Below are 57671 nucleotides of genomic sequence, written 5' to 3'. Positions count from 1 at the left end.
GAGCGGTTTTGTCAGAGGCAACGCTGTCGTTCCTGGGACTCGGGATCCCGCCGCCTGCGCCGAGTTGGGGAACGATGATCGACGAGGCCCGTCAAATATTCACTATCGCACCTCACGTTCTGTTCTTTCCGGGGGTCGCGATAGCCCTTACCGTGCTTGCGTTCAATTTCATCGGCGACGGGCTGCGCGAATACCTTGATCCTAAACAACGATCGCGATGAATATGCTCGATCCTGTTCCGAAGATATACGACCTTGGCGATTCCGCCATGACGATTGAATTTGGCGACAGTATCGATAGCGACGTGAATAAGACCGCAGTTGCTGTATCTCGCTATCTGGCGGATAACCCTTTTCCCGGTTTTATCGAATCATCGCCTGCCTATGCCTCCGCAACCGTATTTTACGATCCATGTGCGGTCCACGCGGCGGTCGGGAAAGATGCAGACATTCGTGAATTTGTTCAGGAAAGGCTTCTTTCCGCGTCGTCTCAGGCATTCGGCAGTCTTTCAGATCGCAATGCCCTGATCGAAGTTCCGGCGCTATTTGGCGGCGAATCAGGTCCTGATCTGCAAACATTGTCTGCCCGATTCGGAGTAAGCGAGGAGGAATTCATAGGCATCTTCACCGGGCGTGAATATCGTGTTTTCATGCTTGGGTTTCTTCCCGGATTCGCTTACATGGGAAAGGTCGATGAACGAATTGCGGTACCGCGACGCGACACTCCGCGAAAGCGTGTGCCTGCCGGAAGCATCGGGATCGCCGACGAACAGACTGGGATCTATCCGTTGGATTCTCCAGGCGGATGGCAGATAATCGGGCGTACGAAACTTCAGCTTTTCGATCCTCAGGCGGCCGCTCCATTCCTTTTCTCGCCGGGCGACCGCGTAAAGTTTGTGCCGGTCTTATGAACTTCAAATGGCGATAGAGATCGTAAAGCCCGGAATATTGACGATGGTTCGCGACCTGGGCCGCTTCAGGTTCCGCCGATTCGGCGTCAATCCAACGGGGGCTATGGACCCGCTTGCTGCAAGGATCGGCAACATCCTTGTCGGCAATTACGAAGATTCGGCGGTCATTGAGGCTCACTTCCCTACTCCAGAGATACGCTTCACAACTGACACTGTCTTCGCCGTAACTGGAGCCGATTTCAGTGCCGACCTCGACGGCGTTGGATTACAGAACTGGCGAACATATCGTGCAGATGAAGGCAGCACACTGTCTTTCAGATCACGTATCAAAGGAAACCGCTGCTATTTGGCGGTTGCTGGCGGTCTTAACGTTCCGAGATGGCTTGGGAGTTCGACGACGAACATTGCCGCCGCTGTCGGCGGATTCAAAGGACGAAAACTGTCGGCGGGCGACAGGCTGGATGTGAGTGACGGTCTGCACGCTCCTCCACTTGTAGGCACTGCGGCCGGTCCGTCCATCATTCCCCAATACCACCACTTCCCTACCGTGAGGATCGTTGCGGGTGCTGAATTTGACGGTCTGATAAACGAAAGCCGCCGGGCGTTTCTCAGTGGAACATATGAGATCGGGGAAAGGTCGGACCTAATGGGATTCAGCCTGATAGGACCCAAACTCGAAACTGTGGGAAACGCAGCATTCCTGTCCTCCGCGGTCAGCTTCGGTACCATTCAGTTGCCTCCTCTGGGTGATCCGATCTTGTTGATGGCGGATCATCAGACCTCCGGCGGATATCCGCGTATTGGACACATCATCTCGTGTGATCTGCCGCTTGCGGCACAACTCGGATGCCGTGACCGTATTGCCTTTCACTTGGTCGATATTGCCGAAGCCCATTCTACTTTGCTTCAAACTGAGAACGACCTTAAGATACTGCGTGCTGCTTGTAGAATACGTTCAGTGTGAAAGCCATGTGTGCTATCGACCTAAATTGCGACCTCGGCGAAGGCTATCCGGACGACGCCGAGTTAATGAGCATAGTTACGTCGGCCAATATTGCCTGCGGAGGCCACGCAGGTGACGAATCAACAATGGCAGCCACCGTTCGGCTAGCTATTGAAAATAGGGTCGCGATCGGAGCTCATCCCGGTTTTCGCGATAAGGCGAACTTCGGACGCACCTATCAGACACTCTCACAATATGAGATAACGGACCTGGTCGCAGAGCAATTAACGCTGCTAAGAGATATTGCCGAGAAACAAGAAGGGTGTGTTAGCCATGTGAAACCGCACGGAGCACTCTACAATCGGGCCGCGGACGACGCGGGGGCCGCGGCCGCGATCGTAAAGGCGGTAAATGCGGTCGACCCTTCTTTGATCCTGTTCGGGCTCGCGGGAAGCATGCTGGTGACAGAAGGAAAAAACGCAGGCCTCCGTATCGTCAGCGAAGCATTTGCCGACCGCCGCTACAGCGCGGCGGGCAGGCTCGCTTCACGTTCAATTGAAGGTGCTGTAATAGACGACGCTGCTGTCGCCGCTGAGCAAGCTCTAAAGATCGCAAAGCGTGAACCTATCAAGACAATTGATGGCGAAGAGATAGTCATCGACGCTGAGACTATTTGTCTGCACGGCGACGGCATTACTGCGGTTTCAACTGCTCGGCTCATTCGCACATTTCTTGAAGACAATGGCATCGAGGTCAGATCATATATCCTCTGAAAAGCCGCCACAAAAGGGCCTGATCTCGGCACTTGCCGGCGCAGCGTTCCTGATGGCGACATCTGCCGTCGGCCCCGGATTTCTCACACAAACTACCGTTTTCACCGGCCGGCTTCTCGCAAGTTTCGGCTTTGCGATCCTGGTCTCGATCATCATTGACATCTTTGCACAGCTCAATATCTGGCGGATCATCACCATCGCAGGAAAGCCGGGACAGGACGTCGCGAATGACACAATTCCCGGCAGCGGTTACCTGCTCGCAGTGCTGGTCGCTTTCGGCGGCCTTGTTTTCAATATCGGCAACATAGCCGGCACGGGACTTGGCTTTAACGCAGCGACCGGCCTGCCGGTCGAACTCGGTGCGGTGATAAGCGTCGCGATAGCCGCTTTTTTGTTTCTTGTTAAGGACGCCGGCCGTGCGATGGATCTCTTTGTAAAAGCCCTCGGCCTGCTGTTGATCGCGATGGTAACGTATGTCGTTTTCGTCTCGAGGCCACCGATCGGTGAGGCGATACGAGGCACATTTTGGCCTGATGTCGTAGACGCGAAGGCGATCGTAACTCTGGTCGGCGGAACAGTCGGCGGCTATATCACCTTCGCGGGTGCTCATCGCCTCATCGACGCGGGCATCACAGGTCCAGAAAATCTCCGGACCGTGAATCGCGGCGCTGTCAGCGGTATTTTGCTGGCAGGCGTCATACGAATCATGTTATTCCTTGCCGCTTTTGGAGCGGTTTCAATGGGGTTGCAGATCGGCGGTACAAATCCCGCGGCTTCCGTTTTTGAGTTCTCTGCAGGCGAGTTTGGACTGCGTATTTTTGGCGTAGTAATGTGGGCCGCCGCTATCACTTCGGTCGTCGGTGCAGCTTTCACATCCGTGTCTTTTCTGAAAACTCTCTACGCCAAGGGTATAGACCATCAGAAATTTCTCGTTCTCGGTTTTCTCGCCGTTTCAGCCACCGTGTTTTTTACTGTTGGTCAACCGGTCAAGCTGTTGATCTGGGCCGGCACGATCAATGGCTTCATTCTCCCGATCGGGCTCACACTGATGCTGCTTGCATCGCGCAAAATGGCGACAGGTGGCGAGCTCCATCCACTTTGGCTGACCGTTTCCGGTTGGTTCACCGTGTTGGTTATGCTCGGATTTAGCGTCACTGCGATAGTGAACTCGTTGTGGGCAAATTAGGGGCAGCATATATTTCAAACCTTTTCAAAGGTTATCCGCATCAAATACAATCGTAGTTAAATGCAGAAACTCTTCTTAAGCGTGTTTGCGATCTTGGTGTTGTCCACGGCCCTGTTTGCTCAATCCGGCAGACGCTCCGACCCCAGACAATCGCCCTCGCCTGTTGCCTCGCCGACACCGGATTCGGCTCGCTATTCCGAATCGGTGCAGCTGCCCCGCCGAGTTCGCAGAACTCCAGCTGCCCCCGCGAATGTCCCGGAAAAGCGATCGCAGACGGTCGGAGACGATGAAGTAGTACGCGTCGAAACCAATCTCGTCACCATCCCGGTTTCCGTTTACGACCGAAACGGCCTTTATATTCCCGGCCTTGGCAAAGAAAATTTTGCGATATTTGAGGACGGGGTCGAGCAGGAGATCGCGTATTTCGGTGTTTCCGACAAACCGATCACGGTCGTTCTCGTCATTGATGTCAGCCCGTCAACCGAATACCGGATCGAAGATATCATTCGAGCGGCAAAGTCGTTCGTTTCGCTTCTGGAACTACACGACAGCGTAGCAGTGGTCGAATTTGATCAAAACATCCGCGTGCGTACAAAGGCGACGACGGACCGAGCAAAGATCTTCGACGCGATTGACAAGGCGCGTTTCGGCAACGGCACGTCACTTTATAACGCCGTCGATGAGGCTCTGCGGAAACAACTCGGAAAGGTCGAAGGCAGAAAAGCCGTGATCCTTTTTACGGACGGTGTCGACACGACGTCCCGCAAGAACAGCTACGACAGTACCCTCGATTATGCCGAAGAGAGCGATTCCCTCGTATTTCCGATCTACTACAACACCTACATGGATAATCGTCGGCGGATCGGATCACCGTTTCCGGGGGTCCTGGGCGACATCATGACACCCCGCGGGACGACCGCACAGGAGTATGCACTCGGGCGGCGATACCTGGATGAGATAGCTGCGGCGACCGGAGGACGCGTTTTTCGGCCCGAGTCTACGCCGGGCGGCCTGATGCGGGCATTTGAAGGTATAGCGGAAGAACTCCGGCGGCAATATAATATTGGCTACATTCCTAAAACCGAAGGCTCGCCCGGCCAACGCAAACAGATCAAAGTAAGGGTCAACCGGCCCAACTTGGTAATTCGTGCCAGGGACAGTTATATTGTCGGATCACAGATCGGAAATTAGAAAAGGCGGCACGCGGCCCGCCTTTTCTCTTAAAGAATGGTGATCCGACCAGGACTCGAACCTGGGACCCAATGGTTAAAAGCCACTTATTGACCAAAACTGTTTCGGGCTAGAATCACCATCTAAGTCTATAATTCCTTTGTTTTCAAGCTATTCTCGGTTTATACTATCTTTCTAAACTAACTCGAAATAGTTAGAAAATAGTTAGAAATAGTTAGAAAATAGTTAGATGGGACGGAGAAAAGCTGGATACGTTTGGACTGACAAGAAGACCGGGCATCTTTATGCCCGAGTACAACTTCGCGACTCAAACGGAAAAGTAAAACAGATCTATAAAAGAGCTCTCAATCCGACCCATGCCGAACAACTGGCAAGTGAAATCTTAGAAGAAAGCGATGCTCGCGGTCAAGGTTACATCGAAGGCCGTAGTATGACTTTCCGTAAACTCGCTGACTGGTATAAGAAAGAATACGTTATCCCTCCTGTTTACTCTGACGGTAAGAAAGTCGAAGGCATGAGGACATGGGAATCTGAACGCCTAAAGATCGATCGTATCGCTGCAGAACTTGGCCGAGAATTGATCAACGAAATGGATGAGACCATCTTCAGGAAATACAAACTGAAGCGGCTCAAGTCTGTCTCGATCACAACAGTCAATCGGGATTTCGAGTCGGTTCGCGCGATGTTCCGAAAGGCCAAGAAAAAGAGGTGGATCAAAGAAGTGCCTGACTTCGACGGGTTTATCGACAAATCCTTAGAGAATCGTCGGACAGTCACAGTCACTAATATTGAAGAAAAGAAAATCCTCAAGGAGGCTAGAAAGCTGATCACCACCTCTGCTCCTCGTCTTTACGCTCTTATTATTGCACTACGAGACTCCGGAGCCAGACCTAACGAGCTTTATCCGGTGAATGATTACAGCGAAGACAAGTCTAAGTACGAACCAATTCGATGGCGTGACTTGTTTGACGAGAGAGGACAATTTCGCAATATCACAAGGTTGGTTTCTTACAAGGGCAAACTACGCGAAGAGCGTTTGGCTGTAATTACCGAGCGTATGAAGAAGGCTTTTCTCGAACTTTGGCGATTCCTAGAGCATTCAAAGAATGTAACGCCGGCGAATGCCGCACGTCTCGACAATATGGTGTTCCCCCACACAACTTATAAGAAATCATGGGATATTGTGCGAACGGCCGCTGGCTACCCCGATCTTCGTCTACGCGACCTCCGCCGTGATTGGGTAACTCGCCTTGGACGCTTGGGCTACTCTGATAAGTTAGCTCAACGCGGTGCCGGCCACAAGAAAATGCAGACCAGTTTCGAATACACCGAATTTGACGAGGCCGCTGCCATGCAAGCCAAACTCCTCCTCGATAAGGACAACCGGTAAGATAACGGGCGCATTAAAGGTTGTGCGTGAATTCCTACATATAATATTTGTACTTAGGTTCGGCATCGTTTCCATCTTTCACCTCTCTCAAGATGTCTCCGACTAAACGCGAGAAGCGAAGTGTAATAGGCATGAGTCCATTAAAATCTGCTGAGTTCCAATTCATTTTGGTGAGAACCATGCTTTCATGAAGAAGTTGCTTCAATGAAGAATCTCCTATATGGTCCGTAATTTGTAAGGGCGACGGAACATGTCCATGCGGATAAGAAGCTAACTCAGAAATGTAACCGTTTGTATAAAGGTAGGAGTCTTTACCGATGGTAATAGCGGTTCCTCGCAGGGGCGGGTATTTCCCGACCCTTAATAATCGAACGTCACTTGCCGGTGAAAGTGCAAGCAGATCATATTGATCTACCTTTGTTAGTGCAGATTCGAACCCTGTTCGCTCCGCCTCTTCAAAACGTGAACTCTTGTGAAGTACAACCCTTCTGGGAGCCGAACCTCGTTCTTGCTGGTAACGACCCAGCACCATTTCAATGAGCCTGATGGCAAGTTCCTCGGACAGATGAGGCGATCGACCTTCCTCTTCGTTCCAGTGAAAATCGTGTCCACGAAGTATTAGCCCTTCCCCATTTTCATCAAATGCTTGAACTACACTTGTCCGCAAGGTTGATTTCTTACCGAGAGGTCTAAAAAAGCTGACACCGATAAAACAACTATCTGGTGCGAGTCCAGTCGGCCCCCAAGGGAGCCCGTCAACCTTGAAATAGAGGCCAGTTAGGAGATTCCAAGCGATCTTGGCCTTGTGGTCTAATTGTTTATCTCGATTAGATATACCAAGTATGGTGCTCTCCTGAAGGATCTGTGTCGGTTTAAGAAACCCCATCGCAATGGCTTTGAAAGCCCGGCGAAAATCCCGATGCACTTCGCCAACACCTTTCTCGAAATAATCTGCAACTCTACACGCTTTATAGAGTTCCTTGGTGAGCACAATAAAAATAAAGTCTAGCGGGTGATCTTTCTGGGTCAATATCGTCAATTTAGATTCCACTAGCTCGAGAAAGTTTTCAAATCGAGCTTTCTCGTCCTTTATAGCCAGTATTTCGCGACTTTCGTTTCTTGTGATCGGTTCACAGATCTTGTCGTCAAAAAGCAGTTCCGAATAAAATCCACGATCAGCCATAAAGCCCGGGAATGGGGCAACCGATTCGTCTCCGTCGATGCCTTCAGAGCATTCAAACAGGAATTCTTTCGCTTTCTCAATTAATTCGCCAGTTCCGATAAATCCGACATGAATTTCACGTTTATGCCTAGTCGTTCGCAAAGAGCGAGGGCCATAAAGAGGTATGCCAACTTTTGGATCAGTGTTTGTCAGGCCGTCAGCAAAAAGTAATTCTGGTTCCTCCAGCCATACAACTGAGGTTTTCGGGGATTGCAATTGAATAGGAGCTATTTTTGATGGTGAATTATGAGTCTTGTATCGCTTCATCTTCCCATTCCTCCCATTCAAGTTCTTCACCACTTATGGAGTCGTTCCATTCTCCCAAAGTGAACAAATCCTCCTCGTATAGCTCATTTTTGAACGGTTTATCATCACCAGCAAGACCGATCCATTCAACATCAAAAGGAATTAGTTCCACTCCAATTACGGCCTGCTGGCTGCCGAAATTCAATACAAATCTAGGTTCTCCCTGCGAGAGAAAATCTCTCCAAAAGACAATTTCGCCCATGTATTTATCGTTATACATTTTGGCTTTGAGTTTCGTCACTTTTCGTCCTATTTTGTCAGGCGCCAGGAGTAGGCTTCCATCTTTTGTTAAGTGACGCTCAGGTCTGATTGATAAACACCATTGACGATCATCGGTATGATGAAAGCGTAGGCCGGCAGCCAAATGGTACCAAAACCCCTTACCGGTTCCGTCGTGTCGAAACTTCGGCTCCCAGGCAACTTTTCGCGGCTGTTCTTTCTTATTTAACGGACGGTATGTAACACTCCGTTCCTTACCTTCTTCAAGAACTGGAAAGTAAAATCGCTTGTGCTCAGGGTCATACCTTATCTTAAGGGTGCCGGCGTACTTATACAGGGATCGATTCAAAAGGCTTACATAAACCCGCTTCCAATCAGGGTCATCCCACATTTCCCACGATTTATGCGAAGTGACCTTAGTGGAATCGATAACATCAGAAAAGGGATTTGATTTTGATAATGCTTGAAACGCATAGAGCCTTCCATCTCGGAGGGCAAAGGGCGCGAGAACATAAGGGTCGGTTTCCTTCTCCCGCGCCGGAACATGTACTCTGCGTTTCACTTCGTCGTATTCGTTTTGCCCAAAACTACACGGTGCCGAAAACACTGCTTGGGGTAGAGCCAGAACCGGCAGGATAGTGCTTTGAATTCGCTCTGAAACCAAAGGGCGGTTCCTAACTGTAGGTGCACTCGTCAGAGACTTCGCTACCCATAGCTCGTGATCCTTCTTCATTTGTCGGAGTACGGCAACACTATATGTGCGTATCTGAGAGTCAATGATCTTATGGTGATCCCGACATAGTAAAATAAGATTTGGAGATTTCGCCCTGTCTATTTCACTCAGATCTTCAGCGCCTCTAGGTCCTTGGCGACTATCGGCAACGATGTGCGCAATTTCGCCAACAACAGTCGGATCATCTTCGGCTGTTGCCTCTTCGACAAGCTTCTTTCGACAATCTCTGAACGCACAGCAACCGCCAGACTTCAGAAAGACTATGTGCTTATCCTTGTCCGAGACGTCCTTTCGTTTCATGGTTAGCCTACGACTCGTATTAGGCCCTCCCATGACATATTTGAATTAAGTAAAGTATGCGGAATCACATGGTAGGACCATTTTTTCCCGCCGACGGCGGCCTCATGAAGTGAAGCGTGTTCACACCATTGGCGAGCAGCTTTGGCTTTGTCCTGGACGGATGAATCCTCGATATCATCTTCTCGCTTCACTTCGCAGACAAACTTGCCATTGGTGGTTTCGACAATAAAGTCAGGCTCGTATTGGTGATCTTGATGGTAGAAGATCTGCAAGGTGTTTCTTGACGGCTTGAACCATTTGATTACTTCGGGATCGTCTTCGAGAATCACCGCTAGACGACGTTCCGAATCCGAATCGAATTTCTGCATTGGATAAAGACATTTCTGGAAGCCGCCGAAATGCATCGACCGAATCTGCTGCGGATTATCGACCGGAGCTCGGAAATTGCGTGCTAACTCCGACGCATCTATCGAATATGCAGCAGTCCGCAGAGTAACGAACCCTTTTGTCGTCCTTACCTCGTATTCTGTCTTATTCTGCTTTTGATGTGCGGCCATTTGAGCATGTATCAGCTCGGCGATCCGCTTCGAATGATATTGCAACACATTCGACACATCTCTTTCGTCAGTAAGATAAGATCGAAGATGTTTGATAACATTACCGCTTAGTTCGTAAAGCAATTCCGAGTGGTCATCGTACGAGATATCGTCGTAATCGATCAGCGATCTAACGATGTAGTTCTCCAAAACTATCTCGGTCTGCATTCCGTCCAGATCCGATAATCTTTCACGGCGATAATTCTGAAGACTTTGGAGCAGAATATCCTGCGAGACGGGCTGTAGATTTAGATTTGCCGTATCAAGTTCAAAATCCTCGTAGGACCATTCAGCATTACCCTTTGGAAGAACAATGATTCGGGGAATGTCGATCGTCATCTCGACAAATTTCTCAGTTACCTTCTCGACAATCCGTTCAAAATCAGGTTCCTGATTCATTTCAGCAAAGGACGCCTGGGCCGGAAGCGGAAGGGCCTCTTTTACTTCACGAATTATCTCCGCTTGTATTTCGGGTGCTTTTAGCTCAGCCGAACTTCCTAATCGCTCGAACTTCTTGATCACCTCGTATGTCGTTCGTGCAACTTCACGATCCAATGGGTTTTCAAAAACAAATGTGGGCTGCTGAACCGCTGGCGTCATCGCAGCCGGTTCAACCATAGAAGTCGTATCCGATCCAAACAGAGCAGATTCAATCGCAGGGGCGACAGTAACCGACTTTCTTTCTTCTGTGGCAATATCTTTGCCGATATAAACCGGCACGATCTTCAAAGCCGAATCTGGGCGATTTGCCTCGTCAACGATCTCTTGGAATTTGTCATGAGCAACTATCGTCAGCCTATCGACCGCGTTAACTCCAACGCGCTTGCCGTACGGAAGCCGCAAGCCACGACCGATGGACTGCTCGACCAGAGTTTTCGAATTGGCCGCACGCAAAGGCACGATCGTATAGAGGTTGGTCACATCCCAACCTTCTTTGAGCATATTGACGTGAATTACGATCTCGGTGGGCTCAGCGGGATCTTCTACCGCAAGTAAACTCCTAACCGTTTCCTCAGCCTCTTCGCCACGTTGATTGGAATGAACCGTGATAACCTTGTCACGATATCTGCCCTCGAAGAAATCATCTGATTTTATTTTTGTGATCAATTCGCCGGCGTGGTCTGTATCACGAGCAACGACCAGCATAAAAGGTTTTACTACTTTCTGATCATTCTGCTTGGCAAAGGTTTCCAGATCAACCTTCGTGCTCTCATGGATGCGAACCCCATCTTCCAGCTTGATGGTTTCGAGTTGCTCGGCGGTGTAATTTGCCGGAGTGAAATTCTCGCGGGTCGCAACGGTTGGTTCCTTAACAAAGCCGTCATCGAGAGCCTTCGACAGCGGGTAGCTGAATATGACGTTCTTGAACGGAACCGATCGCGTTCCAGACTCCACCTGCGGGGTCGCGGTCAATTCAAGCCCGAGGATCGGTTTCAGTTCGTTAATGGCATTGATACCTGCTGAGCCGCGATAGCGGTGCGATTCGTCCATCAACAGAACAAGGTCGTTGAGTCCCGCCAGGTAGTTGAAGTAACTTTCGCCAATATATTCGGAGAGTCTTTTGATACGCGGTGCTTTTCCACCGCGAACTTCCGAATTGATCTTCGAAATATTGAAGATGTTAATATGAACGGCAGTTTCGCCAAAGAGGTCAGCGGCCCTTACGCCGCGGCCCGATTCGTAGTTGTCGCCGGTGATTATTTCGGGGGGCTCTATCGCGAAGGCTTCGAGTCCAGTGAAGACATATTTCGGAGTGTTCGGGGTAAAGTCAGCTATGAGCTTGTTATAGATCGTCAGGTTCGGGGCCAACACGAAAAAATGTCTTATCGACTTCGCTTGATTAAGATAAGCGATGAACGCCCCCATCAGCCTTGTTTTACCGACACCGGTTGCAAGAGCAAAACATAGTGACGGAAAATCGCGCTCAAAATCATCTACGTTCGGATATTCCGACTTAATAACTTCCAATGCTGCTGCCGCATCAGTCTCTTTTGAAAACTCGACGATCTCATTTAGACGCGAAAGTATTTGCAGCGATTCGCGCTGAGGAGGGCGTAACGAAAGCCGGGCAGAAATTGTATTGACTATACGATCTGTCATTCAAAGTTTCTCGCCGCTCGGGCCGTGGCAAATTCTATTACTCCTCATCAAAAACCAAGCCTTGTTGCGTTCCCGGTTCTGGTTCTTTGACGGTCAGGCTTTCGACTTGCAATGAATAATCACCCTTATCCCATTCGCAGCGTTTCAGTATTGCGTTCGGTATCTTTTCAAGCGTCAGGTTCGCGAACTCGTTCTTTCCGGCGCGGAAAGCCTTGCAGCAGATCAGCAGTGTGCGTTCGTCGCCGACCTCGTCGGATATTGCTTGCAGCATTTCACGAGTCAGATTCTGTGTGGTCACATAGATAAAATCCGCTTCGGTCGAATATCCGTGCACCCAATAGATCGAATCCGAAGGCTCGTACTTAAAGCCAAGATGTTTGCACATCGCCTCGGCCAGCATTTCGGCGTTGTATTCGGGATTGATAATGTAATTGTCCCACTTGTCCTTTTTCAAAAGGCTCGGGGCAAGCTCGTAAAAGCGAAAACCGCCGCCGCCTTTCCAATTGACCGCTTTTGTAATACCGCCCTGATCTTCTCCGTCGATTACCTTTTTCAAACGCGGAATGATATGCGTATAGCAATGATCGCCCAACTCGACCATTATCCAACGCCGCTTCATTTTATGAGCAACCGCCGCAGTTGTTCCGGATCCGCCGAAAGAGTCCAACACAACGTCGCCTTCATTAGTTCCTAAGTGAAGGATGCGTTGCATCAGGCGTTCCGGCTTTGGCGTAGCAAAAATATCAGTCGGATTGAATTGTTGAACCTCCCGTTTCGATTCTTGGTTATCGCCAACTTCCGTTCTCGGCCAAATTGTCATGGCGACCATGCCTTCTTGGACCTCAGCTAAAAAACGTTTGAGTCTTGGAACGTTATTTCCATCCTGCCCGAACCAGACCCGATTATCCTCGGCCAGTTCCAAATACTTATCTTTCGAATAAGTCCAACAACGCCCTGATGGAGGAGTCACAATCCTGCCGGAAGGTGTGACGATTTCGTAAATATTTGCGCTGATTCCTGTTCGCGCAAACTGCGCTCCCCTTTGACCACCGGTCAAACTTAGCGTGAAGTCGCCTGAACTCCAAGGACCTCTCCGATCATTATCGGGATTGCTATAACGAGAATCAGCTGATTCGCTTCTTTCAAGGAGATTAGGGCGCCAAATCTCCTTATTCTTGGCATAAACCAATATATGATCGTGAGAATCGGAGAGCCAAACGGCGTTCGCTTGTGGAGATGCTTTCTTCTGCCAAATCACATTCGAGACAAAGTTCGACCTTCCAAAAACCTCATCAATTGCAACTTTTAAATAATGTGATTCGTCGTCGTCAATGGAAATCCACAGGCTTCCATCTTCGCAAAGAAGTTTTCTCAGGATTTCGATCCGATCCCTCATCAAAGAAAGCCAAAGTGAATGCTCAATTCCATCTTCATAGTGAGAAAATGCAGAGCCCGTGTTATACGGTGGATCGATATAGATGCATTTAACTTTGCCGGTAAACTCCTGTTCGAGGGCTTTGAGGGCGAGCAGATTGTCGCCCTTGATCAGAATATTGTCGAAAATATCATCATCTGAAACACGATGCTCCGCATGATAAGACCTTTCCTTATCCTCCAAAAGAATGCGCGGCTCCAACCTCGGCCGCTCATCCTTCCCGATCCAGGTCAACTCCAATTTTGTCTTTTTAGAAGCCATCCGTTAAATTTCGTAGGGCAACATTTTCGTTGTTCCGCAATCGCATTGCCATACACCGTCATTTTTGTTCTTCCTATTAGCAAACCCTTTGCATGACGGGCATAACAATTTCTCGACAAAGCCGATCGCAAGCTCCGCAAAATCCTTTATGTCGGGGTCAGTAAATTCTTCTGCGGTCGGATTAAAATGCGCACCGACCTGATTACGCGTTCCGATAAAGGGCTGAAGTTTCTGATGAATTTCTTCAAACAGTATTTCTTCCTGTTTTCCGTCGCTATCAGGTCTTGATACTTTTAGTTTCTTTGAAAGTTTGGTGGTCCCGTCCCAGTAGTTTGCCAGCGTATATTCACTGCGATGCACACGAGGCATCTTGGATCTGTACTGCTTGGTCAGTTCGTCAAACGCCTGTTCCAGCAGGACTCCCGCTTTTGAACTGATCGCTTGCCGATCAAACGGCCCAATAGTTATCAACGACTTGAGCTTGTCGATTTCCATCTGGCTTGGATAAACAACAATTCCCTTGGAATGGTCCCATGTGTCGAGTTCGAGAACCGTTGCCTTTTGTTGCGATTTCACGCCAAACCTAAACAGGTCGTGCCACCGCCGCTGATGGGTTGCGACTATGATCTGGTTGAAACTATCGGCCTCTTTTAGGAGCAAATCGACGATTCTGGAAGCGTGCTGATTATCTACCGAGGTAAAGACGTCATCTAAAACCAAGGTCATATCTCCACCGGATGAATATTTAGCGATCGCCATCCAGTAACAAAATCCCAATGTATCAAGGTGAGATTCGCTGAAGTAAGCTTGGGGAGTTATGTCCTCATGGTCACCAAATGAACCAAATTGATTTAGAGATCCCTTGGTCGTCTCGCTTAAGGCAAGCTTTGTGAGTTTGGCTGTTTCATCAGGATGGATAGCATCCCAATAACACTTAAGTTGATCAGAAACTGAATCGAGTATCGCACCGGTGAACTCAAGACGCGCTCTGAGGACAATGTCCAGGGCAGCATCCAGTCCCTTGCACATTAGGTCTTCGGATTCTAGATCATCCTTAGTTCGTTCGATTTGTTCGACGGCCGGCTTTAAGGAATCGAAAAGAGTCAACTCGCGATTTAGCTCATTTAATTTCTCTTGAAGCGGTGCTTTTAGCGTTGCTAGACCTTCCGAGAGCGAATGCACTTGTTGCTCCGTGATCACTTCAACCGATTCGAAGGCAAGGGCAATTTCCTCCGAAAGTTCTCCATGGTCGATTGACTCTTTGACTGGAATTGTAAGAGCAGCTTCAACAGATCGAATTGCCTGTTGCATTTGCCGCTTCGACTCATCAAACAATGCCTGTTTGTTTCGTAGGACTTCCTGTGCGGTCGTCAGAGACCTATTGAGCTCGTCCGCAGTCTTTAGATTTTGAATGCGCTCATTGACTTCACCTCGGAGAGAAACTAGATCGTATGGTGACTTACACGCCGGACACTCATTATCGTTGTAAGGTTCGGCGATCACAGCTTTGACACGATTAAGCATTTCAACCAAAGCAAGCCCTGAGGCTCCGCCGACTTCAAACGCTGTAATCTGGTTGGTGACCTCATCTAAACTCGACTGTGCTGTTTTGACGTTCTCCTTGGCGGTTACGGCCGTGTTTCTACAGGACTCGAACGCGTCGATTGATTTGATTGCCCCGCTCAATAAAGAAACTAACGTTCGGACATTAGCTAAATCTTTAGAAAGGATGTCTGCGGCCCATGAACTAGCGGTTTCGCCAGGACCTTCATGCTCTCGCCATATTGCACCCAAAAGATTAACTGCCTGTGTGTGGAGTTCGGCGTTCCGTTCGACCGACTGTCTTGATGTCTTTAATGCTTTTCTGAGGTTTTGCTCGCTAACCTCGTACTTTTGAAAATCGATAAAAGATCGGATTGATTCGAACCGCTCTGATGGAGCTGCTTCAACTAGTTTGAGTAATTCGGATCTTCTAAGAACTTTAACTGAAGGATAACCTTCAATCGGATTGACATTAACCCGCCTTCCCTTTTGACTTGCCTCCCAACTCGTTTCATCTCGAAAGAGCCGAACCTTGAGATCCGAAGGATCAGAACCTATAGACACAACGTGAGTGTGGTCGGTTGAACTGATCGACTCAAGCGATCCAAGTGATTGATTACAAACAAAATCCAGGGCATTGCAAATAGTTGATTTACCACATCCATTTTCACCAAACATCAGGACGAGCGGCTTTGACACGTCAAAGTCAATCGACGTTGTCGTTGTTGCCCCTCGAAACTTTTCGAGTTCAATTCGCCTGACCCTTTTTTGGTACATTCAGTCTTCGTTTTGGTCTTCGGTTTCCGCTCGGGAGCCAAGGATCCAAATCCGCCAATCTTGTTCTCTCGCATCCCCAGAAAGCAGCTTGGACTTGATGGAGTCCAAACGACGATCAGCAACCAGACCAGCTTCAACTAATCGTTTAAGCGTGATGCCTGCCAGTTGCTCTGCAGGCGATTTGGCTTCTTCGCACATCTGAAATCTCCTTAGCCTCTATACGACGCTCCATCGGATACAAAAGAGTTGCTCGTGCGTTATCTTCTGCTCAAGTCTCGCCTCGACAGTAGAGATCAAGGCATCTTTTTGTTCGTCAATGTCATCCTGTGCCTCGTAAAGCTCACGACGTTTTTTTGACCGTTCAGATTCCGCTTCCTTTAACTGTTTGTGAAGCTCAAGTTTGCTCTGTAAATCAGGTTCGACTTTTGCATCTCGTTTCAATTGTTTGATCCGGGCATCAAGATCTTTAAGCTCCATTTCAAGTGCGTATTTCCTGTCATCGGCCCAACGGTCGATCTTCTCCATCTCGTCGTCAAAGTATTTTGCGTTTCTCTGCGCAATTTCTTGTGCGGAAACGTTCTTGGCACGTTCCATCACGTTCGACAGTCTTTTTGAAATTTCTTCGTCGACGGCCCTCTCAGATCTAACTTCACCTGCAACCAGAAATAGCTTCGAGGCAAAATCTGGAAGGAGTTCGTTCCCCGAGTCATCAAGGATTGCAAATAGTATATGGTCTTCTTCTTCGAGAGCTTCTACCTTAAGACGTTCGGCGCAAAGCCACCCCGAATTTCCAACCTGTTCGTCCACGAGGCCAAGTTTTTCACCCAACCCGGAGTAATCAAAAACGATCTCGGCGGGTTTCAATTCACGGTTCTTTGCAAGCTGTACTAACTTTTCAGCTAGTTTATTATTGAGACTATATCCATGAACATGCTCGGCCCCTTCGAGATATTTCAGAAACCGATATTTGCCGCCGGGAATGTGCTCGTCATCGATTTGACAGTCCGGAATCGTGAATTCGTAGTTGTGGTCATCAAAATGGGTTCCGTTATTGAGCAAATTATTTAGCTCAATACGGGTCAGGTTCCAGAACATTTTTTCAAGCCGGTTTAGAACTTTCTCTCCCTCTTCGCGGCTCATCCGTAACCTTTCGTGCACCTCGGGATCAAAATTCTCAAGGAGATCGCGCCGCGTGTCCGACATTCTTGAAACGATCTGCTCTTCCAGCTCGGTCTGAAGACGATTGAATCCTTCCTCGATCTCTTCAGTCGTCCGACAATTCTGATATATCTCGGCTATGCGCTTTTCAAAATCAACGCCGGATTCCAATGCTCCAAGAATCTCGTCTGACGATCCAAAAACGCCGTCAAACAACTGGAACTTCTCAGACAACAGGTCGAATACTCGTTCATCCGCCGCATTACCACGATTGAGGAAGTTGATAACAACGACATCGTGTTTTTGTCCGTATCGATGACAGCGGCCTATTCGCTGTTCAATTCGCTGTGGGTTCCACGGTAAATCGTAATTCACGACCAGCGAGCAAAACTGTAGGTTTACGCCTTCGGCCGCAGCTTCAGTAGCGACAAGTATTTCCGCTTCTTCCCGAAAGTTTTCGACAATGGCCGCTCGGATGTCGATTGGCTTGCTTCCGGATACGATAGGTTCGCCCTTGTGCAGTTCAACCCACGCTTTATAAATTTCCGCAGATCCTTTATCAGCGTTGCTCCCGTTCATCAAAGCGACTTTTCCGGCATAACCGCTTTCATTAAGTAATCGGACGAGGTACTCCTGAGTTCGTCGAGATTCGGTGAAGATCACTGCTTTTCGGTTTGCACCGAGTTCATCAAGTTTTTCAAACCCCTTGTGAAGCGCCATCAAAAGGGCAGTGCCTTTAGCGTTTTGCTGGATCGATGAAGCGAGTTTTCCGTATTCAGAAATTTCGGAAAGTTCAACCAGAATATCTTGCTTCTCGGCTTCTTTTTCGTCACTGATCGTCTCTTCCTCAGACTCCTTCCATTCATCCGCAATCTCGTCGTAGTACTCAAAATCATCCTCAATTGCTTGTTCTACTTGTTCTGGCTTACTACCCGCTTGCCGTAATCGCTGGGCTAAAGCATCAAGAGTTCCCGCAATGGCGAAGGTTGAAGAAGCAAGCAGCTTTCTAAGGATCAGCGTCATTAGTTGCCGCTGGCTTGCCGGCAAGGCGTGTAGTTTTTCCCTTTGTAAATAGGCAGAAACCTGGTCGTATAACTTTTGCTCTTCAACTGAAGGGGTGAAATCCTGGGTGATGGGAATGCGATTTGTGAACCTTACGTATTCAACGACCTGGCGCCGCAATGTGCGCTGACAAATGGGTCTTAATCGTTGTCGAAGCTCGCCCAACTCGCGCTGCTGAAGCATCCCGCGCATATATCGTTCGCGAAACACCTGAACATCACCGAACATGTGTTCATCGAGAAAGCTGACTAATCCATAAAGTTCAAGAAGGCTGTTCTGTAGGGGCGTGGCCGTTAGTAATACCTTTGGTCGGTCATCGAAGGCTCGTTTGATCGCCGATGCAATCTTGTTTCCTTTCTTGTAAACATTACGAAGTCGGTGCGCCTCATCGACTACAACAAGATCCCACCGTGTTTTTAAGAACTCCTGTTCTTTGCCCTGCACAAAATTGTAAGAACAAATTGCTATTTCATTTTGCGGCTCCAATGGGTTAGCGACTCCCATCTTGATGCGTGCGTTGAACTCCCGAGTATCAAAGACGACAGACGATATATAAAATTTTTCCGATAGCTCTTGCGCCCATTGTTTACGCAAGGTTGATGGGCAAATAACCAGAATTCGCCGCTTCCGCTCAGCCCAAAGCTGGCTGATGATAATACCGGCCTCGATTGTTTTTCCAAGCCCTACTTCGTCAGCTAGTATTGCACCTCTTGACAAAGGGGAACGAAATGCGAAAAGTGCGGCATCCAATTGATGGGGATTCAGGTCCACCGAGGCATTGAAAAGCGAATTGCCGAGTTTTTCAATGCTATCCGACGACACGTGTTTCGTAATGTCGTAGGCATAATATTTCGAGTGGAAGGAAGTCATAAATACTTAATCGGGTGACTTAGGTCTTGCTCATGCTCTATTTTAGTCAGTTTTGTTGAAGTTGCAATTTTCAAGTAGTGCTTCTCGATTAAAATGGTTTAGTGTCATCCGCAAAATGGTACTTATAGTGCCATTATTTTGATAAATCTACACTATTCGTTGCAGTAGGTTTAGATTATTTGTCATAATGGAACTGTGAGTATCAAACGCACGTCAAAACTAAACCGACTATTGACCTCACAGCCCAGTGGAGTTGTGTTCCAGTCAAAGTGGCTTTCGGACCAAGGCTACAGTGGTCATCTTCAAAAAAAATACCGACAAAGCAATTGGCTCGTTTCAATAGGCAGCGGGGCGATGATACGCGCCGGTGATCAGGTCGGGTATGAAGGGGCAATCTATTCCTTGCAGGAACAGACCGGCTCAACTGTTCACCCAGGAGGCCGAACAGCCTTAGCACTACTTGGAAAAGCTCATTACCTGGAAATGGCCTCCCAGAGGGTAACTCTGTTCGCGGACAAAACAGAGAAACTGCCTGCCTGGTTCAGGGAGCATGAATGGGGTGTTTCGGTTGAGTTTTATCCGACCTCATTCCTTCCTCCGGATCTCGGACTAACGGAACTCGAACGAAGAACATATTCGATAAAGGTCTCGGGAGCAGCTCGGGCTCTTTTGGAATGTTTGTATCTTGCGCCTGAAAAGCAGGATCTAATGGAATGCTACGAACTGATCGAAGGAATGAACAATCTACGCCCCGATCAGGTACAGCGGTTGCTGGAAGAATGTCGATCGATAAAGGTCAAACGTCTTTTCCTGTATTTGGCGGAGAAAGCGGGGCACGACTGGTTTCAGTACGTTGATCTGGAGAAGGTCGATTTAGGAAAGGGCAAGCGGAGTGTAATCAAAGGCGGCGTTTTTGTTAAGAAGTACCAAATAACGGTTCCGAAAGAATTGGAAACAAGTGGAAAAAGTGAATTATAGAAAACAGGTTTCCCTTTTGCTGAGCGTCCTGCCTGAAGTAGCAAAAGAAAAATCCTTTGCCCTTCACGGTGGAACCGCGATCAACTTGTTCGTCAGAAACATGCCAAGACTTTCGGTTGATGTTGATCTGACCTATATCCCGGTCGAAGATCGAGCAACTTCCCTTGAGAATATTCAAGCGGCTTTGCGTCGAATAAAGGAAAGAATCGAACTTGCAATCAAGGATGTGCGGATAACCGACCGCAGCGCCGACGGAAAATTACTGGTCTCCTTTCACGAAATTGTCGTGAAGATCGAAGTGAATTTGGTCGCTAGGGGAACTGTCGACGAACCGAAAGGGATAGCTCTCTGTTCATTAGCACAAGGCGAATTTGACGCATTTTGTGTAATGCCCGTTGTGCCTATTGGTCAGTTGTTTGGAGGCAAGATTTGTGCGGCCCTTGACAGGCAACATCCACGAGATCTGTTTGACGTAAAGCATCTCCTGGAAAATGAGGGCTTCTCAGACGAAATCAAATCCGGTTTTCTTCTCGCCTTGATATCGAGCGAACGCCCAATTCATGAAGTAATAGATCCGCATCTGTTAGATCAGCAATCGGTGCTTGAAAATCATTTTACCGGAATGAGCAATGAGGTCTTCCCCTATCAGGATTTTGAGGAAACAAGAACGAAATTATTATCAACAATCGACGAGCGCCTCACGGATGAAGATCGGAGTTTTCTTCTAAGTATCAAGGGGCTGGAGCCAGACTGGAATCGCTACGATTTTGAGAAATTTCCAGCGGTGCAGTGGAAACTTCTCAATTTGCGACGCCTGAAAGATAGCAATCCAAACAAATACTTGGAACAGTACGAGGCACTCAAGAGTAAATTGGAAAAATAAAGACCGTCCAGATCGTATCTTCTCTAATCTGTGCGGTGAGTGGTTGGCTAGGATCGTTTCAGCTTTCAATGTGTGATCTAAGATCAGTCAGCTTTCCAAGTCGCCGAACGACCGTGCCCGGACTCGGACATTCACCCCGGATGCTGGCGCGTCGAATCTCATGAAACGTAGGCATCCGGCCGACCTTTTTCGATAATCTCTTGAGAGCCAATTCTATCTCCTTGTTCGTATACGAACGCGGCTTCACTAGAGCGAATCCAGCCGCTCGGTATGCGTCCGGCAAACTTCCAAACATCCTGGCAAATGTAGTGGATGAGGAGCACTCTCCGGTCTTGCTTGCGGCATTGATGTCCCGATCGGTCGGTTTCCTTCCTAGTTTTTTTCCGAGCGCTTCGAGCTGTTCGATCAATTCTTCCTTGGTATATTTTTGCCAGTATTTAGTCCGCGTCTTCGCTTTGCGGTAGGTCGCCTTTGTGCGAGCGGCTCGTCGGGCTCTGGAAAGCGTTCCGAACTCTTTTAGAAAGGTTTTCACCGACGGGCCTTTCCTTTCGTCGTACAACCGCTGAATATCCGCGGACTGTATCGGACGATCGAGCGCAGCGTCCAACGTTTTTAGGATCGCGATCAATTCCTCGCGGCTGTAGTTCTTTTTGGCGGCACCGGCCGCTTCGATCGCGGCAGGAACCGATCCGAATGCGCGTACAAAGTGGTAAGGGGGTGAAACCTCTCTCCTGCGTCGGGCAGCATCAACATCTTCATCAAAGAGCGGCCGACCCAACTTCCGCCGAAGTTCGCGAAGTTCTCGGAGAAGTCTTTCGCGATCGGACGAGTCGAATTCCTGTTTATACTTCGGCTTCAGCTTCGCGCGCTTCACGGCTGTAAGGAAACTACCGAACACCGCGTAGTACACATACAAGGGGTAAACCCGTTCCTTTTCCCTTAGCACGGGCCAGTCGTAAGTTGTGGGTGCCCTGCCTAACTCTTCAGCAACTTCTTTCAGTTCGGCGATCAGATACTGCCTTGAAGGCAGGTCCCCTGTCTTGCGGCTCTTCTTGTTACCCGTTTTGATCTCGGGATTCTCAAGAAACCAACGCCGGCAGGCTCGGCAATAAAATCTTTGCTTACGGTGTTTGCCAAACCCGGCCTTGCTGGTTTCACGGCTGCCGCAGTGGTAGCAATCGAAGCCTGATTGTGTGGCGGGGCGTCCCATTAACCAATCGTAACATTACCGATAATTTTCTGATTTCGCGACCCGCGATACTCGCCTGCCCCTCCCCGTAGGCCGACCATATACGGACCATCGATAAGCAAATCGATGTGGGTAAGGATGTAGTCGATGCTCGGTAGCCGCCTTTCACTTAGCTGCTCGATCGTGAATCCAGAATAGACCGTGACGTGAAGACCGTGGTTCTTCAGTCTCGATACAAGCTCGGCAACAGACTCCGGCTGGTCGAATGGCTCGCCCCCCAGGATCGTTACCCCATCGTGCCATTCACGTTCCATAACGATTTCATCAACGATTGATGAGATCGACACAAACTTTCCGTTTTCTCGCTCATGTGTTTCAGGTATGAAACAGTGCTTACATTGTATTGAACATCCGCTGACTTGGATGACACTCCGTCTGCCCGGGCCATCCACAACTGAGTTGTGATAAAGCCTGTAAAGCCAAATCGACAAAGGATTAGAATGGAGCTGATCAACTTTTGACTCAGGTTTCAAAACAGGTAGGTACGTTTCTTGTTCGGCCGGCTTCGCGCAATTGAGGTTCACCCGTTTTCCAAGATCGCGTGAAAGATCATCTACAGTCTGTTTCGACGCTTGCGATATCTCAATCGTAACGGTACCCGCATCCGGTTCGAGTACGAAAACGACTTCTTTATTCATTGAGCCCCACCTTCCTCTTCGGTGTCGGCTTTATATGATACTCGACCGTCTTTCGATCAGTAGTCGGTGTCCCGAACACCTGTTTTAATTGCCTAGCGGTTCGCTCACACGCTGGTCCTTGAACTCCGTTTATCTTCGTGTCGCAGTTTCCGGTTTCAGTGTCGATCGTAAATTCAATTTCAGCCATAATCGCTCCTTCAGAATTTGACCCGGATCTTGATCGTCTTGCCGATCCGCTCCTTCATGAGCGTTCCACCAAGTTTCTTCGCCATTTTTCGGGCAGCAGCTTCGTGATACTGATTTTGAAGCCGAACTACAAAGTCTTTGCCGAGTCGATAATCCAGATCCATGTCGTCGATTACGGCGACATACCCAGCCGTGGTTTTTTGAAAGCCTATATCAGCGAGAAGGTGATGGCTTTTAACATCTTTTCGCCGGATAATGATGTCGGCAGTTCGAGCGGCTCGTTTGTCCCAACCATCGAGCGGAAGTTCCTTCCCTTGAGTTACGGTCGTGAAACCTAATTCGGTCAAGGCCTCCAACAGTAACTCGCCATTCGCGAACGATTGCGATTCGAATGTCATGTATTTGGACATAACCCAGTTCGCCCCCTTAAGTCTAGAATTCATAAATCCGGTCGCTGCGATTGCCGGCGATCCCTGAGTTGTCAGTCGTGCCGGCCGCGCCTCTTATATTGTTGCGGGCCCATTTCCGGATCTCTTCGATCTTCTCGCTCATCATGTGGGCTGTCGGGGTGATACTTTCGACAGCTTTGAGGATGTCTCGCGTTTCAGCAGGGCGATCCTCATCGATAAATGCTTCAAGAACCCCATCCTTCACGGCGCCCTCGATCTCGGCACCCGAGAAGTCCTTGCTTTTGTCAACGAGCTTTTCGAGGTCGAATTGTTTCGGATCGAGTTCGCGTTTCTTCAAATGAACCTTAAAGATCTCCGTCCGGTCCTCGGCACCGGGCAGATCGACAAAATGAATGTAAGAGAAACGGCCGATGCGGAACTGCTCGGACTCAAGCTCGCGGACATCGTTTGCGGTGGCGAAAACGAGAACATCCTTGTTGTCCTGCATCCAGTTAAGGAGGTAGGAAATAGTTCGGGCCGTCTCACCTCCATCCGTCTTGTTTGAAGACTTCATTCCCGAAACAGCCTTCTCGAATTCACTGATTCCCAGAATTCCTTTAATGGTTCCCGCGATCGACAGTGCCCTTTTAATCGACATCGCGGAGGAGCCGATAACACCGCCGCCCTCGCCCATGATCGAGCCGAAGTCGAGATCCAAAAGGGCTCGGTTTGTAATGCTCGAAGCAACCCGCTTGCAGAGGTCTTTGCCGCATCCGGGCAGGCCGACAAGCAGAATTCCTTTACACGGCTCGACGTGCCGGGCTTTAGCTCGCGGACTGAAGGTGTAGGCTGCACGTTCGAGGATCGCTCTCAGCGATTTGTACCCGCCGAGATTACTGGCAGCCTCCGGATGGACGTAGGTCAGTGAGCCACTTCCGCGGATCACATTCTTCTTTTCTTCGAGAATTACGTTGATCGATTCCCGGTTCAGACCATTGCAGCTTATGACAGCCTTTGCGATCACATTGCTGATCTCGCCGGCCGTTAGGCCTAGTAATGATTGCAGCAACGCTGTCTGCGTTTCTTTCTCGAGATCGATAGCAAGCCCGCTCGATCGCAAGTTTTCAAGCTGCAGTTCGATCGACTCTTCGATTTCATTCTCCTTTGGAAGTTGAAGGTCGATCTGGGTGATTTCTTTCTCCAAGGTTTTTAGATCGGGAAAGTTAGGTCCGACGAAAAGAACCGTCGCCTTTGTGGACTTCAGCTTCCAGGCGATCTCACGCAGCCGTCTGACGAGGAGCGGATCCTCCTGACCGTATGGAGAGATGTAGGGAGCGTAGTCGCACAACAAAAAGATTCCCGCCTTCTGTTCCGAGATGAAGCCGAGAACGCCCTCCGGGTCTTCCGTATCGCCGACAGACGCCGGATTCTGAAGGATGCCTTCTTTCGGATCGAAGATCTTCTGCAGTCCCGATGGCCGGCTCCAGAAATACAGAGGTTTTTCCTTGTGCCTCTCCTGGAAAACAAGATCGATCAGAGCTTCACGAACACGGTCTTCCTCATAAGTGTTGATCGCGATCAGCGGATAGCGGGCTCGTATGCGAACGTCGAGTTCGCGGAGGAATCTCTCGATGCTTTTCGCATCGGATGCTTGGTCTGTCATAAAAACTATTGAGTAAAGCTCAGAATTCCAAAGAGTCGATCTGTCCCTGATTGAGAATCCCACTCGCTCTCATTGTTCTATCCACCGCTTGTTTTTGCGTTTGGGCGGGATCGGCGATTGCAGGAGTGGAAATGGTGCTCGGGGGAACAGACCTAGCGGAGAGTTCCTGTGCATACGGACTTTGGCCGGAACCATCAGGAGAATCCCAGTATGGTGTTGCGCGATGGTTCCTCTTCGCTTCGAGCTTTTTCCGAAAGGCTATTTCTGCAACCGGTCGTAATTTATTCGAGCAAATTACGACACGAACCAGAGAAGATCCTCGCCGGCCATATTCCGAAATGCAGCTGTAGCTTCCGCCATCCTCTTCGACCAGAAAGATATTGAATACTTTGTCGCTGTTTCTGGTTGGGTTTGAGTAGTGGAGAAATTCGGCTTCGACTATTCGGGATGACATCGGATTAAAGCTCTAAGGCAGACAGGCGGTCTTCATCCAGAAGTTTCCTCGATTGAACGGTGGTGGCACGGAGGATATCGCCAAGCGCGTTTCGCATCTCCTCCGGCGATCTCTGCTTTGTCTCGCGTCCGGCCGCGTCTCCGAGCCTTGTCAAGACTTCTTCCAGCGAGGTGTCGCCGGTGAAGTTCATGAGTTGGTACCACTCGCACATCTGTCTCGCACGCTTTGCCAGGGAGCCGGGCACGAACTTAGCATCCTTCATTCTTTCGGCCATTTCCGTAGCCGCTTCGAATAACTTTGCAGTGATCTGAGCAAAACCTTCCTTAACCGGAGATACCGCTTCTTCGGCCTCGCGGCGGGCGGCCTCGATCTTCATATTGCGAATGCGTTCCTTCACTTCACGCTCGCGTCTCCTCTCTTCGGCTGCATTTTCAACCTTTATTTGCTCGACACGACGTTTCGAATCAAGCTCAAGTTCAAGCGTCGTTCTCTCTGCATCCACTTTCGCGGTTTGGAGGGCGAGCGAACGGGTCAGGTTCCGCTCGGCGATCATCTCCGAGCCGAGAACGAGAACTTTCGGCTTCATCGTTATCACAAGCCCGTCGCGAATCATCTCGCGAGTAGGAACCATACCGAGCGCCTGGGCGACCACCGCTTCAACAAACTGATCTCGATTAAAAGGTTCGGTGGTCGTCGCCTGAAGCCTGTCCGCCGAGTCTGCAGCGAGATCACGAAAACTGTCGGTCAAAAGTTCAACGATCTCGTCGTATTTTTCGAGGGCCTCGGCTTTTGCCTTTGAAAGGGTTTCGCACGCCCGAAAGTATGCCTGCTCGAATTGCTCGAATGCGGTCCAGGGGATCCACTTATATTCGCTCGTTCCCCAGACCGTTTCGCAGAGAGTGAAGCGAAAGCCGAACCTATTTAGAGCGTTGTGAGCTTGTGCGGCCCCGCGCATCAGCTTGTTCCGATAAAGGTCGGGAAGCAATCCGGCTCTTGGCGGACTCACCCGAACTGCCGTATCTTCGGGAAGTTTTACGCCGAGCGTCTTCCATTCAAGCTGGCGAACAAGAGTACCGAACCCACGGCAATCGATATTCATGAAGATGCCTTCGCTTTCAAGAGTCGAGAGGTCGAAAGGCAGCGATTCGACTTCGCTCGACTCGATCCCAAGCTCTACAGCAGCTCTCTCCTTCCTTTGGTCGAGGCGGCTTAGAACATTGCGAACGAGATCCGTCTGCGAAGGAATGACAGTGAATTGCAAGCTATCAGGTTTTTCCAGGATCTCGGGAACCTCAAGAATCTTAGACGGCTCAGGGTGCTGATTCGGCCCACTGTATTCGTTCCGACCAAAGATGTTCTGTAAAACCGAAGAAGCGAGAGAATCTCGATTGGGAATCGCACTCGGAATGCTGAGACTTGAGTTGTGCTGCAGAGTTTCCATATTCACACCTTCCGCCAGCCGCCTGTTTTCTCCGGTTACCAAACAGGCAGGGCTTCGAATTCAAAGCCGGCATTTGCTGAACGGCATCGGCTCGAAGGAGAAATCCCGTTCGATTCGAAGGCCATTCACGTCTACTTCTTCCAGTTCGCGCAGGCCGAAATAACCCCACTCACTTTCAAAACCGATCACGTAGCCGAAGAACAGAAAATCGCCTTCGACCTCCTCGCCTTCGGTCACGAACCAGATCCATCCGGAAGCCGCGAAGAAGAACGCGACATGGACAGTCGGATCTCTTGCTCGGTGTTGAGTGCGCAGTTTTGGAAGGACTTGTTTAAGCTCTTCGGTAAGAAGCCTGGACATGATCTATTTTCTCTTTTGGATTGCGGAAGCGACCTGATCCGGCGTGCAGTAGAGCGATCGGCTTGTGCCGGTCTCAAGATCAAAGTAGCTTGCGAAGCGACGTAGCGACCTGGTGAGGAACATCTCTGTTAGCATCTCGGCCATTTCAACCGCGACTCGTTGATTGATATTCAGGCTTTGCTCACCAAGACGAATGCGATCGGGACATGAGAGCCTTTCCCGGTCTGCGGATTCTACCTTCTTCTCCGCGTCAAGAAGGTCGGGATGCACAAGTGACGGGGCCGGAAGCGACCTGCAAATGCTTGTCCCCGTAAAATGCAGAGCGGGCTTTATCTTCTTCGTATTCGAACCGACAAGAACCTGTCCCGACGATCGGCCGTTGCCGCCGTCTATCCACCATAGGTCGGGAGCATCATCCGATGATCTGTATCCCCTGTGTTTTCCGATCGCGAGTTGGATATCCCGACGTGCAAGGTGATTATCGACACAGCCGACGATCACCTTCAGTGAACGATGGTCACTCGACGGAGCCTTCAAATGCTTCTCGCCGTCGAACAACTCATTTGCGTAGTGGGATTCTAATCCCCACGCAAGGGTGATCCGCTTTGCAAGCGACTGAGCCTTGAAACTGCCGATCTCTGCCGAGCAGAAGTTGCTTCTCGGAATGTTCCCGCTCTCGATCACATCGGGATCCACTATCAGCATCTCTACCGGCGTGTGCTGCGACTGCTTCAGCTCGAACATCAATCGCGCGATAGCCGGGATAACGTAAGAGCCTGTTCCTCCTGCTCCGACGACTATGAAACGAAGGCTGCTGTAGTCCCTAGGCATCACCACGGCGGCTTGAGAGAAGCTAAGATCGATATTTGTCACGGCAAGCCCTCCACGAGAGCATCTATCTCATTCAGGTCGATGATCCCTTCGGGAATCTCTCCAACCCAGGACGCTGGGATCGGAACAAGGTGATCGTAAACACCGCAACGGAACCGTATCTTCGGCTTGTCGTGAACGTCGATCAAGATCGCGAAGATCCTGAACTTGCCGAGTTCATCACGGTCATCCGCACTGCTGAAGTTGAGCGCTCCCGGCGGGTGCGTATGCAATTCGATACAACAGTCGGCATATTCCGGCAAAGTATCGTCGGCAATAGTCGATGCCCAGTTGTTCTCCCGGCCCGAAGCCCTCCACTGCCATGCGGAAACGACCTTATTCCAGTAGATGAGATATACGTCTTCCTTAAAGCTGGAAGACGGATGTTTCTGTTGGGCGTGGCGAAGAATATCCGCCCACAACGATGCAGGGATCCCTTGCTTTGTCCACGAGACCCCAGGCAAAGCATTCGGAAGACCGGATATCCTTTGCACGCTCAGCGGAAGGCATATGCTGAATTCCTGCCGCATTGCACCGACGAACAAGCCGTTGCCGGCAAGGAGATATTCGAAAAGAGCGGCCTTGATCGGCTCATTTTCGCTCGCGGCGATGCGATACCCGACCAATTTTGGCGGTACGACAAGATTCGGTGACATAGAGACTTAAAGTTTGAAACTAGAAGCGGCTGTCGTATCGAGTCCGCTCGACGATAGACACCCAAGCGTCTTCGACGGTGTTTGACGACATGATCAATTGGGGCGACGGAAACTTCTTAACATCGTCCGCCGCCAGTTTTTCGAGCAGATCGCGAACGTCGTTTTCCGTCTGGCATCTCCCGGTTGAATGATCCCCGTTGAATGGCGCGTCGAAGATAAGTTTCCAGACAGTCGAAATGGTTGAAGGATGGGTATCGGGGACCTCGTTCTTTCCGAAACAGATCTTTCCCCCGCCGATATTCGGCAATGGAGCAAAAGCAAGGCGAGTATTGCGAGAGACCTTTGACCTCGATGAAGCCCAGAGGTAATAATCCCTCCCCTTTCCGAGAAGGATCAATGTCGGCAGAGGCAGGGTTAGGGTCTCAATGCGATCGCCCGGAAACGCGACTGTGATAGTCCGAACCCCGGCAGGCAGATACGAAAGGATTGCGTTCCCGTCCGCAGCCTCACGATAGCGAAGGACCCTGCGATCTAGCCAACCGGTATCTGTTTGAAGATCGCGAAACGCTCGCGTCACTTGTACGCTCGACAATGCCTTGAGGGTTTGCCGGTTCTCTCCGAAGGTCTCAAACAGATATTGACCAGGAAGAAAATAAAGCGCTGCCGAAGCGTCCGGAGGAATAACGCTGTGTTCCATATCAATCGTTCTATCGTTCGGGAAAAAATCTTCAGCGAATATTCACTGAATTGCGGATGGGTTGAGTCGTTGAGGCGGGCCGACCGTTCTGCACCATCGGTCTGACATTTCCGTTACCGTTCTTCGCAGACGCGGCGTTACCGTCGTCATCTGCGTCGGCCACGATACCGATAATAGCAGCGAGGCCGTATCTTCTTCCGTAGGTCATCGCGGAGCCTACGCCCTGGGGATCGTTCTTCGAGAGCGGGAGACACAGTTCGCTTTGGACCCATTGGCCGGACTCGTGAATAAGAAAGGTCTCGACAATGAGCGTGCTCTCGGCCCCAACACGGTTACCCTGGATTACACACAAGCCGTTCTTGGAAAGGAGCACCCGGCAGCTTTCCCAAACGGAACTGAGATCGGCATACGTCGAGTTGTAATACGGGTTTGTCGAATCCCGCTTTGCGGGAGCGAGGCTCGCCTGTACGACCATGAGGGCCTTCGCGAGATCGCTGATGTTTTCGCTTTTGTTCATTGATTTTCGCTTCCTTCTGTCCTCATAAGAGCAGTGTCATCGGGCAAATTCCCGGTATTCCAAAAGTCGATAAGTGCCGACAGCATCTTTTTCGGATTGGCCTCGATCAGTGCGTCGAGGGGAGTCAGATTATCGTAAGCCTCCCGCGCGTCGTGACAATCGCGGCTAAGGCCCTCTATCGTTTCGCGATTGAACTCGAACCAATCCGCCATCTGGCAGTAATCGCTGTCTAGCCAGGGATTCCCGGTCGAATGATCGACGAGTCTTAACAGGTCCTCGAAAACGCATCCATTCTTGTCCCAGACTCCCTGATCGGGATGAGAGTTGATCTCGGGAAATTCGCTTCTGGATAGCTTGAACCGTTGATTCAGAAAGTCCCAAGCATCATCCGGGCAATAGAAGATCAAGGCTGCCGCATAGCTGACATTTAAATTCTCGAAGTATATTTCCTCGCAGCAAAGATCCACATTGAGAGGCGGGATCGCGAAGTGTTCGAGGTCGCCTTCAGGATCGTCATGCCAGTAATCGAGCAGAGGAAAGCAGTTATCGTTCACAAGGTGAAAAAGTTCGTTTGCTCGTTCGCTGTATTTGTGAAAGTATCCACGCCGATAGAAACTTGCTTGCGAAGCCGCCCACTCATCGGGAAAGAGGTCCCGGTAGATGGAGTATTTCTCCTGCTCGGAGATAACGGCGGCAACATAGTTTCGGGCCGCAACTGCATTATGGCTACGTACCTTGAATCGCAGATACTCAATTGACTTCGACAGCCGTTCGCTGAATTGCCCAAATAAAAAAGGAGCCGGGCCGGCACATACAGACATACTCAAGGGCTCATTATTAGAATCCGGTTGGAATAGACGCAGACGGACTCGCCGGCAGCCGAACAAATGCTGCGAGCTGTTCTTGCAGCACTTCTATCTCCGTCCCACCGATTTGAAGGATCTCTTCCGCTTTCGTTACATCCTCTGCACTGAGAAGATCCGCCGCGTTCCTTCGCATAAATTCCTCGGCCAGAAGGATCGCGGGATTTACCTGCTCGTTTTCCCGAACAAGTATCTCCAGCGGTGATAAGGCGTTCATCGGATTCCCTTGTGCTGGGCACGCTTGACGATCGTAACCGTGAGTTTCCCGTCCTTTACTTCGCGGGTTATATTCGCATTCTCGATTGAAGCGAAATGAGGCTGAAGGACGGTCTTCAAGGTCTTGTCCTCCTGGGCCAGCGCAGCATCAAGCTCGAATTCCTGCCCCTCGATCTTGATCGTCGCTTTAGGATCGGTAACCGGCGTCGAATTCGCCGGGGTCGTCTGTTCATTTGCCATAGCTATATACCTCGATCGGGTTAGGCCGTGAAAAGGCCGCCCTGTAGATTCTGATCCGTTACCGTTGTATTCGTTGAAGACGTCGTTTGTGCATCAGGCTTTAACGGGGCGGTCGAAGCAGCCTTGCCCGCCTTCGCCGGAGATTTCGACTGTTTTTTTGCTGGCTTTTCTTTCTTCACTTTTTCAGCAGCTCTTGCCGGCAGTTCGTTCCTATACTGCTCGAACGCCAGACCGAGCGTCGCCGAGATCTGCGAGAGAGCGTCGGCAATCTCAACATCGACGATCGTGACTCGAGGCGTAAAGTCGTGAGTCCGTACACTTACGACACATTTCCGTACACCGTCGGACTCGGGAAGTAGCTGCACAACACTCGTCACAGTGCAGCCGTCAAAGTTATAAGGCTCCTTTTCGGGGATTACGATCGAATCGATCGACTCTACAACCGTGGTCTCGTTTTGGTTCGGCGCTACCTCGGTTTCGCGAGTCTCAGTGGATGCACTCTGCACGACAACGTCAGGACTACCCGATTCGGATTCGGATTCCGATATCACTTCCGTTTCAACAAGATCTGTCGAAACGCTTTGCTCGATCGCATCCGCAGCGTCGGATACGGGTTCGTTGGATATATCGGCGTCGGGTTCTGAAGACTCGTTGTCGAACTTTTCCACTAACGCCTCGATCTCCGGATCGTATCCCGGTGCGCACTCGTCGGCGTAGGAAGGTTTATTGCTCTCACCTTGCTCGTCGGGGCTAACGATCCCAAGATATTCGTCCCGGGCCGGGTCTTGCGGCTGGTACACCGGCGCGGGTTGGGGTTGGACTGGCTGTACCGGAACCGGCACAGGATCGGTACGGACTGCGTGTGAAGGATCAGGAATCGGCTGAACCGGATCCGACGGTCGGGGAGTAGCGGGATTGACGACCTCTGCCTGAAGCGGTCGCGGCTGACCGCCATTTTGCTTCTCGATCTCACGAAGTGACTGGAGAAACTTGCTCAGGAAAAGGTTCTTGATAGTCGCTTCCTCGTGGGCTCGGCATACGTATTCCGCGCCGCTCCAAAGCTCCAGGCCAAGCTGATGATTCGCTTGGCCGCCGCTTTGAAACCCGTCAGATCGGCTCACTTCGGTCGCGAGAGTTGTGGCCGTGAAAGCCAGTTGCTCCATTTTTTCCTTGTTGTCGAGTGGTATAAAGGAACCGCTGTTCAGAATTTCCATTTTTTGTTCTCACTCCGCCTCACTGCCTTCCGCTTCTTTTTTCTTCAGTACAATCGACATAGGTAGGCTGTCGCCAGCTTTCCCTGTCACACCACCGTGCGTACGGGTCCGTACACGGCGGTTCCGTGACTTAAGCCGCACGGGCCGGCCGGAGTCTCGCACCACGTTTCGCCAATGGAGGTTTCGCCGCTCCCAGGTTCCTTTCGGGCTTCACCCTATCCGCCCCCGGTAAGCTCAGCCGAAGCTGATTGGCTGGCGCATAGCCATCCATTGAGATTCGTTAGCCACTGCTCACGATCACGGTTCGGGCCTTCATCCGGATTGACCGGAGTTACTATGCCCTCTGCTGACTTCTGCTGCCGTATTCAGATAGCATTACTGCTATCCCAGTCGTGTATTCGCGACCGGCAACAGATCTCCCGAGGTAAGTTCGACCGCCTTCAGTGCATGCACAACCGCCGGATTTACAACCAGCGTCCTTGATGGATATGGGCTTCGCTGTCATTGGCCAGCTCGCCCGACGCCGTATGCCTCCTATCCGGTTTTTGTTCATCGGCTCACACCTTTGCTCCCGCGCTTTCTTCAGACCCCGCCTCACAACGACGCCCTTGCGCTTCGCTAACCCTTCACCTCCATCAGGTTGGGTAAAGGACTTTCACCTCCAAGCTGTCGAACATGCTCGGCACACCAAAAAAGGTTCGTGACGGATCACGAACCATATACGAAAACGGTATTGATAGATAAATACTATGCTGCTGCCGAATAGGCCATTGCCTGATTTTCCGAAGTCTGAGGAGAAGCATTCCGAGAATTTTGAGAACGCTCCCGATGTTTCGTGAGGATGCGCGAAAGTGTCGAATGGGTCGTTTTCAGTGATCTCGCTGCAAGACGCAGGCTTCCGTTGCTCTCGTTGAGCTTGTGTTCTATAAGAGTTGCTGCGGCTTTCAGATAAACACTATTAAGATCGTCCGATGCCATATCAAGGATGACCGTGACCAGATCGGGGTTGAGATCATCCATACCTGCGTCATTAGTGGAATCTGTCCCCGACAAACACAACGCTGCGCCGTTGGGACCCGGCAGCGAATCCGGAGGCAGAATCATTCTGATCATTTCAACGGTGATCGTTGGAGCATTCATCGACTCTACCGCGAGCCGAGCCGCAAAGTTTCGAAGCTCTCGGTAGTTGCCTTTCCACTGGAATCGTTCCAACTCGGACAATGCAGCCTCGTCGATCAAGAAGGCCGAGTCTCTGCCTACCGCAAATCGCTCCTCTTCCATCCGGCTCAAGAACAGATGTCGGATCTTTTCCCGCTGCGATCGAAGCGGGATAGTTTCAAGGGAGAGAACATTGAGGCGGTCGAAAAGGTCGGGACGGAACAAGGAATCTCTTACCATTGCCGTCAGGTCCCGCGAGGTGGCTGCGATTATTCGAACGTCTATCTCGCGCTCGTAAGTGCCGCCGACCCTTCGTATTCGTCTTTCTTCTACCGCTTTGAGAAGCTTCGCCTGAAGGCCAGGCGTCAGTTCACCGATCTCGTCGAGGAAGAGCGTCCCGCCTCCCGAAGTCTCAAAGAGGCCGGCCTTTGCTGACACGGCGCCCGTAAACGCACCTTTTTCGTATCCGAATAGTTCCGATTCGAGTAGGTCCGATGTCAGACTCGCGCAATTGACACTTACGAAGGAGCGCTTCGATCTCGGACTTAGCTCGTGGAGCCTTCGGGCGATCGTCGTCTTGCCGGTTCCTCTTTCTCCCGTAATAAGCACGTAATGCGGGACCAGGGCATAGCGAGCTATCTTTTCCTCGAGGATCGATGATCCCGTGTCAATGCGGCGGGCGGCAGATCTATTGGTCATAAAGGCGGATTCTCCTTGTAAAAAAACTTCCGTAGGCCCTTTAATTGCGGATCTGAATAAGATGCTCTACAGATTTCGCGGCCGCAAGCCTGACGCCCAGAAGCTGTGCCCAGTTCCAAAAATTCAACCTACATAAGTAAAAACCCAGATTTGGCAGAGATGTTACTTTTAAAATGAGATTTTTTTTGATTGTTCAACGAACTGCCGTAAGGAGCCGCTCAGAGAATACACTTTTGCAACCGGATGATCTTCTAATCGGAAGTTCGGATAAGACTTGTCGAAAAGCCAATGAGAACAAGCAATAGTCCGAGAATCTTGATCGCCGCTACCAAACTCACTGGGTATCCCGGCCGGAACGGAAGCGCCTGCCCGTACCTGTTGGAGTTCGAAATCCACGCTCGCATAAACCAGACCTAGTGCAAATCCCCATCCCGCGACCAGAAACTCTTGACCGGCAGAGACATCCTTACTGACGCGCCAGGCACCATAGAGCAGCAGCCCGCCAAGAATGTAATCGTCGAAAAGGTCGAGCGGATCGTCTTGCCAAGTGTTCCATCGCCGGTAAGTATCAAGCACGGGAGCAGCTATGCCAAGCAAGATCGCCAGTGCCCTGCTCAATCCTAACCTCCAGCCCATCTTCTGCTTCTTTCTCATTAGGCTTCTTGCTCAATCGGACTTCGGTGATTTGTTTATTGCTACCCTCAACACTACATACCCTCGAATACTCCAGGCAACTCCATAGGTACAGCCAAAGCGTGAATGGAATTAGCATCCGGTTCCAGTAGCCATTCGGGAAGCTCGGCCGGTTGTTCTTTTTCGAGAGTCTGAAACTCGGTACGCAGCTCTGGCAGGAAATCGATGTCGGTGGATTTGGGCGGGTACAATGCAAGGACTGGTTCCAAGTAAGAACTTGGGGACTGCTCGGGCAGGAAGAAGCGCTGCTTCCCGTTCTGTACGATATTAATTAGCCCCATTCCTCGAAGCTCGCGGATCTGTTCGAACGTCGAAGGACATATCTCGGTGAGAACACGTCCCTGAAACCGTGTCGTTCTAATCCGGATATCTCCGGTGAGATGCGCGGTGTTGTTCTCAAAGTCGACTATGCGGAGCACCTCCGGCGCGGTTGCCGGGACCTCGGAGCGCAGGCCGAAGTGGCGGAAAAGGTCGCGAAGCCATTCTTCAGCGATCTTCACACCGACGAGTCTGGTGCCATCATCGGTCGTCGTTCGGACGATATTGAGAGCGTCATGGCTTAGAGTCTTGAGATACTTCCAGATCGGGAGCAACGCTCCGCTCAGAAGATGCACCGTCCTTTGTTCATACGGAGGAATCTTGGCTTCTTCCGAGAGCCACCATGACTCTGCTTTGGTTTTAGGAACGATGCGATATTTCTGGTTTAGTTCGCTCTCGCGGATGTATAAGAGATTCCGGCCTTCGGGTTTCGAGATCGAGAACATCTGATACCTTTCACCCGTTTCGGGATCGGTGTGCGAGAGGGTTCGCCTAACGGCAACGAATGATCCATCGCGTCTGTCTTGAAAGAACTGGTGAACACCGCTCTCCGACAACTCCGAGTATCGTGCAGGTTTAGTGGCTATTTTAAGCTCGAGCTTGTAATAGACCGTTCTCGCTCCAGTCAATGCATCAGCGTGTAAAACCTGCGGCGGTTCGGCGATCTCGACGGAAATGGCTTTCAGGTCCTCCATCCCGTCATCGAGCTTTCCGTTTTGCTTCAGGTACTCGATCGTCTCAAGGAACGTCGAATAGAAATGATCGAATAGAGTATTCTGACGATCCACTTCCAGTGATAGAAGACGATTCAGGAACCTTGGGATGTTCGTCTTCTCACTATCGGGAACTACTTCGCCGTCATCGGTATTTCGGATAAGCCCCATGTCCCGCAGTGCCTGTTTCGGATCTTCAATCCCTTCGATCTCAACACCTCGCATGATCCCGGTTAGAACTACGTTCAAAGCCGAACGGCCCTCCTTCGATTCGAGATTGTATTTATCAAGATTGCCTGCCTTCTCTGCCTTCCTGTCGCCCTTGGTCAGAGCTCCCATGTTTCCGAGCCTGCGGGCGATCGTTGCCGAGAACCTCTTCTCGCCGCCCAACTCAGTGAAGACAAGCAGATAGACCGGCGGAAACATTTGGCCCGTTCGATGGGTTCTCCCGAAGTCCTGGATCTGTTTGTCGGCGGACCATTTCAGTTCGGCGGCGATGTGGAGGCGGCGTTGTTTATTCCCCGCGTGCTCTCCGGCGTGAAGGCTATCGCCGGTCGATGCGACCTCCGACATGATCGCGATCCGCTTGTCTCCGTTCTGGAACGCGTTCTTCTCGTGAAGGTTGATCAGCTTCGACGGAACGCCGGCAAGCTGGCGGGGGCGATACTCGAGCGTGCCCGAAGTTGTTCGGATGAGACGCTTCTTCCGGCCCGTCATCTCCGCGACGTTCTCCACGCCGAAGTAGTTAACAAGCTGATCGAGCGGATGCTCCGGCACTTCAAGGACGGAAAGTTTATCAAGCAGTTCGGCCCTCAGCTGCAATGCCGCACGGCTCTCAATTTGATTGCCGTCAGTATCGAGAACAGGAATATATTCGATGGTTCCACTGTATGGATTTGTTCGTTCCTGAAAGCAGGCCGTTGGAAAGCATTGTGCAACAAGCCGGGTCAGGGTCTCACGTGGGCTAAAGTCAAGACTGTCGAGAGCTTCATCCTGGTCTGCGGCCCGCTCGATCTGCTTCTTGGTCTGGCTCTCGCCAGTGCCGGTTATCGAGACGACTATCGATTCCTTTCGTCCGAGAGCATCTTCGATCTCGCGGATCAGGGTCGGTACTTTGAAAGCTGTGATCAGATTTCTAAAGCACCGCTGATGCTCGGCCCAGAATTGATTGACGGCCTGTGCTCGAGTCGCCTTTCCAGAGTTGGTAATATCCAATGCCCGGTGGATATTTCGAAAGACCTCTTGCCAGCCTTGGGCCATGTTGTCGTACATTTGCCTTTGAGCAGGAGTGAGCCAGTGAGTAACTTCACGGAATTCGACGGCAAGACCTGATTTCGGATCGATCCCCATACTCAGGTTGCCGCAGAGATACCGGCCCATGGCCTTCAGGTCGCGGCAGACCATCTCAAGCGCACCAACACCTCCGGATTCGATCTCCTCGGCGAACTGCTCGAACCCCAGAGGAAAGTTTGTCCCGTTTCCCCAAAGTCCAAGGCGGGACATATATGCCAGATGCCGCACTTCTCCCGCCGAGGTGGCGGATGAATAAACAACGCGATAATCGGGATATTTCTCCGGGTCTTGGATCTCAAGGACGGCCGCCCCGGTTTGGGTGGACTTTCCGCGATCGTCGGCGAATGCGTACTTCGCTCTGTGGCCCTCGTCGAAGATGATAACGCCTTTGTTTCCGAGCCATCGGGTCAGCTGATCGATGCGGCGATTACCGGACTTGGAGCGTGCTATCAGAGAACGATAGGTGCAGAAGACGATGCCGTCGCTGATATCGATGTCGCCATCCGTGGGAAAGTCGTTGATCAGCTTGATCGGCGGAGTGAGTCCCAGCCGTGCAAATTCGTCGGATACAGCTTCGATAAGATCGGCTTTTACCGAGAACCAAACCGCTCGTCGCCTGCATTGGAACCAGTTATCAAGGATTATTCCGGCAAGAGTGGCTGTCTTACCCGTGCCGGTCCCGTCGCCGATGCTGATGCCCGCCCGGGAGCCATCTGCAAGTCTTTGCTCGTGGGCCTGCCCCGCATAGATGATCCTCTCGACCTGCATGGCGGAGAGTCTGCCGCTGTTGCAGAGTTCCGTAGGAAGATAAGGGTGATAAGTGATCGGCGGAGGTTCGACATTCGCTAGACCGGGCGGCTCGACGATGACACCGGGATGTGGTGCTCCGCCAAGAACGAATCGCGGCTTGTAGGCAACTATCGACTGATCGGATTGCGGCTCGTCAGATGAGGCTGAAACTGTGGGAGCAACTGCCGTAGCTGTGGTTGAGACAGGCGCAGCCTCGCCGACCGCATGTTGGTAGCTTGATAACATTTTCTATTTGAATTGAAGATCGAATCGAGGTCTGGCTGTGCTGGTGTCCCCTTCCGCGCGCTGTCAATCGACGTCGTAACCGATAAAGTTTTCGTCGTTGATGAGCAGGTAATAGTAACCGTTGCCGCAGCCTGCGTATTCGAGCGACAGGAAGCCGCGAAAGTCTCCGGTCTCGGTGTTGAGATCGGTTTCGATCGATATGTCATACCCGGCGAATTTCGCCCAGCGGCCGGTGATGAACGCACCGGCTGACCTCATTCGGATAGCTTCGCGAAGGCGTTCGATCTCACGCGGGTACTTTTTAGCGATCCGGTTCAACGAGATCACCTTGCCGTCGATATTGGTCCCCGTCGTGATATGCAGTTCGTAGAGCGTCTTGGGGCGTTGACTCTTACCTGTTTCCCAGGAATTCGGTTCAACCAGGTCTTTTCGCCACGCATCGATATCCGGAAGCGCAAGACAGTCGCGGATGAATGGATTCGAAAAGCTCGCCTCACCCGCCATCCGCTTGTACTTTTCGATGAGTCGGTATTCTTTCCTGATTTTCTCCTCGCCCGTCTGTGGAGGCTTGGAAGATATGAATCGTGAGTAGATCGCAAGATCCGATTCATACACGGTATATCCGCGACGGCTGCTGCGTGGTTTGAAACGGCACAAGCTGCCGCCATCCGAAATAAAGAATCGATGCTTCTTGCCGTCGTTATCGACGGCGCCAACGACCGAGCCGCTCTTAACGGCTTCGTGCAGTTGCTGATAATTCATGGCTATTTGGATCCGATCGTCTTAAAGGCGTCCTCGACGCTGTTGACGTTCTGGTGATGGTTAAAGAGAATCTCGCCTTCGGCCTCGCTAAAGGATAATTTCCGGCCGAGGATCAAAGTTACGCCTACCGTTGTGCCGTTCCTGTAATACTCGCGGCCAGGGAGGCTGATAGATCTGGTAATCCGAATGCCGGGCGACATCGAATCCCAAAACCGCTTTCCCGAAACACTTCCGGGCGATCCCCCTTCGCCGAGCATGACCGCGAACCGGCCTCCGGCTACAAGACGTCGAAGAGCGGATTCGACATGCCGAAATCCAAATTTGTTTTGGTTCCTGTCGACTCGTCCGCCGCTCGATGAGAACGGCGGGTTAGCGAGAATCACGTTCGGCACAATAGTTCCAGGCAGGAGGTCATCGATGAATTCAGCGTCGTGACCGGTCGGGTCGAAACCGATAAGCCCGGCAAGCCGCCGTCTCCTTGGATCTATCTCATTCGTTACGACGGTCGCTCCCGCCGCGCGCGCCCACACGGCAAGACTACCCGTACCACAAGACGGTTCGAGAAGGCTATCTCCGCCGCTTAGATCCAACAGGAATGCAGCGAAGTATGCAATGCATCCCGGCGTAGAAAACTGCTGATAAGCTAACTGAGCCGCGCTACCCCACGATTGGGTCGGGAGACTCTCCTGCAGCGGTCTGAGTATTTCGGTGCACGCTCTGCGGGGATCGTCCGAAGACAACAGTGGTTTCCCGTACTTTGTCGATATGAGGTAGTTAATTGCTGTTTCCGCTATCTCATGACATAGATGCGGATCGGTCGCGAAGTTATCTACTCCGGCATCCCGACAATTCGTCAGCAGCTCACGATTATTTAGCTGTTTCCCCGAATCGATGATCGCGGCGATCTGTTCGATCAGGCCTAAAGGAATGCTAGGGGTTTTGTCCGACTGACACATCATACTTTCTGCCAGCCGCTTGTTTCCGCTCTACGCGAAAGATAGTTGACCACTCGCCTGCTCAAGACATTCCGGGGTTAGATATTTGAGCCATTCGGCTACGGTGAGATATTTCAGGGGAGTGCCGGTGAGTAATGCATCGTCCAAGCCCTTGATGCGTTTATCCCAAGCCACGATCCGGACGTCATCGTTATATGCATAAGAATTCTGATCTGAGCGGCGAAGCCTAACTAACGCCGCTAGCGCTCGTGCTACGTGGGGATTGGTAAGGCTGTCATTGTCGAATGCGATCTCCAATGCTCGTCCCCTTGCAGTCTCGACGATCTCGCGGTGAGCGGTTGCGACGCCGCTGTTGCCAACGACATATCTGTCAGTTAAGAGCGTCTGCGCCGTTGCCGCCTTCAGTGCTCCTTCCGTGACCAGAACAGGTTTGTTTAACCGTGAACCGGGATTGGCGTGATGCAAAGGAGCCCCCGGACCGCAGCCGGTTCGCTCTTTTGACGAGGAAAGCCAGACGTAGCGCCCCGACTTATTCCTCACATATCTCATGAACCGTATCTGGCAAGCGCGAATAAGCCCTTCACTTCCGACGAACGGGATCAGCATTAAGTCATCGAACGAATCCTGCTCGCCCCAGAGGCGCAACGACCCGCTCGAATTTTTCCAGAACCCGGGTATCCCTTGAAAGGAACGAATTCCTCCTTTGGCCAGCGCTTCGACGAGCCGCTCAACTAATACCCGCCGCTCATTTACCAGTCTCGGGAGGCTTCCGTACAGAGAGAGATCGTCTATCCCTCTTTCCAATAGACCGCCTCGCCCGTTCACGATCTCGTAATTGGAGGATGCGGGTGACAATTCGATGAGCTTTCGATAGACCGTATCTAGGATCGGGGGCGGAGCGAGAAGTTTTGAAGCCCGCGTTTTCTTCCGTTTCGAAGTTCCGGAGAAGGTTCGGTTGAAATTGAAATCGAAACCGGAATCCTGATGGTAAAACACTCCCCAGCCGTGTCGGCTGACGCGATCGGCATTCAGAGTAGACCGAGCGCAGAACGATATAGTTTCCGTTGCGGTCGTACTGCACCAATCCGGCTTCCCGCAGATACCGCACGGGCGTTTCTTTGAGACCCTCTTGTATCCGGTAGCTATCATTCCCTTTCCGTATCCCTACGAACTGTCTGCAGCCTGTTTTTATAGGTTCACGGCTGGTTTCCAGCGTGTTCGACGTTGGTGCAAAAATGTTTCACACTTGCAACGCACTCCCGTTTAGCAGTAAAATATCCTTCCGATGAAGATTGGGCCTTATGAACGGGAAGTGGCGTTCCGAGCCGCCTTTGATTCGAAGCATTGTCCGAGCTGTAGAGGTTGGAGACAGCGGAGCATTCAAGTCTTTTGCGACAGGTGTGAGAAGCAATTGCCTATGAATGTTATGAAAGGCCTCCACAACAAAGCGAGCTTTGCGTGGGCGTATTACGAGGCAATGAAGGTCCTTCGACCTGAACTGTATGTAAAAAAATCTTGAGTTTAGAAAAAATGGCAAGGAAGCTATCGAAGAAAATCTGGCGACCGCTTTTTGAGGGAACGTTCATCGGCCCTGTTCAAGTTAAGAGTGCACTCACACCCAGCCAGAACTTCGAAGCGAAGTGCCATAGATGCAGTTGGGCTTCTTATCCCAGAACAAACGAAGAGGCGCGAGACATATTGCTCTGGCATTTAGATCAGGCCCATTTCAATCCGCCGCCGCATCCGGCATATGCCTCGGATGCGGGAGAGTTAAATCCAAGGTAGAATTAGGACTATGTGTGGACGAGCATCGCAGGAAGAAGTTGACAGATATTTCGAGCGGGTTTACGGCTGGCAAATGCCGGAGCAATTCACTCCGCGCCGAAATATCAGGCCTACTGAGGAGACCAATATCGTCACGCATCTATCGAAAGGACAGGTTGCAACCGTAAAAGCAAACTGGTGGTGTCAGTGGGACAACGCAGTGGAATTCGAAGCGAAGTTTCCCGCATTCAATATTCGCGTCGATTCGATGGATCAGAGAAAAATGTGGCCGCCGCTGCTGAAATCAGGCAAGCGATGCATATTTCCGATCGATGCTTTTTACGAATGGCCGACAAAGGGCAGAGGAATCCCGCCGGTCAAAATCATGCTAGCCGACCGCCAGCCGTATGCGATCGCCGGACTATGGAGTAGATGGTTTGAGAACGGATCGCCCAGATTTTCTTTCGCGACCTTTACTGTCGAATCGAACGACTTCATGCTGCCCATACACCCGCAGGCAATGCCTGTCATCCTTGATAGCAAGGACGCTCAGAAAGAATGGCTGTTGAATGGGAACCGTGATTTGCTCGTGCCATACACCGGCGAGATGATCGCAAACGAGATGCCCGATACACTCGAAAAACTCTATCCCGAAGAAAATCCACCGGCGAAACAAAAAGCACAAGAGGAGTCCATAGCCAAAAAGGACGAAGAGATCCTTCAGGGATCTCTGTTCGGATGATGCCGCGTTATGTTGAATTTGGCGCTCTAGGAAAGCGATCTCTTCGATTCTAGGACGTAGAGCGTCTTACGAGCGGATTCTACTACGTAGCTGCAAGTCTGTCGCCAGCCAACCAAAACTATTCATCTGTGTCACCATCTCATTGTAAACCGGTGCGGAGCGTGCCGGGTCTGCCACGGTGATTATAAGTACTGCCCGCTCGGTTTGCGTGGGCACAAACCCACTTCGATGGTGCAATGACAAATCCAGGCGCCATTTCGCGCCGCTCACACCTCTGACCATTTCTCTCCGATACACCTTGACCGGTGACCACTTAAACCCGTGGCGAACCAAGTCGGTCTCATAAGCACTTCCCGTGAGTGCTGGATCTGCGGGGACCTGCTTCACTTGGTGATACTTACCATCCTTGCCGATGAGATACGTGCCCAGGGAGACATCTATGTTGCTGCGACAATACTCGGAACCAAACGATGCATCCAGCACGGACTGATGAACCAATGTCATCAATATGTTTGCCTTCAAAACATCGTTGGCAGCAAAAAGCGACGGTGGCATCGGAAAGATCGCCTTTTCGTAACAGACCTTCGGCGGAACCTCAAAGTCAAAAATCATAGTGCAGGCCCAAGATTCACATGCCAGAATCTCCGACCAGTCCGGCGGAGTCCCAAAGCCCCGATACCGAAGCTCATGCGGATCCAGCTTCCCAGCTTGTAAGGCTGCGGCATGCACTAACAGGGCTCGCGTAATCAATTGTGAATTTCCTCCTACAATTTCGTTATTTACATGAGCGAACAAGCCCGTTACTAAAGGCGCGGCGAAGCTAGTGCCGATATCTTCCGCGACGTTGTTCCGGCCATCCGTCGATAAGACTCCGATCTGGCTGTAAGCTCCTGCACTGCTGCAATTGCCGCCTAGATGACTTATCTCCGGCTTAGGCAAGTACAGCGGCCCGGGACCGCGCCTGGAAAACGGCGAAGGATCACCACTCTTAACACGTGACGTAGCATGCTCACGGTGGGCAATTGAGCCAACGACTACCGAACGGACTGAATCTGCGGGTGCGCAGATGCGATCCGCATCACCAAGATTATCTGGCGGCCAGCCCCTGTACGGATGCTTGAGATAGTTTCCCGCCGCAAGTATGAACGTTACCCCGAACTGATCCTGCAGTCGATCGAGCGCGACCGCGAAGTCGGAGAAGGCCCGATCGTCCACCGTTGCATCCGTACCAAGGGAAAGGTTCCAAACCTTAACATCTTGATGTTTCCCAAGCGCATCCTCAATTCGAGTAAGAAGCTCGTCCTCACGAGTATTACTCCCAAGAGCAACAATATCGACGAATTTTGCCGAGCACGACGGAAACGACGCATCGTCGTGGTTGAGTGATCTGCCGTTGACAACAAGGCCGGCAACGAAGCTGCCGTGACTATTGTCTTGATCCGCCGGCGGGACATACACTTCGCGTGCGACTCGCCAAGGGTCGATAAACGGGTCGGACGGGCTCGTGCCGGAATCGATGATTCCTACCACCGGATACTTAACTTCCGCTCGTGGCAGAGGAAAATCTGCCGCTACGATTGTTCGTACGGGAATGGCGGCCGACCTAACTGGTTGGTAAATCGGAAATGGTCCAACGCTCTGGACTCCTACGAAGCTGCGCAGTACTTCGATCAGATCTGGTCCTGGCCGAGTAACGCTAAAGATTTTAAGACCTTTACCGTATCGCAGCTCGATGGGATTCACGAGACCGAACCGGGCTAGAATCCCCCTGAACGTTCGGTCAACAGCCGCGTCGACGCCTGGATCATGGTGCGAAAATAGCTTAACTTTCGCAATGTCGTCTTCGACGGGCTCGACACTTGGTGGATACGGATTTATCTCGAGGAGGGTGGAAATATTAGCGAGACCGGTTTTCGTCTCGTCACGCTCAATTCGGTTCGCAAGTCTATCCAATCCGGACGGTGTGACACTTACCAATAGTTCGCCCATGCCTTCGACCCCAATCACGGGACACGTGTCGGTGCTAAGCAGACTTGAAGGGCGGTGACTTTTTGCGATTGCTTCTGGACGAACCCTAACCCTGGCGACAGCCGGAATATCCGGATGTACCCTGAAGGCGGCGGTATAATAGCTTTTTATGTCCGACACCTGGGCCGACAATCCCTGTCGCCGTTCTCGCGTGACTTCTCCAAAGACTTTTTTGGGACCTCCGCCGGCATCAGGTTTATAGAAGTCTTGCTCAAGGGTTGGCACGACTTTTATTGGAAGTTTATTTTCTTTCATTGCTACTCTCCTTTGAACCGTGACGCCTCAGTATGTGCGTGATGTTTCCGGGGGTCATCTCAAAGATTTCCCCTAGGATGCGGTGGGAGTAAACGTCGGGAGATAAATCTTTAGCGCGAAGTATTAGGTCACTAGGCGTAGCATCTTCGGTATTACCAACTGCCTGTAAGAGCACACCCCTGAAAGCCTCGATAACTCCGCGCCGTTCGTCCTGCTCTACAAGTGCAATTCGCCGGGCCCGATCGCAGATTCGCTTAATGTCGGATCCAGACAATCCGTTCGCCGCCTCGGCAAGTTTGGCCACCTCGCGACTTGCCGGGTCGAGTTCTAGAAAATGCGAAAACATTTGAACCCTCGCGATAGTATTTGGCAGCGGAATATGAACTCGATAGGCAAACCGGCGCCAGATTGCGGGATCCAACAAGTGCTCGTGGTTCGTCGCGGCGATGAGTACCCTTTCGGGGCTCAGTTTGTCCAAATTTTGGAGCAGACTCACCACAACGCGTTTGAGCTCCCCAAGTTCGAGCCGATCGTCCCGAAGTTTTGCCAGCGCGTCGAATTCATCAAGAAGGAGAACGCAGGGCATTGCGGCGACGTGGTCAAACAACAGGCGAATATTTTTTGACGTACTGCCTAGGAAGGAAGAAATGAGCGTGTCAACCCGGGCGGTCATCAATGGCAGGCCAAGACGACCTGCGATGAACCTCGCTAGTTCTGTCTTTCCACAGCCGGGCGGACCGAACAACAGTAGGGATGAGGACAATTCGAGACCGGCCGCCAAAAACTTATCCGCGGCTCCGGCATGTATGATGAATTCCTCGATCTGTTCCATAACAGAGTCGCTAAAGAAGACATCAACCTGCTCGGGTAAAATAAAACTTTCATCGGCGAGCGAGAGGCGTGATTCCGAATCGACAGGCATGCGTTCGAGATTTACAATTGATCCGCGATTGCTGCCCTGCAGAATTCGGCGTAGCCTCTTTGCGGCCTTGAGTTCTCCAGCTTTTTCTAACTTGTCGGCGAGCAAAGAGGCATATGAAAAAGCCTTTTTTCGATCGCCGGTGGACCCGGCTTCGGCCAAGGCCAGTATTTCCGAAAGATATTCCATTGTGTAAACGATTTGGTCTAAAGATTAAACGAAAGTAGGATAATCTTAAACAGCAAGATGTGTCAAGCGGCTGTTTGTGCAGCGAAAAAACCTCGCCGCTTGTTCGACGAGGCTTTTATTGACAAACTTTCCGCACAGGCTCGATCCGGTCTTATTGACTGCAGGATGGCTTCGGCTCGGGGGTTCCAATCGGACGGGCATTGTCGCCCCCCTTCATTTTGGTCTTTAGTACTTCGGTTTCATTTCTTCCAATCGCCGGTCCATATCTCTAAAGAACCCAGTAACGACGGTCGAGACCATCCGCAGGCGGGCTGCTTCCATTGCCGCAGTCTGGTTTATTGAAGCGGCTTCGCTTCGGCCTTCAAAGTTCAGTTGATTCGCTCCCCTTTCGAGATCTGCAGAGCGCCGAATCCCGGAAAGCTGAATTCCTGCGCCCTGACGGCTGCTTTGTGCGGCGATGCTACTTCCGCGGTTAATCGCGGCGATACTTTCGGATGCCTGACTCTCAAGGGCTTTGTTGATGTCGCCCTGATACGTGTTGGACGCGTCTATCTTTTTGTCGGCGACGATCTGGGTGTTGTTGTTTTGCAGAGCAACGGTATCACGGGTAGTGGAGTCCATCCGCTTGTTCACTTCCTGTATCGGGTGCTTATCACGCGCCCAATCGAAGAGTTCCTGTCCGGTGCGTATCGGAACGGAAGTCCCAGCGATCGACGAACCTCCGGGCGTGAATTCATACGTCTTCATTCCAAACCGCTCAAGGTTGTTCTGGCCACGTAGGGCGGTCTCTTTCCAGCCATCGAACGTCCGCCCCTCACGAGTACCTTCCGCCTCAGCCAACGTGCCGGTGATCTCACGGCGTGTGGCAGCCGAACTGCTCGCGATTCCGAATGTCTTGTTGGCTTCGGCAAGAAGAGTCTGCGTCACCTGATTGGCGCGGATCTGCCCGAGGCTGGTCACGAGACCGCCTTCGACTCCGGCAACGGACGAAACCAGTCTCGCCTCCGTCGATTGGTTTGCAGCTTCGAGAGCTTTCCTCGCGGCGGTTTGTTCCGCGTTGTAGATCCCCTGTATCTGCGTGTTCTCCGCCTGACGGTGCAAAGCGGCCCCCGCCACAAGGCCGTATGTTTCAAGAGCAGTGCCTAACGATGAAAGCATCCATCCCATTGAGACCTGCGATACTCCTTCGTACACCTGTCCTCGAAGCACTCGATAGCTCAGCCACGGAACCAGAATGAAGCACAGACTTGAAACGAAAAATAATGCAGTAACTATGAGAGCACTCGAAGCCGGATCGTAATTGTTGTTCGTAATGATCGTCGCGGTCGTCGGATCAAGCGAAAATACTGCCTCGCCGTTGTAGATCGAGAGAGCCAGCAACCCGATCCCGTAACATACATAAAGCGTTACTTCCTTAACGATTGGAAAAGCGAGCGCAAAAGTGGCGACACCCCAGCAGAACGGGTAGAAGATCTGGTTCGCGAACTTTTCATCAAAGCCGAATGCAGAAAGCACGGGAGCTGCAAGCTTCAGCCCGATGAGGATGAACAATCCCGCAACGGACAAGAAGATCGCACCGAACTTAATGATGTTCTGCCCGATAACCATGAACGTGAACATGCGCGGCATATCCCAACCGAGGACGTTCATCTCGCTTGTGATGTCTTTCACCGAAGACTCCTTATCGGTGATGATGCCGACGAGTCCCGGTTCTCCATTCGGGAGTCGTTCCGCGAGCAAAGCGTCCGGATCCTCGACCGCGAAGTTGTTCTTGACATACTGCTTCATCTTCTCGTCGAACTCGGCAACGAGCGAACGGTTATAGCCGCGTATCGGCCGGGCAAAGAACTTTCCTGTCACAGTGAGGGCGTCGATGATGAACGGGCTTGCCCCGATGACGACCATGAAGATGATCGTACGGATGCCCCAGGCGACAAGCTGCTCAGGTCCCAGACCGCGATTGTCGTGAAAGCGGCGAATGAACGCCACAATAAGAACGAAACTGGCGATTATCCACGCTAAGAACGTCAGGATCGGCATCAGCGGGCGTATGATCGTGTCGAGTACCGACCGGAACAGCCATTCCTGCCCGGTCCGCATAAGATTTGTGAATTGCTCACTAAAGCTCGGTGCGACAGGTTTCGGAGGAAGGACCGGACCTGACGGCGTAGCAGTAGGATTTGCGGGATACTGGTTTTCGAACTGCTGCAGGACCGGTGCCGGGCTTCCGTCGAGCGGGGGCATGAACGGAGAATCGGGATTGATCGTCAAGATCAGATCGTTAGCCGTCACGGGCTGCCCGTTCATCGTTCCTATCGGGGTCTGCCCTTCCACCCGAGGAGGACGCGGGGGACGAGGCGGCCGTTGACCGGCCGCCGTCGTCGTAAAGAGGCAGGCGAAGAGGAAGGACGTTAGCAGGAGCGTGAGTGCGGCAGCCGTGCCGCGCGATATTCTGTTGGTTTTCATGGCTTTTCTTATTCAACCGGGGGGTTAGGACTGTTGCTACGGAAGCGGATTGTCGTAAACTTCGTCGTTCCAGATCTCGTATCTTTCGAGTTCGCGCAGAAAATCATCTGAAGCCCGAGTGATGCCGGTCATCATTTCGGTGGTGCGGCGGATCTCCTTCCCAAACTCGGTCATTTGTTCGATCTTCAGTCCGTAGGCGATGAACTTGGCTTGTATCTTCGCTTCGAGCTCGCGGAGCTGACCTTCGACGGTCGTGATGCGCAGATTCACGGCAAGCATCTGGTCGATCAGTGATTGGACGCCGTCCTGATTAGCGGATGGATTGACCGAGATAGCCCGTGTTTCATCGGCGATCTTTTCCCGTTCCTCGTAGAGTTTGGCGAGATCGAGAAGCATGTTCTCGCGGTCGAAGAGCATTCGCTCAAGTTCGGAGTCGAGCTTTGCGAGGCGTTCGAGGTTGGCCATATGGGCATCCGCACTGCGCCCGATCGAATGGCGCAGAAAATCGTCCAGGTCGCGTTTATTCGCTTCCATATCGAATATGCCGTTCTTGAGTCTCCGGGCGATACTCACGACCGATTGGATCTGGCTCGTTATGGTGGCCTCGATTCGTTTCTTCAACTCGAACGTCCCGCGGATCAGGCGCCCTAGCGTGGCGTAGGTCGTTATCAACTGCTTGTGCCGCATGATCTGCTCGTCGACCTTATCCAGAATGCCTCGAAGGTTCGTGACGCTCTCGACCATCTTTTCGTATTGCTTAACGGCGTTCTCGTACATCTGCACATAGTGGTTGATCGTCTCGACCCAACGAGCCGCTTCCTCGATCTTTTTCGCGACTTGGAGTGCGTATTGCGACGGATCGAACACCGTCCACTGCGCCTGAACAGGGCGCACATCGATGCCGATGAGTATCGATGAAAGAACAACTCCAAGGATCATTTGTCTAACTGTTCCGTTCCTATCCGTCATGCCGTCACCTCCAGTCCGCTAAGTTCATTAAGGTCAATAGGGGAGATTTCCGTGAGGCCGACCGCGGTCAATCCGTTTGGATACTTCGAAGCCAGCCACGAGACGATGATCTCCGGTGGAAGATCCGGACGAATATTCTCGACAAGCCGCCGGGCGTTTGCCTCGTTCGTGTCGTTGGTGTTCGCCCAAAGCATCGCGGGGGACAGACGGATCTCCGCCATCTGGACGATCTTGTCCGCACCGCTCCCGATGACGAAAACCCATTGCGTGTAACGGCCGTATTGGTTCCTGATCCCCCGTATCGCGGCGATGGTCTCCGGTGCCAGTTCGCAGTCGTCGGCGAGCCGGTCGAAGCCGCCGATCTGTTTCCCGATCATTTTCACGCCGGAGTTTTTCACGAGATCGATCCCGGTAACGTTCGGCTGCTCGGGTGTGCCGGTGAAATGCTCATACGCTTGCGAGAAAAGGACCGTAACGAGTCCTTCCTTGCGCCCCGTGACCGTCGCCTCCGCGATGAGTTCTTGTATAGCCGGAAAATGGCGATTGATCTCACGCATCTCGTCGCATAAAAACAAGATCGGCGTCTTCTGATTCTGGGCATTCTCTTCGCCGATCTCCTGCATGATCTGTGCGCTGACGCGGAAACCGATGCTCTCGCGGATCTTCTCGTCAAGACTGCTTATTCCGGATAGCTCAAAAACATCGAACATTGAAGGTTCGTCGTATGCGGGGTGCGTCGGTGCGTTAAGCCACGGGTCCTTACGATGGATGTTGAGCTTAAGGTAGAGTTCATTCGCCTGACGCTCCTCTCCCACGTTCCAGTGATAGCTTTTGAGGATGTCGAGGAAATGCCCGAGAATCGGCTGAAACTTCGGCCGGCCGTGGCCGTTCCGCGCGAGAGCCATCTTGTAGACCTCATCGATGACGGTCGACGCGATCGCGCTCGTGATCGCGTCCGTCTTAGACGTTTTGCTCAGGATCAGAATGTCGGTCAGAACCATCGCAAGCTGGCGTTTGGTGGGCTGGATGCCGTTCTCGATGCCGGGATAGTTCCAGATGTTGATCGGCTTTGGGTCTTTTTCGGTGAATTCGATATGGCGCCCGCCAAATAGCCGGCAAATGGGTTTGAACGAATGGCGATAGTCCATAACGCGCACCTTTACGTTCCCACGATGGGCGCGAATATCGGTGATCAAGACCGAGGCGAGAAAAGATTTGCCCTCGCCCGATGCGGCAGTGACGATGACGGTCGGTGACTTGATCAATGCACGGTCGTAGAGATCGAGGCCGAACATCTGGCCGTTGGGTGTTGTGAAGATACTGTGCGGGCGTTTGCTCCCTCGCCAGCTTGTTTCGGTCGGCACGAAGGCGATAACTGAATCAGCCGTTTCAGTCAACTCCTGGCCGTTCCGCTTCGCTGAAAGCTCACCGGCAAGCATTCGCGGATAAATGGCCCGCTGTCGTACGGCGTCCTCGCGAACCGCATCGGCCCCGATCTTCTTTCTGATAGCCGAGATAACGGCATCACACCGGTCATCGAGGATCTCCAGCTGGCGTCGGGCTTCTTTCGCACCCTTCGACCGATTCGAAAAAACAAGAATGTTCATTCGCACACGGCAGATCTCCTCGTTGTCCGCTTCGACCTGTTCGAGCAGATCTTCGAGATTACTCTTAATGACCACGGCGTCCTTTTTCAGATTCCGAAAACCGAGCCACGTATTGCGGCTGCTTTCGATCCGGTCGATCCGTTTTTGCAGGTCCTTCTTCGCTGCCTGTTTCTCGTTCGTCATCAAATCGACGACGATCTCGTGCGGAAAACACAAGTTCCTTGTGGCGGTGAGATAACGCATCACATCGGCGGTGACGAAACCGTTGGGCAAGCTCTTAAGGCTCACGAGGCTTGCAGGGGTGCCGTTGTGCCGGACCAACAGATCTTGACCGGCTTCGATCCGTGTACTCGCGAGATACCTTCTGATATCTACCCGCCCATTCATGGAAAGGATCGGAACATCAGCGTGATCGCGTCGGTGGCCTGCAAAAAGAGCCGCGAATAGTAAGTCCGCATCCATTTCCTGAAGGGTTAGCGACTTCGGAAAATTCGCCTCGAACGCCTGGAAAACGCGCGATGCTTTTGCCCGGCAGTCCCTTTCGGCTTTGAGTTCGCGTTTCACCACTCCTTCCCCGAGAGAATTTCGGGTCTTCATGACAGGTGCCCGCAGAAACCGAATCAGACCGTTCTCCCGTATAGTTCGGAAAACGGAAGGAAATGCACTTCCGACAAGGCTGCTGTCGGCCTTGTCGCGGACAGGAACGCGTATCCAGACGGAAGCGGTTTGTCGCATGACCTGTCCGGACCTGATAGCTTCCTCGTAGAGAGAAAGATTCGTAGCCTGAAGGACGGAAGCTATCGGATCGGTGCTCTCAATGTTGCGGGATCGAAGATGATCCTTTAGAACGCGGCCGTCATCTACCGCGTTGGCGAACCGGAACTGAATGACAGTGTTCGGCGGTTTATCGAATTTGAGGATCGTCTTTAGATCGTCGATACGCTGTTCGGTGATGCGGCCGTCGTCGTACAACGTGTTGGCCGGTTCGAACGTATATGCCTTTCCAAAGCTCCCGTCACGGTAACGGATGATATTGTCTTCGAGACCGACGATCTCAGTAGGAAAGAGCCGGCCGTTTTCGCCAGGAACAGACCTAGACAATTCATGCTGGATTATCGGAGCCAGGTTCTTAATCGCGTCCCGGTGAAGCATGAATGCTGGTAAAACTCGCCTTCCGACGACGACCCCAATGCCGGCAAACATAAAACTGCCGAAGAGTGTGATCGCGACATGTGCGAATGAAAGATTTGCTGTATCCATTATTTTTCCTTTATCGCGATCTGTTCTTTGTAATCGCTAATCCAATCGGACGTCTTCAGCTCTGAATTCAGCGGAGCCCTAAAGAAAGCATTTCCGTCCGCCATCGAATCGAACTTTTGCGAGAGCCAAAATTCGGGTTTACTCAACCGCAGGTAGTTGAACGTTCCGAGCAGTACCAGAAACGTAAACAAACCAAGTGGGAAACCAAGCGGCACATATCCGATCCATATCCCGAGCAGGAACGGGATCAGGTAAGCGATAGCGGTCGGAACCAGGATGTACTTCCAGTCGGTCGAGTAAACTCCAAACCTCTTTAGTCCGCGAAACACGTTCGGTCTTGTAGTCCGTCTTTTCATTTGCGTCCCTCCGGTTTAGAAATTCGTGTCGATGCCAACCCCGCGACCCTGGGCGAGTTGCCAGAAGACGGCGACGATAGTTCCGAACGCAAAGGCGAGCAGAGAGCCGAAGGCCTGGTTGCCCCACTCCTTTCCCGTGAGCTTGTTGTAGATGGACCATGCGATGCCTACCGCGCCAAGGCAGAACAGGATGATCGCCATCAGTTTCAAAGCCTCGCGGATGATGTTCGATAGGTTGCTCGCATCGCCCGTGAAGATCGGCCCCTGAGCGAGCAGGATGTTTGTGAAAAGCAGAACGGCCGCAAGCGGAGCTATCGATCTGGCGGCGAGCTGTAAAGGTCTAAATAGTTTTTTCATTCTTGTCCTCATCGAAAAAGTCTCTTGCCGCGTCGCGAGTCGCCGCAAAGCGTCAATGGTTTGGCTCGCTCTGCAAAGCCCGTGCCGTTCGAGCGAAACGCTCCCCTGGCACATCTCTTGCCAACGTCCCGCCTCATGCGAAAACAAAACTACATTGCCGCTGCTCTACTGCTTTTTGGTTTTCTTGGTGGTTTCTTTCCGGCTTCTGGGCAGACCCGCGGAGCAATTTCGAGGACCACACTTTCGAGAATGGACATGTTTTCACGCGCCGCTCTGTTCGAGAAGGCGATCGTCGATGCGGCACTAAAGCAAGGCGTCGATCCCAAGATCCTCTGGACCATCGCCTACAACGAAACGCGATTCAGGCCGTGGCTGACGAGCCCTAAGAGAGCTCAAGGATTGATGCAGTTCATACCCGCAACGGCCAAGCGTTTCGGACTCGCCGATCCATATGAGCCGAACGCGTCGATCCTTGCCGCCGCTAAGTATGTAGGGTATCTCGGACAGCTTTTTAACTGGCGTCTTGACTCTGTTCTTGCCGCCTATAACTCAGGCGAAGGCACGGTTTCGGCTTATCTGAACGGGAAATCCGTTCGCTCAAACGGCAGGCTGATAAATCCTTCCGGACGCCGAACGACGGGTGGAGTTCCACCGTACCGGGAGACTGTCAACTATGTTTCAGAAGGTTTGAAAGTCTATCGCTGGCTGGAATCTCAGGGCAAGTTTCGCGGAGTTTCAACTGAAGCTCATATCGACGCAACGACACTACCTACGCTTAAGGAACGAGTGGCTCCAAAAGAGGAAGATACGGAGGATAAGGCTGCAACACTGGTCCTCTATGATCCGCGAACCGGCAGGCGGTTTGCCGTTGACGGCAGAGGTCCGAACAAGCTGAACCCCATCAAAGCGAACGGGCCGGTGATCGTAACTCCGGACCTTCGAGGCCTTCCAGTTCAGAAAGCAAGATCTACTTTTGCCGGAGTGACTAAACCGCAAAAGTAAGTGGTGCATTTGGCGTGATCCTGGATTGAAAACGCACCACCGGCTTAATTTCACTCCACATGCAGACTCAACAATCCCATGATATTCCGCGATTTTCCTCGAACTTTGTTCTGGCATCACTTTTGCGAAACGGACAATACGAGCGGCATAGGCCGAGATAAAAAACGATGAAGGATAAAACACCTGAACCAACAATGTCGAATATCGAAGACGATGTGCTGCAATCGTCCTTTTACCTTACCCGCGATCCCGATGACATAGTGACGATCTCTTCGCTGTTCAAAGCGTTGTGGATTCTCCTGATAGTTCTTTCTTTGAGCGTCGGAATCAACATCTTCCTAAGCTTACGGAAAGCGGATCGCATCGTCGTCGATAAGTCGTCGGGAAGAGTCATCGAGCTGAACAACCGCGACTACGGTTCGACGGAAACGGTTAGCATCTCGCCGGACACTCCAACGAGCACAGATAAGACGTATCTCGTCAAAGAGTTCCTGACCGCTCTGTATGAAGTCGAACAATCGACGCGGGAAAGTCAGGTGAACAAGCTCCTAAGAATGCTCGACCCCGATCTCTCGCTCGCGATGGCCGGGCGACTTAAACAGAACGGCGTGCTTGCGACTGAAAAGGTCGAAAGCGTCAACTCCTCATGGGAACTACAAGACCTGACCGTCGATGAGAACGACCCTTACGTTCTCCGAGCTCTGGGTGTCAGAAAAATACGCCGAAAAGCAGCCGGCCAGGATGTGGAGGAATCAGTGCAGCTCAAAGCCAAGTTCCTGCTCAAAGACAGCCCTTCTTCGCCTGTAAGAAACGACAATAATCTCAGAACGGGATTTACCATCCTGCGGTTTCGTGTCGAACCCGTGAACGGAAAATCCGTTGCACCGATAACGCTGATCGCGGATGAATCGGAACCAGAGACCGCCGCTTCAAGTGCAAACCCGAATGAGAATCAATAGCCGTTGAAATCGCGGCTTAACAATCTTATGAACATACAAATATCAACACTCGTCCTTGCCGGACTTATGCCTGCACTTTTACTTTTTGGCTGGCTGGATACCGCCGGACAGACCAAGTCCTTTCCGAACCCAAAAGCCGTAAGAAAGGTCAAGCCCAAGACCTCCTCCAAGCCGGTCGCCGAAAGTCCTGCGAAGCTGTCTCCACAGGCGGCACCGGTCGAGATCGTCAACCTGGCCGAATCCGATTATCTATCGGGCGAGGCCAGCGTGACGGTCAATCCGAAACAGCCAACAGTGATACGGCTGGGACTTGCACAGAACGCCGTTTCGATCATCGAGTTTCCGGCCTCGGATGGTATCTACTACATCCACGAAGGCAATCCGAAGTTTGCTTCCGTCTTTCAATCTCCTACGAAAGAGACTGACAGGTCGATAACGGTCTATCCGGGAGAATCGTTCTTGCCGTCCCGCCACGGCTCGACAGCAGCCGCCATAAGCCTTCAAATGCGATCGGGATTGGTTCTCATATTGGAGTTTGTGCCGGTCGCGAATCTTAAGAAGAACGCCCATCGCTGCGTAATCGCATATGACCGCGAAGCGGTGGTCGCGGCAAGAAGAACTGCGGGACTCGCATACGATCTCGGGGGAGATGTGCCTACGGCAGCTCCGCTGAACTCACGCGCGGTTTCAAAGCTGATCGGTCCAAGTCCGGCTCAGGAAAACGAGAAGACTTCGGAAAGCAGACCTTTGGTTGAGCATCCGATACAGTCGGCCTATGCCCTCTTGAACCAAGCCGGGAGGACGAATGAAAAGAAGAAAAAAGGGCGGAAAGTTACGGAATCAGAGATCTCAACGCTTGCCAACAAAAAGCTGGCCGAGGCTATTCGCGACTCGAAGAAGCACCTCGCTTCATGGACAAAGCCGCAGGCCGGGCTTGAACTGGGCGTTTCTCGCGTTGCCGAACTCGATTCTGAAACCCGGCTGGTCATCGCCGCCGTGCGGAATGTCACAGCAGGCAATCTCAGACTTGTTTCCGGCTCACCGGAACTTCAGGTTCAAACGGCGGATGCGGGCGGGAACAGTATTCAAACCTCGCGGCTGGATGCTCAATACATCGAATCCACAACACTCGAAGGACTCGTGCAGCCGGGATCAACGGTATATTACGCGCTTGTTTATAGGGCCCCGATCCTCGGAACGAACCAGCATATACGCGTCCTCGTGGCTCACCGCGAAGCGGCGGATGCACCGCTTTCCTCATCTCTAAGTAATCGCGCGACAAGGCAGTAAAACAATATGGAATCGAATACACAAATATCGAACGACGTCCCGACAGCGCTTCCGGGATTCGAGGACGAGGACGCACGGAAAAAGCTGCTGCTTGAGACGACGAACGAAACGCCGGAGGTCGAATCGGATGGTGATGACGAAGAGGCCGATCCTGTAGAAGAGGCCGATCCTGTAGAAGAAAAGGGCAAGCCGAAGAAGCGCCGTTGGCAGCTGATGCTGACTGTTTGCGGTTTTGCGATCTTCGTCGGGATCCTTGCATTCGCTGTTTCCTGGTTCTTCGGATTGGGATGGTTCGCCGAATCGAAAGCACAGCCCGTGAGCCGAAATGCTCAAAGGACGGGCAGGCCGCTCCCGTAACCGGAGACGAAAAGCTGAAGATGGCCATCAGCATAATCAGGGGAAAGCGACTCAAATGCAACCGGAACGCCATCTCCTCAGATAGATCTTCAAAGTACGCCGGGAGAAATATCCGTGCCTGAAAGCGACCCCGTGAATGGTGTCTCCGAGAATGTCGGAATGCCGATGAAAGCATCAGCGACCCGCGAGGAACCGCCCTTTACATCGCTGCCCTCAACCAATAATGCGGAGAGCCCGAAGCCGACGATGCAGAAAAGGGAAACTCCGCCCGCGATCTCGCGAACCGATGGTTCCAGTGAACCGCTCGGGCGTTCGCTCTTCTTCGGAGTAACGAGAAAACCGCCCGTTGCAGCGGATCCCGAAAGAACCTCGGAAACTCGCATCCAGGCGGCTTCGGTCGAAGAAGCTCCGCGCAAAGGAATAACTTTCGGAACACTGCTGCCCGTGCGTCTTGTCGGCTCTATTTACACGCTCCGGAATTCCGGCGGCATCGTTCGACTGGAACTAACACGCCGATCGAAGGAGAAGGTTACTCGTATCCTGCCGGAACGACGGTGATCGGGAACGTTCGCGGTGGCGAGTCGGTACGAGCTTTCGTTACTCGTCGGTCTGATCATTCCGCATCCGGTGAACTCGTGAAATTCGGCGGCGAGCTTCTCGGCAGGGATGGAGCTTCCGGAATCGAAGGCAAGCGGCGAAGACTGACAAGCCAGTGGGCACGGTTCTTTGATGGTCTGAAGGAAACGGCATCCTCGGTACTCAGTACGGTCGGAGCTTTAAGATCGGGTGGCCCCGTTATCTTGTCGGAACCGATTAGACGAGGCTCGGAGGCGATGTCGGAAGACATTTCCACTGCTCTTCTTAAGAATGGTAAGGAAGACACTTTTATAGAGGTACCTGCCGGAGCGAACGGGTATGTTCTTGTGACCGACCTGCCAAAGAATTCTTCCGAGATGAACGCCGCCCGTAAGTAGAGGCTGACGACAAATGATCCCTCACGATCCCAACAGGCCGCAGATGGATCCGAGGCGTCTCG

Annotated in this window: 51 protein-coding genes and 1 tRNA gene (1 of these 52 running past the window's edge); 16 read left to right on the top strand and 36 right to left on the bottom strand. The window is 51.7% G+C overall.

The window, feature by feature from the left end; genetic code table 11:
• The 6 genes in view from IPM50_00260 to IPM50_00235 are tightly spaced (at most 60 nt apart) and all read left to right on the top strand, a layout consistent with a single transcriptional unit that may run on beyond the window.
• Positions 1 to 221, top strand: partial view of an ABC transporter permease gene (locus tag IPM50_00260; protein ID QQS33052.1) — the final stretch only. It extends 589 nt beyond the left edge of the window; the window shows 221 of its 810 coding nt (coding positions 590–810); its start codon lies beyond the left edge, outside the window; its stop codon occupies positions 219 to 221.
• A gap of 2 nt (positions 222 to 223) precedes the next feature.
• Positions 224 to 910 carry a 5-oxoprolinase subunit PxpB gene (gene pxpB / locus IPM50_00255; GenBank protein QQS33051.1) on the top strand — a complete coding sequence of 229 codons (687 nt, stop codon included), beginning with the start codon at positions 224 to 226 and terminating at the stop codon, positions 908 to 910.
• Between the two features lie 7 nt (positions 911 to 917).
• On the top strand, positions 918 to 1874 hold the full coding sequence (locus IPM50_00250; GenBank protein QQS33050.1) for a biotin-dependent carboxyltransferase: 957 nt from the start codon (positions 918 to 920) through the stop codon (positions 1872 to 1874).
• A 5-nt stretch (positions 1875 to 1879) separates the two neighbouring features.
• Positions 1880 to 2626, top strand: coding sequence for a LamB/YcsF family protein (locus IPM50_00245; GenBank protein QQS34426.1), 747 nt, complete (start codon positions 1880 to 1882; stop codon positions 2624 to 2626).
• Positions 2595 to 3812, top strand: coding sequence for a divalent metal cation transporter (locus IPM50_00240; GenBank protein QQS33049.1), 1218 nt, complete (start codon positions 2595 to 2597; stop codon positions 3810 to 3812). Before IPM50_00245 ends, IPM50_00240 begins: the two co-directional genes overlap by 32 nt.
• 60 nt (positions 3813 to 3872) lie before the next feature.
• Positions 3873 to 5003, top strand: a complete 1131-nt coding sequence (locus tag IPM50_00235; GenBank protein QQS33048.1) for a VWA domain-containing protein — start codon at positions 3873 to 3875, stop codon at positions 5001 to 5003.
• Between the two features lie 37 nt (positions 5004 to 5040).
• On the opposite strand, the gene IPM50_00230 is transcribed toward IPM50_00235, so the two are convergent.
• Positions 5041 to 5126, bottom strand: a tRNA-Lys gene (locus IPM50_00230).
• A gap of 106 nt (positions 5127 to 5232) precedes the next feature.
• On the opposite strand from IPM50_00230, the gene IPM50_00225 reads away from it, so the two are divergent.
• Positions 5233 to 6393 (top strand): hypothetical protein, encoded by a 1161-nt coding sequence (locus IPM50_00225; protein QQS33047.1) that lies wholly within the window; start codon positions 5233 to 5235, stop codon positions 6391 to 6393.
• Positions 6394 to 6427: 34 nt separating this feature from the next.
• On the opposite strand, the gene IPM50_00220 is transcribed toward IPM50_00225, so the two are convergent.
• Genes IPM50_00220 through IPM50_00190 form a run of 7 tightly spaced genes read right to left on the bottom strand, consistent with a single transcriptional unit; the run spans position 6428 to position 18974 of the window.
• Positions 6428 to 7882 carry a hypothetical protein gene (locus tag IPM50_00220; GenBank protein ID QQS33046.1) on the bottom strand — a complete coding sequence of 485 codons (1455 nt, stop codon included), beginning with the start codon at positions 7880 to 7882 and terminating at the stop codon, positions 6428 to 6430.
• On the bottom strand, positions 7860 to 9173 hold the full coding sequence (locus IPM50_00215; GenBank protein QQS33045.1) for an HNH endonuclease: 1314 nt from the start codon (positions 9171 to 9173) through the stop codon (positions 7860 to 7862). Before IPM50_00215 ends, IPM50_00220 begins: the two co-directional genes overlap by 23 nt.
• 2 nt (positions 9174 to 9175) lie before the next feature.
• The gene (locus IPM50_00210) at positions 9176 to 11869 is read right to left on the bottom strand and encodes a DEAD/DEAH box helicase family protein (GenBank protein QQS33044.1); all 2694 of its coding nucleotides are present in this window, start codon (positions 11867 to 11869) and stop codon (positions 9176 to 9178) included.
• A gap of 37 nt (positions 11870 to 11906) precedes the next feature.
• Positions 11907 to 13565 (bottom strand): site-specific DNA-methyltransferase, encoded by a 1659-nt coding sequence (locus tag IPM50_00205; GenBank protein ID QQS33043.1) that lies wholly within the window; start codon positions 13563 to 13565, stop codon positions 11907 to 11909.
• Between the two features lie 3 nt (positions 13566 to 13568).
• Positions 13569 to 15884 carry an AAA family ATPase gene (locus tag IPM50_00200; protein QQS33042.1) on the bottom strand — a complete coding sequence of 772 codons (2316 nt, stop codon included), beginning with the start codon at positions 15882 to 15884 and terminating at the stop codon, positions 13569 to 13571.
• On the bottom strand, positions 15885 to 16082 hold the full coding sequence (locus tag IPM50_00195; protein QQS33041.1) for a hypothetical protein: 198 nt from the start codon (positions 16080 to 16082) through the stop codon (positions 15885 to 15887).
• Between the two features lie 18 nt (positions 16083 to 16100).
• A complete protein-coding gene (locus IPM50_00190) occupies positions 16101 to 18974 on the bottom strand; it encodes a DEAD/DEAH box helicase family protein (GenBank protein ID QQS33040.1) in 2874 nt (957 codons plus the stop codon).
• Positions 18975 to 19169: 195 nt separating this feature from the next.
• Here IPM50_00190 and IPM50_00185 point away from each other — a divergent pair, with 195 nt between their 5' ends.
• A complete protein-coding gene (locus IPM50_00185) occupies positions 19170 to 19952 on the top strand; it encodes a type IV toxin-antitoxin system AbiEi family antitoxin (protein QQS33039.1) in 783 nt (260 codons plus the stop codon).
• Entirely contained in the window at positions 19942 to 20835 is an 894-nt protein-coding gene (locus IPM50_00180) for a nucleotidyl transferase AbiEii/AbiGii toxin family protein (GenBank protein ID QQS34425.1), read from the top strand. The genes IPM50_00185 and IPM50_00180 overlap by 11 nt, the downstream gene beginning before the upstream one ends.
• Before the next feature lie 58 nt (positions 20836 to 20893).
• On the opposite strand, the gene IPM50_00175 is transcribed toward IPM50_00180, so the two are convergent.
• The 21 genes from IPM50_00175 to IPM50_00075 form a co-directional block, all read right to left on the bottom strand.
• Positions 20894 to 22045, bottom strand: a complete 1152-nt coding sequence (locus IPM50_00175) for a hypothetical protein (GenBank protein QQS33038.1) — start codon at positions 22043 to 22045, stop codon at positions 20894 to 20896.
• A complete protein-coding gene (locus IPM50_00170) occupies positions 22045 to 22722 on the bottom strand; it encodes a radical SAM protein (protein ID QQS33037.1) in 678 nt (225 codons plus the stop codon). The genes IPM50_00175 and IPM50_00170 overlap by 1 nt, the downstream gene beginning before the upstream one ends.
• Entirely contained in the window at positions 22715 to 22909 is a 195-nt protein-coding gene (locus tag IPM50_00165) for a hypothetical protein (protein QQS33036.1), read from the bottom strand. The genes IPM50_00170 and IPM50_00165 overlap by 8 nt, the downstream gene beginning before the upstream one ends.
• Positions 22910 to 22919: 10 nt before the next feature.
• Entirely contained in the window at positions 22920 to 23318 is a 399-nt protein-coding gene (locus IPM50_00160) for a DUF1257 domain-containing protein (GenBank protein ID QQS33035.1), read from the bottom strand.
• Positions 23319 to 23340: 22 nt separating this feature from the next.
• A complete protein-coding gene (locus tag IPM50_00155) occupies positions 23341 to 24960 on the bottom strand; it encodes an AAA family ATPase (protein ID QQS33034.1) in 1620 nt (539 codons plus the stop codon).
• 458 nt (positions 24961 to 25418) lie between these two features.
• Entirely contained in the window at positions 25419 to 26855 is a 1437-nt protein-coding gene (locus IPM50_00150; protein QQS33033.1) for a hypothetical protein, read from the bottom strand.
• Between the two features lie 60 nt (positions 26856 to 26915).
• A complete protein-coding gene (locus IPM50_00145) occupies positions 26916 to 27215 on the bottom strand; it encodes a DUF2958 domain-containing protein (protein ID QQS33032.1) in 300 nt (99 codons plus the stop codon).
• A gap of 3 nt (positions 27216 to 27218) precedes the next feature.
• On the bottom strand, positions 27219 to 28088 hold the full coding sequence (locus IPM50_00140) for a ThiF family adenylyltransferase (GenBank protein ID QQS33031.1): 870 nt from the start codon (positions 28086 to 28088) through the stop codon (positions 27219 to 27221).
• Positions 28085 to 28741: a hypothetical protein gene (locus IPM50_00135; protein ID QQS33030.1), complete on the bottom strand. Its 657-nt coding sequence runs from the start codon at positions 28739 to 28741 to the stop codon at positions 28085 to 28087. Before IPM50_00135 ends, IPM50_00140 begins: the two co-directional genes overlap by 4 nt.
• Before the next feature lie 19 nt (positions 28742 to 28760).
• Positions 28761 to 29438 (bottom strand): hypothetical protein, encoded by a 678-nt coding sequence (locus tag IPM50_00130; protein QQS33029.1) that lies wholly within the window; start codon positions 29436 to 29438, stop codon positions 28761 to 28763.
• Between the two features lie 31 nt (positions 29439 to 29469).
• Positions 29470 to 29955, bottom strand: a complete 486-nt coding sequence (locus tag IPM50_00125) for an ERF family protein (protein QQS33028.1) — start codon at positions 29953 to 29955, stop codon at positions 29470 to 29472.
• A complete protein-coding gene (locus IPM50_00120) occupies positions 29952 to 30776 on the bottom strand; it encodes a hypothetical protein (protein QQS33027.1) in 825 nt (274 codons plus the stop codon). The genes IPM50_00125 and IPM50_00120 overlap by 4 nt, the downstream gene beginning before the upstream one ends.
• A gap of 16 nt (positions 30777 to 30792) precedes the next feature.
• Entirely contained in the window at positions 30793 to 31035 is a 243-nt protein-coding gene (locus tag IPM50_00115) for a hypothetical protein (protein QQS33026.1), read from the bottom strand.
• Positions 31032 to 31274, bottom strand: coding sequence for a hypothetical protein (locus IPM50_00110; GenBank protein ID QQS33025.1), 243 nt, complete (start codon positions 31272 to 31274; stop codon positions 31032 to 31034). The genes IPM50_00115 and IPM50_00110 overlap by 4 nt, the downstream gene beginning before the upstream one ends.
• A gap of 20 nt (positions 31275 to 31294) precedes the next feature.
• Positions 31295 to 32488, bottom strand: a complete 1194-nt coding sequence (locus IPM50_00105) for a hypothetical protein (GenBank protein ID QQS33024.1) — start codon at positions 32486 to 32488, stop codon at positions 31295 to 31297.
• 747 nt (positions 32489 to 33235) lie between these two features.
• Positions 33236 to 34345: a sigma-54-dependent Fis family transcriptional regulator gene (locus IPM50_00100; protein ID QQS33023.1), complete on the bottom strand. Its 1110-nt coding sequence runs from the start codon at positions 34343 to 34345 to the stop codon at positions 33236 to 33238.
• Between the two features lie 168 nt (positions 34346 to 34513).
• Entirely contained in the window at positions 34514 to 34999 is a 486-nt protein-coding gene (locus tag IPM50_00095) for a hypothetical protein (protein QQS33022.1), read from the bottom strand.
• Positions 35000 to 35052: 53 nt separating this feature from the next.
• Positions 35053 to 38397, bottom strand: a complete 3345-nt coding sequence (locus IPM50_00090; protein QQS33021.1) for a strawberry notch family protein — start codon at positions 38395 to 38397, stop codon at positions 35053 to 35055.
• A gap of 63 nt (positions 38398 to 38460) precedes the next feature.
• The gene (locus IPM50_00085) at positions 38461 to 39159 is read right to left on the bottom strand and encodes a hypothetical protein (protein QQS33020.1); all 699 of its coding nucleotides are present in this window, start codon (positions 39157 to 39159) and stop codon (positions 38461 to 38463) included.
• Between the two features lie 2 nt (positions 39160 to 39161).
• A complete protein-coding gene (locus IPM50_00080) occupies positions 39162 to 40118 on the bottom strand; it encodes a hypothetical protein (GenBank protein ID QQS33019.1) in 957 nt (318 codons plus the stop codon).
• 27 nt (positions 40119 to 40145) lie between these two features.
• Positions 40146 to 41264 carry a hypothetical protein gene (locus tag IPM50_00075; protein QQS33018.1) on the bottom strand — a complete coding sequence of 373 codons (1119 nt, stop codon included), beginning with the start codon at positions 41262 to 41264 and terminating at the stop codon, positions 40146 to 40148.
• Positions 41265 to 41910: 646 nt separating this feature from the next.
• On the opposite strand from IPM50_00075, the gene IPM50_00070 reads away from it, so the two are divergent.
• Positions 41911 to 42621, top strand: coding sequence for an SOS response-associated peptidase family protein (locus IPM50_00070; protein ID QQS33017.1), 711 nt, complete (start codon positions 41911 to 41913; stop codon positions 42619 to 42621).
• A gap of 66 nt (positions 42622 to 42687) precedes the next feature.
• On the opposite strand, the gene IPM50_00065 is transcribed toward IPM50_00070, so the two are convergent.
• The 7 genes from IPM50_00065 to IPM50_00035 form a co-directional block, all read right to left on the bottom strand.
• A complete protein-coding gene (locus tag IPM50_00065; GenBank protein QQS33016.1) occupies positions 42688 to 44904 on the bottom strand; it encodes a S8 family peptidase in 2217 nt (738 codons plus the stop codon).
• The gene (locus IPM50_00060; protein QQS33015.1) at positions 44891 to 46012 is read right to left on the bottom strand and encodes an ATP-binding protein; all 1122 of its coding nucleotides are present in this window, start codon (positions 46010 to 46012) and stop codon (positions 44891 to 44893) included. The genes IPM50_00065 and IPM50_00060 overlap by 14 nt, the downstream gene beginning before the upstream one ends.
• 225 nt (positions 46013 to 46237) lie before the next feature.
• Entirely contained in the window at positions 46238 to 48478 is a 2241-nt protein-coding gene (locus IPM50_00055; GenBank protein QQS33014.1) for a hypothetical protein, read from the bottom strand.
• A gap of 36 nt (positions 48479 to 48514) precedes the next feature.
• Positions 48515 to 49447 carry a hypothetical protein gene (locus tag IPM50_00050; GenBank protein QQS33013.1) on the bottom strand — a complete coding sequence of 311 codons (933 nt, stop codon included), beginning with the start codon at positions 49445 to 49447 and terminating at the stop codon, positions 48515 to 48517.
• Positions 49444 to 52314 (bottom strand): hypothetical protein, encoded by a 2871-nt coding sequence (locus IPM50_00045; GenBank protein ID QQS33012.1) that lies wholly within the window; start codon positions 52312 to 52314, stop codon positions 49444 to 49446. Before IPM50_00045 ends, IPM50_00050 begins: the two co-directional genes overlap by 4 nt.
• Positions 52314 to 52670 carry a hypothetical protein gene (locus tag IPM50_00040; protein QQS33011.1) on the bottom strand — a complete coding sequence of 119 codons (357 nt, stop codon included), beginning with the start codon at positions 52668 to 52670 and terminating at the stop codon, positions 52314 to 52316. The genes IPM50_00045 and IPM50_00040 overlap by 1 nt, the downstream gene beginning before the upstream one ends.
• Positions 52671 to 52685: 15 nt before the next feature.
• Positions 52686 to 53027 carry a hypothetical protein gene (locus IPM50_00035; protein QQS33010.1) on the bottom strand — a complete coding sequence of 114 codons (342 nt, stop codon included), beginning with the start codon at positions 53025 to 53027 and terminating at the stop codon, positions 52686 to 52688.
• A gap of 249 nt (positions 53028 to 53276) precedes the next feature.
• Here IPM50_00035 and IPM50_00030 point away from each other — a divergent pair, with 249 nt between their 5' ends.
• From IPM50_00030 to IPM50_00005, 6 genes are all read left to right on the top strand, one after another.
• Positions 53277 to 54029, top strand: coding sequence for a lytic transglycosylase domain-containing protein (locus IPM50_00030; protein QQS33009.1), 753 nt, complete (start codon positions 53277 to 53279; stop codon positions 54027 to 54029).
• A gap of 167 nt (positions 54030 to 54196) precedes the next feature.
• Entirely contained in the window at positions 54197 to 54988 is a 792-nt protein-coding gene (locus IPM50_00025) for a hypothetical protein (protein ID QQS33008.1), read from the top strand.
• Between the two features lie 27 nt (positions 54989 to 55015).
• Positions 55016 to 56278 (top strand): hypothetical protein, encoded by a 1263-nt coding sequence (locus IPM50_00020; protein QQS33007.1) that lies wholly within the window; start codon positions 55016 to 55018, stop codon positions 56276 to 56278.
• 6 nt (positions 56279 to 56284) lie between these two features.
• Positions 56285 to 56635 carry a hypothetical protein gene (locus tag IPM50_00015; protein ID QQS33006.1) on the top strand — a complete coding sequence of 117 codons (351 nt, stop codon included), beginning with the start codon at positions 56285 to 56287 and terminating at the stop codon, positions 56633 to 56635.
• Between the two features lie 114 nt (positions 56636 to 56749).
• Positions 56750 to 57193 carry a hypothetical protein gene (locus IPM50_00010; protein QQS33005.1) on the top strand — a complete coding sequence of 148 codons (444 nt, stop codon included), beginning with the start codon at positions 56750 to 56752 and terminating at the stop codon, positions 57191 to 57193.
• Positions 57190 to 57609 carry a hypothetical protein gene (locus tag IPM50_00005; GenBank protein QQS33004.1) on the top strand — a complete coding sequence of 140 codons (420 nt, stop codon included), beginning with the start codon at positions 57190 to 57192 and terminating at the stop codon, positions 57607 to 57609. Before IPM50_00010 ends, IPM50_00005 begins: the two co-directional genes overlap by 4 nt.
• Positions 57610 to 57671 lie beyond the last annotated feature (62 nt).

This window comes from Acidobacteriota bacterium (assembly GCA_016700075.1).
Taxonomy (GTDB): Bacteria; Acidobacteriota; Blastocatellia; order Pyrinomonadales; family Pyrinomonadaceae; genus OLB17.
The sequence above is the reverse complement of the archived record's forward strand: the minus strand, read 5'-3'. Positions and strand labels throughout refer to the sequence as shown.

Bases quoted from the DNA above. Each gene is read 5' to 3' on its own strand.
- IPM50_00220 (QQS33046.1), bottom strand. From the start codon at position 7,882: ATGAAGCGATACAAGACTCATAATTCACCATCAAAAATAGCTCCTATT.
- IPM50_00055 (QQS33014.1), bottom strand. From the start codon at position 48,478: ATGAAAACCAACAGAATATCGCGCGGCACGGCTGCCGCACTCACGCTC.
- IPM50_00205 (QQS33043.1), bottom strand. From the start codon at position 13,565: ATGGCTTCTAAAAAGACAAAATTGGAGTTGACCTGGATCGGGAAGGAT.
- IPM50_00120 (QQS33027.1), bottom strand. From the start codon at position 30,776: ATGTCTGTATGTGCCGGCCCGGCTCCTTTTTTATTTGGGCAATTCAGC.
- IPM50_00060 (QQS33015.1), bottom strand. From the start codon at position 46,012: ATGGAATATCTTTCGGAAATACTGGCCTTGGCCGAAGCCGGGTCCACC.
- IPM50_00135 (QQS33030.1), bottom strand. From the start codon at position 28,741: ATGTCACCGAATCTTGTCGTACCGCCAAAATTGGTCGGGTATCGCATC.
- IPM50_00080 (QQS33019.1), bottom strand. From the start codon at position 40,118: ATGATGTGTCAGTCGGACAAAACCCCTAGCATTCCTTTAGGCCTGATC.
- IPM50_00225 (QQS33047.1), top strand. From the start codon at position 5,233: ATGGGACGGAGAAAAGCTGGATACGTTTGGACTGACAAGAAGACCGGG.
- IPM50_00210 (QQS33044.1), bottom strand. From the start codon at position 11,869: ATGACAGATCGTATAGTCAATACAATTTCTGCCCGGCTTTCGTTACGC.
- IPM50_00175 (QQS33038.1), bottom strand. From the start codon at position 22,045: ATGGGACGCCCCGCCACACAATCAGGCTTCGATTGCTACCACTGCGGC.
- IPM50_00100 (QQS33023.1), bottom strand. From the start codon at position 34,345: ATGACCAATAGATCTGCCGCCCGCCGCATTGACACGGGATCATCGATC.
- IPM50_00090 (QQS33021.1), bottom strand. From the start codon at position 38,397: ATGTTATCAAGCTACCAACATGCGGTCGGCGAGGCTGCGCCTGTCTCA.
- IPM50_00145 (QQS33032.1), bottom strand. From the start codon at position 27,215: ATGTCCAGGCTTCTTACCGAAGAGCTTAAACAAGTCCTTCCAAAACTG.
- IPM50_00190 (QQS33040.1), bottom strand. From the start codon at position 18,974: ATGACTTCCTTCCACTCGAAATATTATGCCTACGACATTACGAAACAC.
- IPM50_00035 (QQS33010.1), bottom strand. From the start codon at position 53,027: ATGAAAAAACTATTTAGACCTTTACAGCTCGCCGCCAGATCGATAGCT.
- IPM50_00030 (QQS33009.1), top strand. From the start codon at position 53,277: ATGGACATGTTTTCACGCGCCGCTCTGTTCGAGAAGGCGATCGTCGAT.
- IPM50_00045 (QQS33012.1), bottom strand. From the start codon at position 52,314: ATGGATACAGCAAATCTTTCATTCGCACATGTCGCGATCACACTCTTC.
- IPM50_00195 (QQS33041.1), bottom strand. From the start codon at position 16,082: ATGTGCGAAGAAGCCAAATCGCCTGCAGAGCAACTGGCAGGCATCACG.
- IPM50_00070 (QQS33017.1), top strand. From the start codon at position 41,911: ATGTGTGGACGAGCATCGCAGGAAGAAGTTGACAGATATTTCGAGCGG.
- IPM50_00025 (QQS33008.1), top strand. From the start codon at position 54,197: ATGAAGGATAAAACACCTGAACCAACAATGTCGAATATCGAAGACGAT.
- IPM50_00110 (QQS33025.1), bottom strand. From the start codon at position 31,274: ATGGCAAATGAACAGACGACCCCGGCGAATTCGACGCCGGTTACCGAT.
- IPM50_00250 (QQS33050.1), top strand. From the start codon at position 918: ATGGCGATAGAGATCGTAAAGCCCGGAATATTGACGATGGTTCGCGAC.
- IPM50_00235 (QQS33048.1), top strand. From the start codon at position 3,873: ATGCAGAAACTCTTCTTAAGCGTGTTTGCGATCTTGGTGTTGTCCACG.
- IPM50_00240 (QQS33049.1), top strand. From the start codon at position 2,595: ATGGCATCGAGGTCAGATCATATATCCTCTGAAAAGCCGCCACAAAAG.
- IPM50_00065 (QQS33016.1), bottom strand. From the start codon at position 44,904: ATGAAAGAAAATAAACTTCCAATAAAAGTCGTGCCAACCCTTGAGCAA.
- IPM50_00075 (QQS33018.1), bottom strand. From the start codon at position 41,264: ATGATAGCTACCGGATACAAGAGGGTCTCAAAGAAACGCCCGTGCGGT.
- IPM50_00115 (QQS33026.1), bottom strand. From the start codon at position 31,035: ATGAACGCCTTATCACCGCTGGAGATACTTGTTCGGGAAAACGAGCAG.
- IPM50_00095 (QQS33022.1), bottom strand. From the start codon at position 34,999: ATGAGAAAGAAGCAGAAGATGGGCTGGAGGTTAGGATTGAGCAGGGCA.
- IPM50_00050 (QQS33013.1), bottom strand. From the start codon at position 49,447: ATGACGGATAGGAACGGAACAGTTAGACAAATGATCCTTGGAGTTGTT.
- IPM50_00125 (QQS33028.1), bottom strand. From the start codon at position 29,955: ATGAACAAAAGCGAAAACATCAGCGATCTCGCGAAGGCCCTCATGGTC.
- pxpB (QQS33051.1), top strand. From the start codon at position 224: ATGCTCGATCCTGTTCCGAAGATATACGACCTTGGCGATTCCGCCATG.
- IPM50_00200 (QQS33042.1), bottom strand. From the start codon at position 15,884: ATGTACCAAAAAAGGGTCAGGCGAATTGAACTCGAAAAGTTTCGAGGG.
- IPM50_00160 (QQS33035.1), bottom strand. From the start codon at position 23,318: ATGTCCAAATACATGACATTCGAATCGCAATCGTTCGCGAATGGCGAG.
- IPM50_00155 (QQS33034.1), bottom strand. From the start codon at position 24,960: ATGACAGACCAAGCATCCGATGCGAAAAGCATCGAGAGATTCCTCCGC.
- IPM50_00015 (QQS33006.1), top strand. From the start codon at position 56,285: ATGGAATCGAATACACAAATATCGAACGACGTCCCGACAGCGCTTCCG.
- IPM50_00020 (QQS33007.1), top strand. From the start codon at position 55,016: ATGAACATACAAATATCAACACTCGTCCTTGCCGGACTTATGCCTGCA.
- IPM50_00150 (QQS33033.1), bottom strand. From the start codon at position 26,855: ATGGAAACTCTGCAGCACAACTCAAGTCTCAGCATTCCGAGTGCGATT.
- IPM50_00165 (QQS33036.1), bottom strand. From the start codon at position 22,909: ATGGCTGAAATTGAATTTACGATCGACACTGAAACCGGAAACTGCGAC.
- IPM50_00085 (QQS33020.1), bottom strand. From the start codon at position 39,159: ATGAATTATCAGCAACTGCACGAAGCCGTTAAGAGCGGCTCGGTCGTT.
- IPM50_00130 (QQS33029.1), bottom strand. From the start codon at position 29,438: ATGGAACACAGCGTTATTCCTCCGGACGCTTCGGCAGCGCTTTATTTT.
- IPM50_00105 (QQS33024.1), bottom strand. From the start codon at position 32,488: ATGGAAATTCTGAACAGCGGTTCCTTTATACCACTCGACAACAAGGAA.
- IPM50_00245 (QQS34426.1), top strand. From the start codon at position 1,880: ATGTGTGCTATCGACCTAAATTGCGACCTCGGCGAAGGCTATCCGGAC.
- IPM50_00215 (QQS33045.1), bottom strand. From the start codon at position 9,173: ATGAAACGAAAGGACGTCTCGGACAAGGATAAGCACATAGTCTTTCTG.
- IPM50_00170 (QQS33037.1), bottom strand. From the start codon at position 22,722: ATGAATAAAGAAGTCGTTTTCGTACTCGAACCGGATGCGGGTACCGTT.
- IPM50_00040 (QQS33011.1), bottom strand. From the start codon at position 52,670: ATGAAAAGACGGACTACAAGACCGAACGTGTTTCGCGGACTAAAGAGG.